The following is a 54,958-nucleotide window of genomic DNA, read 5'->3' on the forward strand; positions in this document are numbered from 1 at the left end:
CGCGACCAACAAGACGAGAGCCGCAAGTATCGATGAAATTGCTTTTTTCAAAATGCACACCCTCCCACGATTTGGTTTGCTTTACCATATATCGGATTATACGCGAAAAATCGTGAGAGGGTTGCGTCAAAGCCCGTACACGGTCCGCGCGGTCGACTCGATTTCCTGTGACATCCTGCGCTCGAGCTGCGCGATCATATCGTCGACGTCGACATCTTGGGTGATCGGGCCGGTCGTGACCTCGAGCGTCGGCGTCAGCGTGACAAAATTTTGAATCGCCTGCATCTCCGCCAAATCCCGCATGACCTTGAGGTCCTCGCTGGAAATGTCGACGGTGTCCTTGATCTTGCCGACCTCGCCCACTTTGCCGACCGAATCAATCGATCCCACGTTTTTGGCGAATTTGTCGAAATCGTATTTCGAATCCTCTTCCGCGGCTTCTCTTGCGGCCTTCTCCGCCTCTTCCCTTGCACGTTTAGCTGCGCGGTTGTCCAGCATGTCCTGTACCTTCAATTCCCGTTCGGCGGCTTTTTGGGCCGCGCTCGCGCGCATTTCGGCAACCTTCTCTTCGCCGGCCTGCTTAATGGCTTCAGCCTCAGCTGCTGCCTTCGCCGCGAATCCTAACGATTCGACGGCCTTTAATTCGACGCCCGGAATCGTGTTAAGCTTCTCAATCAGCCAGTTAATGCCGTCGATGACCCCGTTGACGAGATCCTCCATAATCTGCAACGACTCTGCTTTTGCCCATAGAAAAGCATTAATGATTCCGTTGCCGACGATTTGAAAAAAGATCGGAACCTGGTCAAAGAAATTGAGAATCGTATTCCAGACCCTCATGAGCCCGGCCGCGAATTGATCGTTGGTCTGCCACAACTTGATGAGCCAAACGATGAGCCCCGCGATGACCGTGATCAAAAACACCATCACGTTGGCACGCTGAGCTGCGTTAAGCCCCAGCCACGCAGTACGCAGGCCAAACACGGCGGCCGTCTGTGCAAAGGTAGCCGCGGTCGTGATGCCGGATTGCACGGCCAGCACGCCCTGCATGATCGCTTGACGCTGCGTCATAATCAACCAGGCCAACATCGCCGCGGTGATCCCCCACAAAATAGGCTCAATCGTCGGCCAGTTGGTCGACATAAAACCGTAAACGTTGGACGCCGCAGTCAGGAGCCAGTTCGCCGCGTCCGCTGCCGTGCCGAACGCCGATTTAATCCCGGCCACAAACTGCTGGCCAGTTGGGCTATTGAGCATGCTATTAATCCGCTCGATGACCGGGCCGAATTCCTGCAAGGCGGAATTACCGATTTCATTGGCGACATCCCCGAAGGTCTTCGGCATCGTTTCCAGCTTTGCGTTGATGTCGTCAGCCGCCGAAAACATGGCCCCTTTGATGATGTCAGCCGTGATCGTCCCTTCCGCCGACATCTCCTTGAGATCCCCCATCGACTTGCCCGTAAAATCAGCAATCGCCTGGGCGAGCATGGGGGCGTTTTCCATGATCGATCGAAACTCGTCGCCCTGCAACCGGCCCGCGGCCATCGCTTGCGAGAGCTGGTACATGCCGGCCTGCTGCTCCATCGTGGACGCCCCGCTGACCCGGAATGATTTTTGCATGAGCTCCGCAAACGCGACGAGCTCCTCGTTGCTTCGAAAAGCATCCCGGGCGAGTGTCCCCATCCGTCCGATTACGCCCGCCATGTCGCTGTAGCTTCCGCGGGCACGGTCGGCAGCCTCGAAGATGTCTTGCTGCAGCTCCTTGGTGGTCTGCAACCCGTCGTTGATGAGCTCGATCCGGGCGAGCGAGTTGATAAAATCGTCGCTGACCTGCGTCGCGGCTTGGAATCCGCGTACCGCCATGCCGATCAGTTCGAAGGCAAAATAGATCGATCCGAGCGTTTCGACCCAGCCGCTCAGCGCACTTCTTCCGGAGCGTACATTCTGGTTGATGCGGCTCTGCTGGTTGGCCGCCTGGCTAAGGTGATGATTGGTCTGGTTGAGGGTCTGATTGATCTGCACGTAATTGTTGTTGATGACCTGCGTGACGCGGACAACCTGCTGATTGAGCTGCAACATCCTCTGCTGGTTATGGACAGTGTTCGCAGGTACGGTTAACGCCGTGCTGCTTCCCCCTGTACCGGTCGCTCCGTGTGCCGTTGTGCTCGGTGTACGATTCCGCATCGTTTGATTGAGACGAGCGATGGATGATGTAAATTTATCCACGCGATTCGTTGTCAAATCAATCATCCTCGCCAAATCGCCCCACGAGGTCAGCACTCGGTTCTGCGGATTGACCTGATCGACGCTGCTTGTTGCTCCAATATCAATCACCTGATTGCTCGGGTCAGGTACCGGAGCCGCGGGAACGGATGGTCCTCTTGCGCCCGTGCCCCCCATCACGCGGTTAACGCGCTCCGCGGAGGCGATCAGCCTATCCATGCGTTCGTTGATGCGGTCTATCGTTCCCGACATGGAATCCATCATCCGCAACGTGGTGGATATGGTCGGCATCTATGCTCCTCCCTCCGCGGCTATTTTTTGCTTAACTTTTTCTCCGCTTCGACCCGTTCGTCGATGGCCGCCATGACAAACGCCCGTTCTTCGCGCGGGAGAGAAAAAAATTCGTTTGGCCATTTGTGAAACTTATGGAGGGCGTAGTAGGCGTAATTCGCCTCCGCGTCGCCCTCCCGGATCAGTTTTTTGCTTCTTCGACCAGGTCAGCCATGTCGATGTCGAAGCCGCTGAGCTTTTGAATTTCGTTGACAAGCGTCGTAACCTCGCCGGCGAGAAGAACGCGCTCGACGTATTCCTCCGGCGTATCGCACCCCAACTTTTGCAGGCTCGCCGCGTCTTTGAACGACGGCTCCAACGTGTGGCCAATCACGACGGAAAGGTTAAAGGCACCCGCGTCGAACTCCGATTTGCGCCCTTTGACTCGCGTATGGCGCTTGCGAAGATCGTCGAACACCTTATTCGTCATGGCCTTGATCCGGAATTTCAAAGGGTTACCGTCCTGGTCCTTGAAGCGCGGGGAGACGACGACTTCCTCCGTCAGGTTGTCGACCGGGTTGGCGTTAAGGAAATCCTGAAGAGAGCTGGACATGATCTTATTCCTCCTGAAAAAGGGCGCCTATTAAGCGCCCGTAATGGTATTGAACTGATCTTTAATGTCGTAATCGCTGAATGTAAACGGCATTTCTTCCTCTAGCATGTCGTCCGACGTTGCATCGAACCGCGCCGCGATGACGCTGTCGAGGTTGCAGTTTTTGAGGAAAACGGTCTGCTTGCCCGTCGAGCTGCCGGGCTGCTCGTTGGTGACCATCAGATCAAACCAAAAATCCTGCCCAGTCTGAATGTACTGGCGCATGAGCTGCCGGAATTTCGATGTGACGTAATAGACCGTCAGCGTGCCGCTGCCCGACCATCCGGCCGAGCGCTGCGGCGTGTTGGTTTTGCCGAGGATCGGTACGTCGACTTTGTTTTTCTCGATCGTTGCTTCGAGCGATCGAGCGTAAAACAGCTCCTCGACTTGGCCGTCGATCGTGGCATAGGCTTTGGCGTGCTTGCCGCTGATTGCGTCGCTTTCCCGGAAAAAAGCCATGAGAGAATCCCTCCTTTGTTTATACGGCGGTTAGCCCGGCGGTTAACTCTTTGAAGGAACGACAACCCCTTTTATATCGACTGTACAGAGTCTTATCCAGTATTCCCGTACGTCTCGACAACTCGGCTAAAGTGATCAACTCCCCATTCACTTCAACTCGAATGTTATTCCTTCTATTGCTTTGTTGATCAGCAATAGAAATCCACTTGCAATTATCCGGGGCGTAGTTTCCATTCACATTTTTTCTTTCCAGAGTCAGTTGCCCATCATATCCGGTCTGCAATGCCCATTCTTTAAAAGATTCGTAATCATCCCATTCTGCACAAACTCGAATACCTCTACCGCCGTAGTCCTTATATGCGGCTGTTTTAGGATTCTGGCAGCGGGATTTCATTGCCGCCCACACTCGGTACAATTTTGCGGACGCATCTCCGTGCTTGAACATGGCCCCTTTTCCAATTAAAGAGGCTGCCTCACGTTGGAGACAGCCGCATGATTGAGCATATATTTTCCCCATTCCCCTGATGACTTTTTTATTCCCGCATTCGCATCGGCAATCCCACATTGGCTGATTGTGCTTATTCTTACCATGGTATTGGAGTACCGTCAGTTTACCAAATTTCATACCGGTGAGGTCAGCAAAGTCACTCCGCATTATCATCCCTCCGAGCTGGTGATTACACGATCTCGACGGTCATGTAAATTTTCTCGATGCTGTCGACCGGCTGGATCGACAGCTCGATAACGACGGCATCGGCGTCGATCCCCTGGGCGACGGAGATGTCGCTCTGGCTGTCGAAGTTTTGGATCGCGCCGGCCCCCTGCAGAGCCAGCAAGTAGTTGACGATCTCCGCCTCGAGCAGCGCGCGTCCGTCATCGTCGTTGCCGACCTTGCCGACGTAAAACGTCTCGAAGATGCGCTTGACGTCGTTGGCAATGCTGTCAAGCACGCGAACGACGCGGTTTTTGCTGAACGGTCGGCCTCGGTCCGGTGTGAAGCTGGTCAGCGTATTGATGTCCTGCTCGATCACCGCAGTACCGTTGACGGCCGTAATCACCAGCTCGCCGTTTTGGAGCGCGGCGATCGTCTCGCTGTTGGTGAGGCGCGGGAACGCATCGACCGCGTTGGGAATGGCCGTATACGTCAGCGATTGGTTGACGTCTGCGGCCGCCTCCATCGCCGCGATCTCCCAGAGGATAAACTCGGGAGGAACGTTAAGTCCGTCCGTCGTGACGATCCCGTTACGCAGGCTGATGACGCCCTCATAATCGGCCGTCGGGTAATCGACCAGGACCGCTTGAACCTTCTTCCCTTCTTCTTCACGCTGCCGGCGCACGTACGCCGCGGCGAGCTGCTTGCTCGTGGCATCCGTAAGCGGGACGCCCAGCACGTTAAACTGGTACGCCTCAAACGCGCTGAGAGCGGCGGAAAAGTCGGCGCCGCTGGCCGTTCCCTCGGTTCCGCCCGTGAGCGGTACGCCGGCCGTGACCGCAGGGGCGCCGCTGCCGGACCAATCGATAAACGCCGAAGGCTGAAGCTCTTCAATCTCGGCGACCGTCTGCCGATCGACCTCCTCGCCTTCTAGGTATGTCACGACATCATACTTGCTGGAATCGTCAATATTGACCTGCACCGCAACCTGCAGATCGTTCCCACGCGTCCCGCCCCATTTGGCCGTCGCGGTCAGCGTATCCACCGACGCGGTCGCTTTGGCGGCCCCGGTCCCGCCAAGCCGGAACAACAGCACCGTGCGGGCATGGCTCACGGCCGCCGAAACGTGCCGGATCCTCGCATCGGTCGCCCGGAAGCCGATCAGCTCGAGCGACTTGTCCATGTATTCGGACGCCTCGATCACGATCACCTTGGCGGGGTCGCCCCACGGCAGCGGGGCCGGGAATGCGACGATGCCGCGCTCGCCCAGCGATCCGAGCGGCTGCGGTCGGCTCTTGAAATTGATGTAAACGCCCGTGCGCACTTTATTTTGCGCCGTCCATGTTCCTCCACTCACTTACAACACTCTCCTTTTCAGGTACGCCTGCAGAGCCTTGTCGGCCTCGGCGTCCGTGTAGGTCTTGCCATCCTCCAGCACCGCGACGAAGATATCCCGCTGCGCCGGCGTGTACTTGCGCGCCGCCAGAAACTGCGCCTTGGTATATGCCGGTTCCGGCGGCGTAACCGGTAAGGATTCCGCGGCCGCCGCGGGCATGGCCGGCTTTTCAGTCTTCCTCGAGCTCAAAGACGTACACCTCCTGTATCAATTCCTGCATCTTCGGAGCTTCCGGTTCCCTTATCCAAACGATGAATGAAAGAGAAAAGAAGAAATGAAGCACCTCATCCACGATTTCAAAGTGCATGCCCCGCGCCGGCCACGGGCGCCCGCCGATTGTGATCCACTCGAGGGCTGACGTGAGCCGCTCGGCCTTGTCGTACATGTCCTCGTTGGCGCGCTCCGGCGAGAAGTACCGGACCACGAACGGCATGTCGCGGCGGTACCGGCGCCCCAGCTCCTGTGTATGGGCAGGCTCCAACAAGCGCACAAAAAAACGAGGCGGATCAAGGTTTTGCTTGATCTCCTCGTTTGCAATCGGGATGTCCGGGAACGCGGTGTCAAGGGCGGCGTTGACGGCGTAAATCACATCGTTGATCGTCACCTGCATGGCGTCACCCCAGAAATTTCTTCAAAAACTTTTCGAGCCTTTTTTCCATCAGGGCCGGCAGTTCCCGCTCAAGCTCCTGATTGGAGATCGTCAGCATAAAACTGCCTTCGACCCATCCCATATGATTGGCCGTCCGGTGCCCGTATTCCCGGTAAAGCGAATACTCGACCGGATTGATGACCTCGACCTCATAGCCGTCGGGAGTCTTCCGGATTTGCCCGATCGTCCATCTCCGCCGCAGCTCCCCGGTATCGACCGGAGTCCGCGGCACGACTTTGGCGAGCAGACGGCCCGCGATCTCCCGCACGCACTCTTCGATAAAGCCCGGCAGCGCACGCTCCAACTCTTTCAGATTGGACCCGAGTTTTCGCAGCTCGTCGAATTCAAATCGCCCCCATCTGGGCATCACAGCCACCTCATCCGGAGTCGATCGAGCCAGCGCTCGTACCAACGGGACGGCCGGCCCTCCGGCTCGACGTATCCCTCAATGTCCACGGCGATGATGTGCCGATGATGCATCATGTGGATCTCGGCATCATGGACAACGTGCCATGCCCAAACCTGATCTTTCCCGGGGCGCCGGAACCAGTCCATGAAGTTTTGTATCACCTCTGCATCGTCCACCGACAGGTACTGGGTAAACGATTCGCCGCCGACAAAATGGACTCGCAGGGTGATCTCCTGATTAACCGGTTTGATTGTATCGAGCATCAGGCCCACTCCTTGCGCTGCAGGCTGACCTCCTGATGAGTCGAGTACGGAAAGGGTTCACCGGCTTCGTACCGGCGCGTCACGGCTTCCCGCGTCACTTCCAAGAGGTCACCCTGCCGGATCTCCACCTCCGGCGCCACGAATAACTTGGTTTCGTACTGGATGTCGTTCTGCGCCTCGGTCTGGCCGTTTTTGCCGAGACCGGTCTGCGAGATCCGGCAAGGCTGATCTGCTAAGATGATTTGGGGGATCTGCATCGTCGATTTGGTCACCGGGTCCTTGACGGGCTCGTACCGATAAAGCGTCATCCGATCCGTGTAAAACCGTTCGATTTCCCGGCGGTGCCGCCTGATGTTGATCATCGGCTCCACCTCATTCGGCGGTACCGATGCAGGTCGAACCGATAGTTGAACACGACATCATCGATCGCCTTTTTCGCCGTGTTGGACAGGCCGCCACCGGATCCGCCCCCGCCGGAGACGGAAGTGTCGCCGATCTTGACGTTCACGCCGCCCCCGCCGACCGAGCCGGCGATCTCCTCGTCATTCGGCTGATCCACTCGAACCGCATCGACCGTCATCGAGGCCCAGACATAAAGGAGTCCATCGGGGATGGTGGAGATGTTGCACCAGTGCTTGATCCGCTCCCCGATCTCCATGATGTACGTGCCGACAAGGTTTTTCTTCTCATCGGAGATTGCCCCAAGCCGGATCTTAACGATCGGCCATACGTCCGCAGCGTCGATCATTCGCCCTCGCCGCCTTCCGCTTGCGCTTCCTCCGCTGGTTCGACGTATTCGACGGGGAGCGGATTGCTTTGGGAAACGTAAACGAACTGTTTTTTGTCCTCGTCCCAATATTGCACGGCCATCCCTCCTTATGCCTTGAGCGCCGCGACCACAGCGTTGAGTAACGTGGCCACAGTGGAGAGCTCAGCAGCATTAGGGTCCGCGATCGGCGTCAATGCTGTGATCTCGGCCTTGTTTTTAGTGCGCTCGTTGATTGCCCCGGCCAGCACAGCGGCCGTGATGGCCCGGGCTGTCGTCGCCGTCCCGGCAGTCGCCTCGGTTGCGGTCAAGGCGGTCAGGTTCTGGCTACTCGTGCCGGCACCGATTGCGGTGCGAGCAGCGGCTGCGTCGGCTGCGGTCAATACGGATCGGCCGACCACGCTCGCATCGGAAATGTCAGCGGCCGCCGGCGTCCAGTTGCCCGCCTTGGCCGTCAACGACGTTGAACCGATTGTTGGCGGAAAAGTGCTGGGCTTCCCGGTAATTCCTGCCCACGGCGCGGCGTCCGCTGTTGCCGCAGACGGCGCCTTGGTACCAGAAGCGAGCTTCGCCGTCGTGACGGAGCCATCCGCGAGCTTCGCCGTTGTAATGCTGCCGTCCGGGATCGTTACGGCTCCGCCGTTGCCCGTCATCGGCAGCGGTTTGCTTTTACGCACGTACCTCCAACGCTTTTCATCATCGTCCCAAAAACGCGACATCAGCCCACCTCCGCCGCCCTGACGACTTTTGCACGCTTCAGCTCATCGAATACGGCCGGGGCCAGCTCCACGATCTGTCCGGCCTGGTATCGGGTACGGTTATGCTTGCAGTACACGACGAAAACCGCCTTTACGGTCTCCGGCTGCTTCGCCTCAGGCGGTTGCGCCGGCGGCTGCTGAGTCGTTTGTTCGCCTGCCTCGGGGGCTTGCCCCAGCTGTTCGGAGGTGGCAGTTGCCGCTTCCTTATTGCCTCTTGGTGCCATATTGATCGCTCCTTTCGGAAAAATAGAGGGGCGACACCCCTCTTATGCCACTTTGGCGATAAATACCGTGTCCATCGTTTCGAACGACGGAAGCACGATTTCGGAAACGATCGTTTCCACATTGACCGGATGAGGCTCCTTGATCGTCGTGATCGCAACGCCCGTATTGACGATCTGCACCTCGGCCGCCGTCGCGCCGGCCATCAGGTCAGCTTCTTCCGGCGTCGTGCCGTACCACGTATTGCCCAGGTTGCCGGCCGGAATGAGGGTGAAGAAGTCATCCGGGAAGAATTGATGCGTGCTACCGTCCTGCAGGGCGTACATTTTGTTGTACACCGCAACCGAAATTTGAAGCTTGTTCCGCAGGTACTCGTGCAGCAGCGCATCGGTCATGATGATGTTTTGGCCGCCGATCGGATTCATGTCGAGACGGATCGACGGATGCTGCATCAGATAGCCCCACGTCTTTTCCGTGCAGATCGCCCGGGCCAGCGTTGCCCCCGTGTCCCCGTTAATAATCCGTTTCCAGCGCTGGATATCCTCGATCGGCGTGCTGTCCGGATCCGTCCATACAGCGGTACCCGTCAGCGTCTCCATGTGCGACTGCGCGAAGTGGTAGTCATAGTCATAATCCTGCCGGTTGTCCGTGATTTCGATTTTCCCGGTCGAGAGCAGCTGCATGATCATCCGCTCCGGGATGACCTGCGCGCCGTTGACGAGGTTTGCCGCATCATCGAAGATTTGCGTGATCAGCGGCATGACATACTGGTCGTTGCTGCTCTCCATAAGACGCAGCAGGTCTTGTCGATCCTTTTCCCCAATACGCATCGCTTCGCGGAAGAACGGCATCTCCGTCTCAATCTTCGAGATCCCGATGCGGTCCCGCAGCGTCGCTTTGGCGTCGAATGCCGACGGCCGGAGCGCTACCGGCAGCCCGCGGGAGCCTTTGATCCAAGCCAGGTCAAGGCCCAGCTTCTTGCGCGCCGGGAACAGCGTCGCGCCCAGGTACGGGATTTGGTTGCTCGGGTTGGTGGTCACATACGAGGCGATTGCCCGGGCGTTGATCAGGTCAAAAATATTAGGCATGTTGTCAGTCTCCTTCCCGCCGATTAGGCGATAAACTTGATTTGATTGAGCGCGGCAACAGCATCAGCCGTCGGCGCTTCCGGCAGCTTGGCCCGATCGATAAACCCGTGAATCAGCAGCGCGCCCGGCGCCGGTCCGAACGTCACGTCAACGTCGTTGAAAAGCACGCCCTCCGCGTTCGCGTCGTTGGACTTGACGGCCAACACCGTCGGGTCATTGATAACACCGCCGCCCATGATCGTGCCCGCCGGGACGATCTTTTTGCCGTCCGGGCCCGCCGTCACGCCGGCGTCGCTAACCGTGATGGCCAGGTTGACGTAATGGTCCGGGAACTTGAGGATCTGTTTCCGGTTGCCGTAGTCCGTTTGCACAAACTTGCTCATGTGAGATCAGCCTCCAAAATAAGATTTTTGCGCATCAGCGGTGGCCGCGTTTTGTTTGGCAAAATCGGCGATCCGCTTGCCAAACTCAGCAGCATCGTCTTTCCCGCCACCGCCGCCGCTGGGGTTGCCGCCTTCCGGAGGCTTCGCCCCGCGGAATTGGAACGAGCTGCCTTTGTCGTTGCCTTCCGGGACAAACAAAAAAGCCTTGTCCTTCTGCAAGCCCTTCAGTTGATCGTCAAGCCCCGCCTTCACATTGCCGGCGTCGTCCAGCTCGATTTTCGTTTTGTCGATCAAGCCGGCAACGATATCCGGATCGTGCGCTTTGCCGGCGAGCGCCAGCTTGAGCGCGGTGTTCAGGCGCAGGTCCTTGACTTCGGCCTCGTATTTCTCCTTCGCCGTCTTGTTCTCACCCTGCAGCTTTTCGATCTGCTGCTTCAGCGACTCGGCGTCGCCGCTGGACTTCTTCAGATCCTCGAGCTGTTTGTCCCGGTCGGACACTTCTTTCTCAGCTTTCTTGCGGGCATCGACGACATCGTTGTACTGCGTCTTGGGCACAAAGTGCTTCGGCAGCTCCTTGGCCACTTCGGTGTCGATCTTGTCCACCTCAGATTCCGCGACGCCCAGCTTTTTCAAAAGCTCCTTCAGCCAATCCATCTATCATCAGCCTCCATAGATTTTTATAGCTGCTCTCCAGCTACGGGAGTCGGCCGCTATACTCCGGCCGGCGAGTACGCCTAGTTTAGAGCCATGCGACAGGGCAAAAGAAAAAGGCCCGGGAATCACTCCGCGCCCTCACCGCTTTCCACCAAAGGTTGATATTCCGCCGAGAATTCGGCTTCGATCATCTTGGTCAGCTTGCCTGTATCGTCTTTGACCAGATAATCTCCGACACCTGCAACGACGACATCGTACGTCCCGCGGATCACACGCAACGTAACCGCACCGCTCGACGAGTAATCGATCGATATCGATAAGCCCGTGAATGCAATGATCTCGGCGATATGGGCTGCGTCCGCTCCTTGAAATTGGATCGCATCAACATAAAGGAGCTTCTGATAGCGTTGAGCTGACAAATTCATCATCACCTCACTTTTTGGCCAACAAAAAAGCACCCTCGCTTGTGCGGGAGTGCTTACGGCTTCGGCAATTGTAACTTCTCACGGGTCTGTTTCTCAATTAGTTCGCGGAACTTTTCGTATGCCGGAAGGAACTCCTCCGGTGCGTCGGGCTTGATATGGACCGTTCCTTTTCCGAAGTAGACCCACGGCATCAGCTCCATTGGTACGACGGGCAACGTCACAGCCTCACCTCCTGAAATTTACGCTTCAGAATACGTAAGATTTCCCGAGCCAGCGCCCGGGGATTGTCGGTCCCGACTGCTTCTGCGACTGCCTCGGCCAACGTTTCCGCTGCCATTACCGTCGCGTAGCCGCTGAGATACTGCCGGATGATCTCTTCTGTGTTTGGAAGACCAAGGGCCTGCAGGGCCTCCGCGACAATTTCGAGCGAAAGAACGTTACGGTTAATCCGGGTAAATGCGATCCGTATCTCGTCTGCATCCATATCGGTGCCTGGCCACACCCCTAACAGCTGCAAGGCGTGCGCATATTCGGCTAAATGGCCGAACTCATGGATGATCACTGAAAGAGGATTAGATCCGGGCGGCCAATGCTGTGAATCAACGGATGCCTTGATTATATCACCGATATCAGCCGGATTGTAGTAATACACGGACACTTCCAACCTGGACTCCACGGTGTTTCCAACGGCATACAAACCTGCCTGCGCCACAAATTCTTCTGTATTTGACACAGATAATTTTTTCGTGAAACCTTTGAGTCCAGGAAACTCAGTAAGCGCGATACCGATGGCTCTGTTAATGTCATTCGCGCTATCCAAGTGCATCCCCGTATAGTTGACTTCTTCGAAACCCAACTCCCGTTTGGCGTACTCCTCAGCCTCATCGAGCGTTTTGGCTGGGGAGAACGGTTCGGCCTGGCGTACCTGCGGCGGAGTGACCGGCTTCGGCGTTTCCGGATCCGGCGCATCGCTTGCGTTCCGCGGCGCGTGCTTCCGCTCCCACTCCGCGTACGTCATATTGCCGGGCACCATGTATGTCTTGCCGCCGCCGTCCCGCGCCGCGCGCTCGCCGGGTGCCGCGTCCTCGTAATACGGGATTGTCGTCGAGCGGCAGTACACATGCAGCGGCGGGTAATTGACCCCCGCCTGCGCTTCGCTGACCGGAATGACCTCGCCGTCCATCCGGCGGCATTGATCCGAGGTGCGTTTGTCGAGCGTCGCGACGAATTTGTATCGTTCGACGCCCAACTCCTTGTACGCGTCGAGCCGAGATTGCCCGGAAAAATAAGCGGACTCCGTACGGATGAGACGCTCGGCATCGCGCCGGTGCACGCCCATGCGATCGGCAAAATCGGAAATCACCCGGTCCGACGGCTCGCCGCGGATCAGGTCCTGCGTCAGGATCTTCTGCAGCTCGGCGACCAGTTTCGTCCGGTCCGCCCAGATCCGGGCCGAGAAGTTGCTACCGTCCGGTGCCCACGGCTTGGCGAGCACCTTGTCGATCTGGCGGTCATCCAGCGCTGCAAACGAGGAGCCAACGCCAGCACCCTTCTGCAGCTCATATATGGACCGGTAATAGCTGTCCTTGTAGATGTCACCCAAGGTGGCCGTCGTGCCCTTCTGCCGCTTGGCCGCCAATTGCTCGATCTCGTTCCGGAGATGAGTCTGCAACTCCTCCAGCCGGGTGATGTGCACTTTGGCGCTGGCGTTCTCAAGCTCTTTCATCCACCGCTGGTCGACCGCGTTCTCGCGACCGGCCTTGATGTACTCCTCGACGGTCCATTTAAATTCACGGAGCTCGTTGGCCTTGAGGAGCTTGCGGGCCTCGGCCATGCTGACGTTGTTGTTCTTGGCGAGCCGTGCGTACCAGGTCTCGGTCTGCTTCTGGATCTTCGCGAGGGCCTTTTCGTACTCCTCGTTCTGCGTCCGGATGTACTCCTCGCCCTTGGCCAGCATCGCCTCGTTGAGATCGTCCATCCGCTTTGCCCAGTATGCTTCCGACCTCATCCGCTGTCAGCCCCGGGCGCCGGTGGGCCTCCCTCAGGCGGCGTATTGGGAGGGAGGCCGCCGTAATTCCTCTGCTCCTCCTCGCGCTGTTCCTTAATCCGATCCAGTTCGGCCAGCACATCCTTAACCCACGGATGCTGCGCGACGAGCGTCTCGTCCGAAAGGATGCCGACGCTATCTTTAATTGCCGTGATAATAGCGGATTCGTCGATCGGCATGTCACGGTTAAAGATAAACTCGACTTCTTCGCCGCTGTAATCGATGCCGGTCGTGTTGTACAAATGCGCGTCGATAAACCAGCGCACCTGCTCGAGTGACGCCTGAAACTCAGTCTCCATGAGCGATGCGTCCATGTCCAGGTCAGAATACAGAAAGCGGAGTGCCACCCCAGAAGGCGCGCTGCCAATATCCACGCCCTGCGTGTCCACTCCGCGGCCAAACTCGTAAATATCCTTCCGGTTTTGCTCCTGATGGTTTTTGTACGCCTCGGTGTCGATCTCAATGTTGATCGAGTCGACCCCGCCGTCATCAGAAACAAAAGCAACCCGGTACCGCGAAATATTTTTCCGGAATTCCGCCGCATCCGTGCCGTCGTAATTTTCAACGACGTAAATGCTGTTCGGCAGGTCCTCCAGGTTGTTCGAGTTGTCCGACTTATTCCGGTCGTAGTCGTCGACGAGGGTTTTAATCAATTCAACGAGTGGCTGCTCCTCCTCGTTGTACTTCCAGGCGATAAACGGGACGCGTTCCCAGTTCATACCTTGTTCCTTTCCGTCCTTGACGACGGTAAAGTGCGCTCCAACTGCGCCGGCCTCAACGTCAGGAATAAAGCCTGTCCCGTCCGCAACGTAACGGCGGACGCCGCTTGTGTCCCACCATTCGACTTTGCGGACCGTCTTGCGCTGCAACCCCTCGTAAACGGTAACCTCGTAATCGCGAATGACGGCGTCCAGGATTGTATGCGCCTCGTCCGCCCAAAGCGGGATGATTTCCAAGCTGTTCATCAGCTTAAACAACAGCCGCCCGGAATCGTCATAATAGGGATGCCACCACGCGATTCCGGAATTGATTGCCGCTTTCCCGGTAGACTGCAGACGCCGCATCATGGCGCTGTCGAATATTTCGTTCAGCTTTTCGAGATACCCCTCGTTGTCCGCCTGGATACTCATCGGCTTCCCGAGCAAATATCCAACCTTTTGGTCGACCAGCTTGCGCGTAAAACCGTTCGCCAGCCGGTTGTCCGCGAGATTCGTCGCGATCTCACGGGCGCCCGACTCGCCGATCGTCTTCCGGTGCCGGTCCAAAATGTCCGGCTTGTTGCGATAGTAGCGGACTCCGATCTCCATCCATTTTCGTTTGTCGGAATTTTGCCACTCGCCGATTTCGAGCTGCATGATCTGCTCGATCGTCGCAGCCGTTTTAGCGCCGCGGATGATGATTTCTTCAATCTCCTGCTGTTCCTGTCCGGGCCAAAACAACATGTTTCTCCCTCCTTCCTATTTGGCATCCGGGAAGTAGACGCCGCGCTTACGTTTGACAACGCTGCGAACGAAATAGCGATCGCCGTCCATCTGGTGGTCGTTATCCTTGACCGGCTTGTCCTCGCCGCGCTGTGCGGCCTTCTCGTCCCAAACGTAGGACGAATATTCGCGAAACGTCTCCTGGCAGCAGTCGTTGTATTTGATCAGACCCTCGACGAGCGAGGAAGCGACGTCCCGGATCCCGTTGATCACGTCGTTGTCGGCCTTGATTACCCGCAGCCCGCCGCGCTTTTTGACCGCCGTAATGAAAGAAGCCGCCGAGGGGTCAATGATCACACCCCGAACCGACAGCTTCCCAACAAACTCGATCAAATCGTCGCAGTATTCCTCGTCCGTCTTTTGGCGGCTTTTGGCTCGGCCGTCGTAATGATACTCCTTGACCTTGTACCAGACGCCCTTGTGCAGGCCCCAGAGTCCGAACGTCATCGGGTTTTGTGTACCGTAGTCGCAGCTCACATAGTATTGCTGGTAGGGCCGATCCTCTGTCCGTACGACATGCTTGCCGCCAACTTCTGGGTCGAACATGTCGTAAATTAGGCCCTCTGCCATCACCCACAACCCGAGGATGTATCGCTTGAAGAAGATCCCGCTGTACATCCGCCGGTAGCGTTCTTTCACGCGCTCCGATAGCGACGGATTGTCGTCCATCGTGAAATGGAGATGCAAGGCGTGCTTCTGGCGGAGCTGGTCGAGCCATTCGAGCTTGAACCAGTGGTAGGGCCCTGCAGGGTTACAGTTGAACCAAAGCTTCGCCCCGTCCACCGAACACCGCGCCGTCGCCTGATTGACGAAGCTTTTTGGCATCAGCGCGACCTCGTCGAAAAACATGCCAGCCAGCGTGATCCCTTGGATGAGATCCTGAGAACGTTCGTCCTTTCCGCCAAAAAGATAAAAGTCGTTGATCTTACCGCCCCGGATGACCGTCAGGAAGTTCTCCGAGCGGTGATCTTCGACCTGGTATCCTCTGCCGATGAGCATTTGCTTCAGCGGCCCAATGACGTTACGGCGAAGCGCGCCGATCGTCTTGCCGGCCATCCCAAGCTGCTGCCCGTTAAACGTCTCCATCGCCCATACGATAAAACTGAACGACATTGACGCGGTTTTCCCGGCGCGCACCGAGCCGTCGCAGATCAGTGCATCCTTGTCATGATGCGGGCTTTCCGGCATCCACCAAGTAAGCACTTGGAACTGTTTGGCGCTGAACGGCTGCCATCGGAAGGTCGGTTTAATTCTCCGGATCGTCCGATTCGCCATACCCAACGCCCTCCTTGCACGGACATTTGTACATAATCCGGTATTTTGTGAACATGTCTTGCAATCAAAACTTGAAAATCGGCCGAAAATGGCCGATATCGATCATTTCACTTCCGTGGAACATTACGAAAAACGGAGACAAACACAAAAAAGCCGAACTCGCAAATGCTCGTTCTAGCTCTCGTTTTCGCTATCATCCGTTTCCGTGTTTTCAGTGTTCCAAACCTCGGCCGCTTTGCCTCTCAACGCCTCGATAAAGCCGTCATCCTGCGTCTTATCGTCGTCATTTGTGAGCGCCTTGACCTCGGCCTGCAGCTTCTGGAGACGCAAACGCTGTTCTTCGGTGGCCAAATCGCTTCGGCATAGCTCATCGTATTGCCGAATCAGCCCTTGCAAGGTAGCCATCGCCCGGCTCTGCGCTTGCAGGAAAGTCGCCTGCTTATCCCAAGCCTGCTGCACTTCCCACTTCTCGCCGATAACATTGCCGTCCTTATATTCGACGCGTTCAATCGTCTTGTCGTCCCGGTCTTTAACATACATGATCTGCTGCGCCCGGACGATAGCCGTGTACTGGATTACAATGTTCTCCCAGAGGATGTCTATCGGGCTACGCATTGTCAAGCCCTCGGCGATTGCCAGGGCGTCCGCAGGCAAGTGCTTGCGGAAAAAGCCATGCGTCACGGCATTGCTGTTTCCCTTTGGCGCGGCCCCGCCTCGATTCCCTGCTGCGTTTCGGTTTCCGTCGGGTGCACCCGTACGTTTTGTGTGCACACTTTTATTCGAGTGTGCACCCCCAGTGCGGTTCCATCCTTGCCGCTGTTTCCACGACTTGACCGTGTTAATCGTAACGCCGTATTTCTTCGCGATGTCCTTATATTTCATCCCGGACAAATAGTCCTGTTCGGCCGACTTATGCACCGCCTCCATGTCGCATGATCACCACCTCCAGCGTTATGTTTGTTTTGCTGTCCGATTGGGCCGGCGAAGGATCAAGTGCCGATTCTCGACATGCTGATCAGCATGACAATCGTTACACAACGTCATCCCGTTTTCATCAACGATCCTTAACTCGGGGAACTCAGCCCAGGATGCCAAATGATGCGCCTCCAAGTTCTCTGTAGATCCGCATAAAACACATCGATGGCCATCCCGCCGAAGCACCCGTTTCCGCCAAGCTCGAACCTCGGAACTGTTCCGATCAACCACTTGACCCAGAATACGGTATCCGACAATCTCGCGCCATTCCGGTAAGAAGTAATCTAACAGCGATGCGCACGCCATCTTCTGGATGAAATGGGCGTTTTCGTCCCGAATGATTTCAACGCACCGAAGGCATAATGCCTTTGCTTCGTCTGTCAGTTGCGCTGGCCTTCGAAGGTTTCCATACATGCCGACATATCGACCAAGCTTTCTAAGCGCATTGAGCTTATGAATCAAAGCATGCTCAAATGAACGGCGCTGTCTCGTTGTCATTGGCACCCGCATCGCCTCCTTCCGGGCAAAATAAAAAGCACCCGAAGGTGCTTAGTACGATTCGTTCACGACCCATTCAGCCTTGGCGTCATCGGTTTTATAGAACGACAGTAGTTGACTCATTGCACTACGCAATGCTTCTTCGATGGTCGATCCGTCGTTTCGCGAAGAAATATAGGGACCGGCTTGTGTTGACCCATGGTAGAAATGACTTGTTGAGGATACATATCCGCCGCGCTTATCTTTTTTGACTTTTATCTTCACGCGTTGGTAACCGATCCAAACTTCCCACTCCCCGACGATTTCGTAAACGTCTATTACTTGCTTATACTCTTCAAGTAGTTCCATGTATTGGGTCATTATCATCCCTCCCGACTCTATCATACAGCATCTTCCATCTTTCGCCAATGTATGATAGAATAGGGGCAAATCCGAAAGCATCGGTCGAAAAGCCCCGTAGCGAAGCACGCTCGGGGTTTTTTGTTGTTTAACAAAGCCGCCACCCCGCGGCGCACGGGATAGCGGCAAGTCACGCGCGCGATCTAATGGGTTCCGAACTCCCACCTCCTCGCATGACAGCCAAAATACAAAGAGGCCGCCCGCATTGGCGACCTCTACACTTTGGCACAGTACCATTTTAGCATGGGTTGACACGGCTGAAAAGCACTCGTCCGTGCCAACTTTGTGCCATCATCGTGCCAGTAGTTTATACTCCCTTTCGGCCTCGCTCATCCGCCTCCAAAATGTGCGGACGGAGACATTCATTTCGTTCCGGAGTTCACCGGCACTCTTACCGTCAACATAGACTGACCGCAAAAGGGTAGCGTACTCCGGCTTGTATGCTTCGAGGGCTTCTAAAACAGAATCTATGTGCGCGATTTCCGCTTTGAGGTCCTGAAACTCGGCCACCCGTTCAAGCACATCGTCGATATCATCCCGCAGATCCCAACCGCGGGCCGCGATCACCTTGCGGATCGCCTCGCGAATCTGCCGCAGCTCCTCGTCGTCATCCGGATCAGCTCCGCGGTTCGGCACGGCCGCCAGCTGCGCCCGGGTCCCCGCCGGGTACTTGGTCAGATATGCGTGTGCCGTCGTCTCCAACCGCTGCTCGCGGCTCGACAGGTACAGATAGCTTGGCAAGCGCCGCAGCTTCCGATGCAGCTCCTGCAGGTGATCGTCCTCATTAAGCCGGCTGACGGTAATGCCGGCGCCGACGCTGTATTTCGACAGCACCCGAAGACGGGCTTGCTTTTGCCGATATTGGGTCAAACGATCAATCGCCTGCTGTTCGTTCATCGTTGTCCACCTCGCTGATTGATCTTGTAGCCTTGCACGTTCGCGCGTTATACGCCGCCTTCCGCGGGCTTATCCGCTCGGAAAAAATTGCCGAACCGGTCCTGTTCCGGCACCCCGTCAGAACCAACAATACCGGCGGCTGGCCGCACCTGTAGAACATTTCCGCACTCGTGGCACTCCGTCGTTGTGTCCGTCAGCTTGATATACTGGTTGCCTTGATGCTTGCACCCGGGATTCTGGCACCAGTATCGGGTTCGGTAATATGCAACACCGTTCTTGTACTTGATTCCGGTCTCGTACCATTCCGGACGTTCAGGCTCCATCCGCTGTCCTGCCTGCAGCGGTCCTGGCCCGTTCATCTCCCGGCAATAGCCAAAAAATGCGGCGACCGTGTACTTCTGGACATCCTCCGTCGGGTCAAAAAGCCGAAGACGGTCCTTGCCGTCCGAATGCGCAATTTCAATTCGAATTTCCACGAGAACTCCTCCTCTGGTTGTATACTTCCTCGAGCCATTCGGTCATCATGATCATTTGCTTGATCGCCAGCCGATGGTCCTGATATTTCCGGCATATGTGCCCGGCGGAATCCGCCACCCACGCCCAAAACTCCGCGCTTTCCATCCCGTGCCGTGTGGCCGCCACATTGGCCTCACCGATCCACGCCAGCACGTCCGCAAAGAACGCCTTGTAGTCCATCGCCTACAGCTCCTCGATCCTGACGTAGATGCCCGGCAGCTTGGCCCAGAACTTCTCGATGATCTCGCTGGCGACGATGGCGTCATCCTTCCAGAATCCCAAATCGGTCATGATATCGAACGGCAGCTTGTTCAGATTGTGCGTGTCGGGCTTCGTTGTCTTCCACTCGCCGTCGTAATGATTGCTACCCTCCGGGATGGGGAACAGCCATTTGACGATCACCCGCAGCGCTCCCGTGTATTTTTTCGCCGGCACATGCTTCCCGAGGTGAGTTGTCAGCTTCGCCCGGGCCGCCTTCAGGTCGTCGGGCTCGTAGAAGATCGGTTTGCCGTTCTGGCATGAAACCTGCTTTTCTTGATGCGTCGCGGTCGGCGGCTTCATGGGCATGAAGAATTCAGTCGTCATCGCGTTCACCTTCGAGCATCTCTTCCCAGTCATAGACCAACTGTCGGAGATAGCTGGGGGCTTCATCGCTGCTGAATAATTCCTTGCGATCGAGGACGAACTTGACTTGAAACACTTCGTTACCCGTGTTCTTGCTCTTGTACCACACACCGAATTGCAATTTTCCGGCCTTATCAAAGCATCGCATGAAGTACGTTCCAAACTTGATAGTTTCGGCTGGTTCATTTTCCCAATATTTGTTATCGTATTTCTTCGCCATTTTTTTCTTCCTCTCTCTTTCTCGCGCGGGAGACTGTTGTGCTGAGAAGGGGTTGCCGCTCTCCTGCGGCGGCAACCTTCTCTCAGTCTTACAGACTTACATAGTCATAAACATAATTACTACGGGCGCGCGTTATATTTTTATATAATATAAGGCGATGAACCACCGATGTTTTTGCGGCAATGACCATGATTTTATGGTGCTCGCCGTTCGGCAATAACCATAAAAAGTATGATTGTTGCCGCTCGGCATCATGTACGTTGATCATGTTCGTTGCCGTTCGGCAATACATCGGCAATCGGCATCAATCATGATCGTTGCCGTTGTCATCGTCCGACTTGACAATGACATTTCCGTTGTTTCGGTCGATTTTGAAACCGTATTTTGAGACCCAGCTTCGAATTGTCCGTTCAGGAACTTCCTTGCCTGTCGACGAGAACCAGTCTTGCAGGTCCTTTACGGTCGGCGGCTCGCCCATATTGCAGTTCGCCACCGCGTCTTCGAACTCCTCGGCCTTACTTCGGCGCTGCTCCTTCGCCTTCTCCTTCCGCTTGCCGGCTGCCCGTTGCCACGCCGGCGCCTCTCCCTCCGGCTCGATGTCTTTCAGGCTGCCGACGTCGTCCACGCGGTGGACTGGATAGGCGAACCACATATTGACTGGCCTGAATTTGGCATACTCCCGCAGTGTGCCCTCTACACGCCATGCAGAACGATTGCGCACCGCCTCCAGGACGCGCTGAATCTCCTCCTGGGCGGCCGCCTGCTCCGTGTTGTAGATCGCCCGCCGTGCATGCTCCTCCATCGCCTTTGCGCTGAGCTCGTCGTCCTGCGACACCGATTGTTCCAAATATTGCGGGTTGTGCTGCTGGAAGTAGCGCTTGTACACGGCGCAAATCGCCTTGTTTTCTTCCTGCTTGAGCAGCGCCTCTGTCACCTCGAGCTCGACGAGGTCGATCAGCGCGTCCGGATCCCGGGCGAAGACGCCGCTGCCGCTGGCCCGGTCCATCGACTTCTTACCGCCCTGGGCGCCCTTGCTGTGATGGTGGCAGTAAATGACCGACGCGCCCAACTCGGTCGCGATCTTGTCAAACTGGTTCGTAAAGTGGGCCATCTGGTCGGCACTGTTCTCGTCGCCAGTCAGCACCTTGTAAATCGGGTCGATGATGACGGCAATGTACCCCTTCTTGGCCGCACGCCGGATCAGCTTCGGCGCCAGTTTGTCCATCGGGACAGACTTGCCGCGTAGGTTCCAGATATCGATATTGGCGATGTTCCGCGGCGGCAGCCCAAGCGCCCGGTATACGTCCTTGAAGCGATGCAGCGCGCTGGCCCGGTCCAGCTCGAGATTGACGTAGAGGACCTTGCCCTGTGTGCATTGCCACGCCAGCCATTTGACACCCTCTGCGATGGCGATGGAAAGCTCAATCAGCGCGAACGACTTGCCAGCCTTCGATGGCCCGGCCATGAGCATTTTATGACCCTGCCGCAGCACGCCCTCGATGAGCGGCGGCGCCAGCTCCGGCATGTTGTCCCAGGTGTCGGTCAGGCTTTCCGGATCCGGGAGATCGTCGTTGACTCCCTCGATCCACTCGTGCCATTCCGCCCAGCTCGCCTTTCCGATATTACGGTCAACGATGAACTGCTTCTTGCCGTTCCGCACGACACCAGGCATGCGCGACAGTCGCGATGGATTGCGGTTCTGCTTGTCAATGGTGATCCCGTTGCGGTTACAGACGTTGTACAGATAGTCGACACGCTTGCGGTATTCGTCATAGTTGGGCGCCTCGATACGCACGATGGCGTGGAGACTCTTCCCGCCGCTATAGACAAGGACGGCGATCGGCAGCTCCAGCTCCCGCATGATGGCGTGCTGCTTCTCGATGTCCATCGTGTCGGACTCGACGAGCGCATAACGGAATTCGGTCACGTTTTCGTTCTTGACGCCCTTGCCGTCGAGCGGATTGAAGCGGATCCAGGCGCCCGCCTCCGGGTTGTAGTCGCCCAGGACCGCCCCAATGTCGCCGTTGCATTCGTTCAGGCGTTGAATCAGCTCGCCGGCTGTCCGGTCCCATGCGCCTTTCGTCGGCTTGTATTTCCCATCCTCGTCTTGCCACGAATCGACGACATAACCGACGTTCTCGGCCGCCTCGAACAGCGTCTCGAGGTACGTGGCCAACTGCTGCACTGGGTTCCAGACGGCTGGCTCGTGGATCTCCTTGCCTTCGATCCAATTGCGGTCAACGACGACATAATCGCCGGCGATCTCGTCGTCCCAGCCGAGTTCGTGGTGATCCCGTTCATCGCGGCCGCCCCGCGGCGTCCAGCCGGCGTCTTTGGCCATCTGCGTGATCGTCGCGCCGGTTACCGGGTTTGTCGATCCCTCGAACGTGGTCCACTTTTTGAAGCACTCGCCAGGGTGATAACGTCCCGGGTCACGCTTGCTCCAGTTGTCCCAGTCTGCTGCGGTATAGCCCTCGTATTTGAGGGCCATGCCGACGTTGATCCATTCTTGGTAGCTCAGATGGGTTGGGTCGATGTAATCTAGCAAAGTGATGAGGTCAAGTTTGTGCTCCATGTTCAAACCCCGCACATCCCCTCACATTCATTCAAAAAACCGTCATCGAACCAGTCCATTTGATCTTCCTGTAAATCCACTTGGTCAAGTGGCACACATGAACGATGCAGAAATACTTGACCTCGAAACCGTTTCAGTTTGCGGATCTCGTAGTCGATAAACACAGCTTCTTCCCATGCTTCCAGATCGTTTCGCTTGATCTCCAACCAGAGACGGTCGTCGTGATAAGGACATCCGATGCAGCTTGACTTCGGAGGTATCGGATATCCATGACGTGTCAGCCAAGACACACAACCGACCCTACTCATCCCGATTTCAATCAATGGCCATCTGTGCGTAATCCACGGTGTTCTGGACGGTTTGATGCGCTGAATCTCATCCGTCGATATCCCGATCCATTCGGTGATCTGTTCTTTCACTCGTTGGCGCGGTTTATAACCGAGTTGAGCGCGTATCTCTTTGACGATCTGCTCAATCTTGTATTCTTTCGTGCACTGCCGCTTCATCATCGACACCGTCCCATCCGCGTTCTTCACGAAAAACGGGATGTTTGCGAATCGAACGGTGTCTTTGAACTTGATGTCGCCTTCAACAGCAGCGAGCAGATCATCGCGGATGTTTCCTTTGCTCGTCTCGATGATCGGAATACCGAATTCATCAGCCTTTCCTTTCAGCCATTTCAGATGCTGGTATACCTTCCTTGGCTCCCAACCGGTGTCTGCAAAAACCGCGAAGTCCGGTTTCGGTCCGATCTCCCCATGTCCGGCCATGAGAAACAAGGTTGTACTCTGCACGCCTGCCCCGAGGCTGATAACATGCGTTGTCATGTTCTCACTCCCCACGATACGTCTTCGGATCGATGCCATCCGGCACGCGCCAGCCGTTAGCTGCAATTCGGTCAATCAAACGCTTAGCAGCCTCAAATGACCAAGTTCCCACATGCTGAAAGCCACGCCCCTCAAGGAAGCGGATTTGCTTTGGCGTTGTCAAACCTTCTTGCCGTCTCTTGTCCAAGCGTTCCAGCAGTTTCGCCGCCTTACCGGCATTGTCGATCTCGTCCGGGAAAATTCCTAGCTTCTCGAGCGTGCGAATTTGCTTTTCGCTCGGCGGAGCCATTTCCCATCCAAATGCCGGCACATAGCTGGACAGGTCTTCCGCCTGGATGCTCATTTCAAATTGCAGCGGATCGACGAGTTTCCGCTTCCGGCGCTTCATCTCTTCGAGCTGCTTCGCCAACGCTTCCTCGCGAGCGGCAACAACATCTTCTTGCGCCTGCTTCTCGACAGCCTCCAGGTCCAGCGGAATGCCGGCTTGTTCGATCTGCTTGGTCATGGCCTGGGCGATCTCTTCGTTCTCCGCGATGAGATGCGCCGGGTGACAAAGCTCGTGTCGCTCCGTATGCCACAGGAAGTCAAGCAGCAGCAACTCCGTCTTGCCGGGATACAGCCGGGTACCGCGCCCGACCATTTGGCTGTATAAGCTGCGGACCTTCGTCGGCCGCAAGACGACAACACAATCGACGCTCGGGCAGTCCCACCCTTCCGTCAGCAGCATCGAATTGCAGAGGACATTGTATCGGCCAGCGTCGAAATCGGCCAGGATTTCCGCCCGGTCCGGTGATTCGCCATTGACCTCAGCCGCCCGGAACCCAACTGAATTCAGAATTTTTGTAAATTTCTGACTTGTCTTGACGAGCGGGAGAAACACAACGATCTTGCGATCCCGAGCGGCTTTCCACATTTCGGCCGCGATGGACTCCAGATACGGATCCAAGGCTGTGCCCAGGTCACTGGCTGCGAAGTCACCGGATTGCTGCCTGACTGCTGACAAGTCCAATTGCAAAGGGATGGTTAGCGCCTTGATCGGGCTGAGATACCCCTCTTTGATCGCCCTCGGAAGCGTGTATTCGTAGGCCAAGCTTTCGAAGTAGCTGCCCAGGTTCCGCATGTCGCCGCGATCCGGCGTGGCCGTGACACCGAGCACCTTTGCGCCGGAAAAATACTGCAGCACGCGCTGATAGCTGTCAGAAATGCAATGGTGTGCCTCGTCGATAATGATCGCGTCGAAGTGGTCCGGAGCGAACTGTTCGAGACGTTTCGGGCGCATCAACGTTTGGATGCTGCCCACGACGACCCGGAACCAGCTGCCGATCGATGTCTGCTCCGCCTTCTCTGTCGCGCACTTGAGGCCCGTTGACTTCTCAAGCTTGTCAGCCGCCTGTTCCAGCAGCTCGCCGCGGTGAGCGAGGACAAGCAACCGCTCGCCCAATCGGACCCGATCCTCGATGACTTTGGAAAAGACGATCGTCTTGCCGCAACCGGTCGGGAGGACAAGCAGCGTCCGACGGACGCCGCTCTCCCATTGCGCTTGGATGGATTCCCGCGCTTGCTGCTGGTAGGGTCTGAGATTCATAGGCCCTCCTTAAAACTGTCCGGCGTTCCACCCGCCACCTTGCTGTGCCGGCGGAAACGGCGGTTGCTGCTGATTCGCTGGGCGTACTTCGTCGGCCGGGTAAAACGTCTTCACTTGGTTGTTCGTGCGCTCCTCTCCGTCGCGGCCCTTAAACTTGTTAATCTCCAGTTTCAGGCGTCCGCGCGCGCCGACTACCACGTTCCAATTCATGCGCAACGGCTCACCCTTGCGTTTTTGCCCGATGCCGGCGAAGAAGTTGGACAGCAGTCCTTCCGTTTTCGTATGCAGGAACAGGTTATGGAAGACGACAACGTCGCCATGCTCGGGAGAATGGACGGTTAGCTCCAGCTTGGCTTGGTTGCACGGCGGCATCTTCTCGCTTCCCGGGAAGCGGCCGCGCTCGAATTTCGTAACCGTAAAATCATAGTCCCCCGCGGGAAGGACGACGAACTCGCCGCCATCCTTTTCAATTGTGTCGTCCCAGCTCAGTTCGCGTTCTTGTTGGTTATTCACGTATGATTCCTCCTGATGTTAAAATGGCAAATCTTTTCTTGCTTCTTGAATCATTCCAAACACTTGCGGCCAAGCGCCGACAAGAACACCTTCGATAAAACCGGGATCATAGTTGGCGATCGGCGTATCCGCAGTATAGTAACCCCTTTTTCCGACTACCGTTTGAATCTCCAACTCGCTGACCTGGTTTGCCTCCATCAGATCGCGCAAGGAACGCGGAATATTCGGGCTCAACTGCGGTCCGGTGGTGTCGATCCGCGGTTGTGCTTCTTGCGGCGGCGTCGACGCTTCGGCGGCCGCCGGAGGCGTCGCTGTGGACGGAACGGCGCCGGACGACGACGGGGTCGCGGATGGCGTCGCTGGCGTGGATCCGCTAAAGATATGCGCAATATGCGCATAGTCCAGCGGAAACTCGTCGGGCAGCCCCTGCCGGTTCTTTGCATCCCACGCTGGATGGTGCGTGGCGAACACCGTCCGCTGTCCACCCTGTGCCTTATGCTTGTTCCCATTCTTATCCGCGGCCACCGAGAACGTCTTATAGTTGATGAACAGCACCATGTCCGCCCACTCCTTGACGAGCGCCGCCGTCCGGCTACCGGTCTTAGCGCCCAACTTGAGCTGATACCGGTCATAGGCTCCCATCTCGTCCGGCTGCTCGAATTTGACGATCTGAGAATGGGCGACGAGCACGACATGGAAGCCTGCCTCGATGACGTCGCTTAGGAGATTCAGAAAGCGTCCGAACTCTTCGGCCACGAAGATGTAGCCTTTGCCGTAGCCGAAGTCCTCGACTCCGGTCTTCTGGTGAGCTGCGCAGATACTTTCCACGCAGAGCATTTCAGCCCAGTCGATCGTGTCGATGACAAGAGTCCCGAAACGTTGTGTACCTTGCTGCTTGACCCATCCGATTTGCTGTTTGAGCATTTCCCAGCTCGTCGGCTTGGGCAGTCTCCCGACATCCATTTCGGTGGTCGACCCCTCTGTATCAATAAAGATCGGCCGCGGGAATTTTGCGGCGAGCGACGACTTTCCGATGCCTTCGGGGCCGTACAGGACAACCTTTTTCGCCTTTTGAACTTTGCCACTGATGACCTCGAACATGATTAGAATTCACCTGCTTTCCATGTTGGCCCCGGGTCAATCTCGCCCGGTGGTTGTTGTAATGTGACGCCTTCCTGGCCGGCGACATAACCGTCCTCAATGATGATCGAGCACTCCTCGCCGGTGCTGACGCGCGTCGCGATCGCCTGCAGCCCCTCCTGCTCGAGCCACTGGCCGAATTCGCGCAGCGTCTCCAGATCCATCTGCTCGAGTTTGTCCAGTAGAATAAACCCGCAATTCGGCTTCAACCGGCGAACGATAGCCGTCGCAACTCGGAGCTGTTCGGATCCGCTCATGTTGTCCCAGCGCTGGCCGTTGTAAATCAGCTCGCCATCCTCTACGGACAGGCCCGGGAGAGGCAGATTCGCGTTCGTCAGAAGGTCCGTCTTTTGCTGGCGAACGGCATTTATCTCGGCCGTCAGCACGTCGTATTGCTGGCGGTATTCGTTTGCGTCCGTCTCGGCCTTGTCCTTGTCCAGGTTCGCGCGGACCTTCCGATTGATCTCGTCGATCTGCCGGATATTGGCCTCGAGCTCCACGGTCGATTCGTCGTGCAGATCAAGTGCGTCCTTTTGGGCGATCGCCAAATCATTTTGAAGTTGGCTGTACTTTTCCTGAGCGGCGTTGAGCATCGCCGTCAGTCGGACTACCTCACGGCCCTGCTGTTCGAATTCAGCCTGAATCTGAGAAACGCGCTGCCGCTTACGCTGGTTCTCACCGTTTCGGGCCAGGATCTCCTGCTGCTGCCGGATAAGCTCCGATGCGGAGATCGGCTCCTTCGGCGCGTCCGGGAAGTATGGCTGCTCCTTCGCAAACTTTGCTTTTTGGTCAGCGATCTGGCCGATCGCGTGACGCCGGTTGTAGACCTCCTGCTCCTTGACCTCCAGCTCGTGCAGCCGATCACCGACACCGATGATGCGCAGCAGGATGCCAGCCTTCTCCTTGGCGGAAGCGTTCATGAACTTCGGGAGGTCGATTGCGAGCTCTTCGACGAAGCTATCGAGGAGCTGCTGGCCACCCTTCTGGCCGTTCGGATCGATGACCTTCAGGTCGCTGTTCTTGCCCTTCCGCTCGACGATCAGGCCGTTGCTCAACACGAGGTGCAGGTACGGCGGAACGACCGATCCTTCCCGTTGGGCCTGGGAAGGGCGGTATTTGTTCCCGCCGAGTGCCCAGGCGATGGCGTCCAGAACGCTGGTTTTACCCTGATTGTTCTTCCCGCCGACAACCGTCAGGCCCGCGCTGGACGGCTCGATTTTCACCGCCTTGACGCGCTTGACGTTCTCGATTTCAAGCCTATTGATCTTAATCATGTTTCTCCCCATCCCTTTCCTTTCTTGTTGAAATGCCGTTTTACGATGGATTCAATGTGTTCTGTCATTACGTACACGACTCGGCCGTCGTCTGTCTGCAGCTTGTACCACGAGCGAGCGACGCCCCATGAATCCAAGACCTCCGCAGTTTCGCCGGATTTCAGTTTGACCGTATCGCCTTTAAGGCAAATCATGATGGTCCATCCTTCATCCGAACAAATCGCCCGTAACCCTTTTTCTGCAGGCCACCATCTCCGCCGCAGATCGGGCAAGTCGCGACAGAAAGGTCGACTTCTTCGTAATCCTCAATTGCAAACGAGACGAAGCAGTCGTCGCACTCATAAAAATGCATCATGAGTGGCGGATCTGTCGAAATGGATGGGTTAATACGATGCGGCCACTTATACGGATCTCGCTGCCGTTCCTGGTAGATCATCGTCCGGATGCTCCCGAGTGTGCTGCCGAATTCCTTCGCAATTTCCGCCAGTGGGGTCCCGGACATAAAAAGCTCATGCAGACGCTTTTTGTCGACGACAATCGGTTTCGTGCTCAATCCAATCCCCCCCTCATATTGAGAGTTGCAACTGGCCGACCGTCTCACGGTACCGTTCGAACGTCAACGCACGGCCCGCACCCGTGCAGAGTTCCGGCAGGTTCGCGCGAACGAGCGCTTCCGCGAATGGCGGCGGCACGGAGTTTCCGCACCGGGCGACTTGCGCCGACTTCGGGTATCTCTTGCCGTTGGCGTCCCGGTCGATGATGTAGCATCGCGGGAAGCCCTGCGCGGCGAACAGTTCGTGCGGCTCCAGCATCCGCATGCCAATGTCGACGATCTGGTATTCGGTCCCCTCGATCGTGACGAGGCCGAAGCGGTCCTTTGTCGTAACCGTATGCAGCGGCTCGTCCAGCTGCTGACCATTGTCTGCGCTGCCGTAATATTTCAGGAGGAACGACCGGACCTCGCCGACATGCAGACCACCGGCCGTGATGGTCGGCATCGGCTCTGTTACAGGCTGGCCGTCCGCACACGTCCCGCGTAGTTTGACCAAGTGGCTCGTCACGAGGCCGTATCGGTTCGATGTGTCAAGCGTTAGGATCGGGCGATCCAGAGTCTGTCCTCTAACGTCATGTCCGGCCGTCTCGCTGTGATATTGGGCAAGGAAGGCTGTTACCATGCCTAACGTATGAGCGGCTCCCGCTGGCCGTTTCGCACCATCCCCAGAAGTGATGGTGTGGAGGGGTTCGGTCATCGGATGACCTGTCGCTCCGGTCCGGAACTTCGTTACATGCGGAACGACAACGCCCCATCCGTTCTTGGCTGTTATGGTCTGCAGGGGCTCTCTGACCTCTTGGCCGCGGAACACATCGTCTTTGCTGTGATTAACCTTAATTACGAACGGCCGTGGGTTGTCGATCACGAACCGCTGAATCCCCGGGCGATCCGGCGCATGGTGTTCTCCGCGAGCGGCCGGGCTCGCTGGAAGATACTCGGACACGGGATTGACCAGTCGATGATCTCCGCCGCCGTCCTCCAAGGCTGCAGCCGGCCGGATTTAACCAACTCGCTCTCCGGGTCACCGTGCGTCGGATCCGGCCAGACAATCGGACGGCCGTCGCGGCGGGCGACCAAGAAAAACCGCTTCCGAATCGTCGGCGCGCCATAATCGCATGCACGCAGTTCGCGCCACTCGACCTCGTACCCGTGGCGGCGAAGGGCATTGACGAAACTGTTAAATGTCCGCCCTTTCCGTTTCGGGTCTGGCCAATGTTTACCGTCCGGCCCGACGACGAGCGGTCCCCACGTCTTGAACTCCTCCACATTTTCCAGCATGATAACCCGTGGCCGGACCGTCGCCGCCCAGCGAAGCGCCACCCACGCGAGCCCGCGGATCTTCTTCTCTACGGGCTTGCCGCCTTTCGCCTTCGAAAAATGCTTGCAGTCCGGGGAGAGCCAGCACAGACCGACCGGACGGCCCGCTGCGACCTTGCGGGGATCAACATCCCAAACCGATTCGCAATAGTGTTCCGTCTCCGGATGGTTAGCTTCGTGCATGGCGATCGCCGCGGGGTCGTGGTTGATCGCAATATCAACACTCCGGCCAGTCGCCATTTCGATCCCGGTCGAGGCTCCACCACCGCCGGCAAAGTTATCGACGATGATTTCGTTCATAGTACCTTTCCACCATGCCGACGCGGCCGCGTTGCGTTGTACGCCATCTTCTCGCGGATCGCCGTCTCTAGGTCGATCCCGGCCCGGCCGCAATAATCGAACACGCGAATCACGACGTCGGCCAGCTCGGACGGGATACCGCAGGGCTTATAATCCGGTGTAAGCTGCATAACCGAGTAGCCTTCATCCTTATGCTGATACCAAATGCCGTCAGGCTTATGACCGGCGCGGTAATCCTCCACAGCCTCTGCGATCTCCGTTACGATCAGCATCGCGATCTCCGGGAAGCTTCGCTCCTCGTCCCACCAGCCTTTGTCGATGGCGTTTTGATGGGCTGCCGAGACCAAGGACGTAATGCTTTTCTCCTGCTCACCTTCAAGCGCTAGGGCAAGTTCGTAGATATCCAGCTCTTCGTCCATCAGATAACCGCGCCGGGCTTGGCGCTCCGCCAGCCGCATTTTGATCAATTCCAGATTCATCGTTTAACCTCCGCATTCAAACAATCTGGCTGTTCCGCCAAAATCCATTGTCGTTCTGATGTTTTTCGCGGTTATGTTCCATCAAGGCCTGATAGCCTTTCGTTCCATATATTTGAAGCTTTTTGTATCGGTCGGCTTGAATTTGATCGATCAGCGCATCGACCTCGCTTATCGGAAAGAAATGCCGCTTCCAACCTTCCGGCGTAATCGTGGAATGTGCCTTCTGGCAGCCTCGGATCAGGTTGTATCGATAATTCAGGTGCCTTTTTCCTTCGTGATCGCTGATCCGGACGCTGTTACAAACGCCGAAATCGAGTTTGAGGTAAACGCTGGACGTGGAAAAGGCGTCATATCGCTGAACCGCGAATCCCTCCGATTTCAGCCTCCTAACCAGCTTGTCGGCCACTTCTTTTAAGTGCATCGATTAACCCTTCCTTAGTCCCAGGGACCAGTATGATATTTTTCAAGCTCCGCACGGAGCCGATCGACTTCGGCCTCGGCGGCCAGCGCGCGCCGGATGGCGTACGGCCAGCCTTGGCGGGCGGTGGCGATGAACCGACAGTTATTAATGTGGTTCTCCATCGTTTCCTCGTCCTTGTACCACAACTGGCAAATCCAGTTCGGAAAGGCAACACCGGCATGGGCCACTTGAGATGCCATGGCATGTTCTTGCGATTCCCACGGCCCCGGCGTCGCCGCCTCGCAGATCGCGAGGTCGGCTTCGAGGTCGCGAGTCTCTTCGATCTCGTTATGTTCAGCCTTGGCCGCCGGGGGACGGCGCCTCGCAGCTTTGATCGCCATTCTGGCAGCGGCGCCATTGTCCCGGGAATCAATCCAGCCATTCGCATACATTTCTAGCGCTTCGAGCAAAACGAGCTTTTGCCGCGCGCTTTCGGCCAACTCCGCTTCAAGATTGCGCGGCTCCGACTCGGCCACCCTCTCGATACTGGACATCGAAATCCTCCTCTCTCGTCAGGTCGTCGATACAGACCGGGCATACCCGGCGACCACTCCAACGACGGAGGAACTTCGCCTCCATACGCTGCCCGCAAATTTGACAATCTGGTTTGAGCGTGATGATCTCTGCCTTTAAAACTTTCACCGATTGCCCTCCTCACAGATAAAATTTCAACGTTTCTTTCAGCAATCGATTTTCCTGCTCCAAGCGGATGACCTTCTGTTCGAGATCAAACTCGGAGCTTTTTTTGGCCCAGAGTTCTAGATATTTGGCTTTCCAATCCTCCTGATCTTCAGGTTGAACTGCAGCGGGCATAGTCTTTGCTGGTGTCGGTTTCGTCTTTTTCTTTTCCGGCCGGAATCGTTGCGCCGATACGCCCCATTTCTTTTTCATGCGTCCAAGCGTTGAACTCCCAAGGTCGTACTCCTTGCAAATGACCTCGTCAGACATTCCGCGTTTCTTCAACTCAATGTATTTTTCCTGAGTGAGCTCGAGGCTCATAGAATGTACCTCGCTTTCGTTCAACCCAAGATAAGTTGCCAGTTTATCCTGAATCAACTTTAAAAGGATCGGCCGTTCTTTTCGTTCCCCTGCTATTCGAGCCTGTACAAAAGTCCGTTCGACCGCCGGAAGTTGTGAAAGAAATTCTTTTACGGTCAAGTCGGACATGTCTTGAGTCTGCCCGATCAACTCGCCGATCGTAACATCTTCAATGCCAACCGGCTGCTCAAAGGAAACGGCACAATTTTCGCGCCAACACTTTAATGCACGGGCCGCTTCAACCTCGCTACAGGACAACCGGCTGGCAATTAACGACGGCTTGCATTCTTCCAAATGATTGCGCAGTATTTTGCCAATTAATCGGTAAACGGAACGCGGCACGCGAACGGATGTCCGTCGGCGTTGGATGAAGTCTAGGATCTGTCCACGTATCCACGGGGCCGCGTAAGCTTCGAACTTGGCGCGGCCGTCATACCGATCGAAAGCCATTAGTAATCCAATGCTTCCCTCGCTGATCAGGTCATCCATGTCGATGTGAGCCGCTTGTGCCCAGCGGAATTTTTGAGCGATCGCGTGAACGAGCCTCATATGTTGCTTAACGACGTCATCCTTATGGCCGAGATGGGGATTGAAGTCCCTTTCGCTCATGGCTAGGTTTTTGGGCTTATCGGCTCTCCGCGATCTCGCCTACGCAGGCCTGACAGATCAGCTTGTCGCGGAACGTGCGGAGATTGGTCACACTGCCGCAATGGATGCAGCCGGGTTGGTATTTGCGGATTACGATTTTTTCGCCGTCGACGAAAATTTCCAGCGAATCCTTTTCTTCGATGCCCAGCGTGCGACGCAGCTCCATCGGAATGACAATCCGGCCAAGCTCGTCGATTTTACGAACAATACCAGTAGCTTTCAAAATGAAGCCCTCCCATTTTTCCGCCGATCGTGTTATACTGGCGGTGTCGAATACGATTTTTTTTGAAGCGCGGCCCCGTCTCGGCTCCTACCCCGAGTAAGGGTCGTTTTTCATGCCAAGTACGGATTCCAGGTTCCGGCATCGACCTTTTCAACGAACTCCCGGAACGTAATTTTGTAGCGGATAAAAACGTTAAAATGCGTGTAATACTTGCGGAGTTTGTCCAACCGGACGATTTCCGGGTCGGGCTCGATTACCGATTCCGCCCGCAGCTGGGGCACGATCAGGACGTGCTGCACCGTGTTTCACCTCCTCTCGCAGGTATTCCGTCAGTAATTTGCCGACGCGGGTCAGGATCCGGCTTACCTGTACTTGCGTCACACCAAGACGCCCGGCGATGATGGTTTGCGATTCGCCCCGCATCCGGTACTTAACAGCCCGGCGTTGCTGATACGTCAGCCTATTAAGAAATTCCTCGACCCACGCTCCGGAAAAATCCGCATCATCGGGGATTTGCTCATGAAAGTTGTCGGGACCGTCGTACGAAATGGGGCAATCCAGTGACAAAACCGTTACCTCTCCGGCTTGCAGCGCCTTTTCGATTCGATCCCGGCTGTACCCAAGCTTCCGTACAACTTCTTCGATCGGAGCTTCTTCGAGGATGGAACGCTTAATCTTGAACCAAATATCTCGAGTTGGCCTCGGAATCTGAATACGCTGACCGGTATCTCGAAGATGGCGAAGGATCTGGCCATTAATCGTGGGGACGGCGTATGTTGTGAATGCCAGCCCACGACCCGGATCGAATTTATGAATGGCCAGCATGAGTCCGATATAGCCAGCCGAAACGATATCGTCGTAATCCTCGCCTCTCGCTTTGGCTGCGCCCGCATAACGCTTTGCGACATGATGGACCAAAGAAAGATAATCTTCAGGTTGAATTTGTGCGTTCATTGTTCCTGTTCACCTCCTCTCAAAATCGTCTTTGCACCTCACGCACGCTCATAAACACATTGCTTCCAGCGCGTCGATTTGCCGGCAAATGTCCTGCAACCAGCCGTCGTCTTTGGCCAGATGCGCCTGAAAGGCCAGATTTTGCAGCTCATCCATGCGCCGGACGAGCTCGAGGTTTTGCCGGAGCAGCGGGATCAGCAGCTTGAGCTCAGCCGGGCCGATGATCGTGTTACCCGTGCGATCCGTCGACATGTAAACGATCTCAGCCAGGCGACGGTGGACGGCGTGGATAGCGATCATGAGGTTTGAGCCCCCCTGGGAAGGTAGTTGGCTTCTTCCTGATCCCGAATCCATTGATCCAGTCGCCGACTGCTGAACAGATACCGCGGATTCTTCGAACCTTCCGATCCGTAAACCCGGTGAGGAATCCTTTTTTCGCGGCATAACCGTCGAAGCGTGTAGTCCGACATGTTCAGGTGATCGCAGGCCTCGGCAAACGATAAGGTTCGATCTGGAACGGTGTGAAGCTCTGCGCGAAGCTCATTCATTAGCTCGGCCTTTAATTGTTCGCGCAATTGTTCGACGAAGGCCGCAAAGGTTTGTTCAACCGTCATTTCTTGCGCTCCCTTCAATTCGGTATTTTAAGTACCGTTAAGAGCAAAAAAAATAAATCACAAACGATGGGTATTGACAGTACCATTATTGGAGGCTATACTAATTTTTGGGTAGCATGAATACACCTAAGTACCTACAATGTCCTCAAATAACTGTTCGGGAGTTGAATTTAATTCCTTACACAGTTTGAACATTAACGGGGTACTCGGATTAACCCTACCGTATTCCAGGCTTTTGATGTGCTCAAAGCTTACCCCAACTAAGGTTGCTAACTCTGGTCTGGACAACCCTTTAGCGACCCTGGCAGCGATCAACTCAGTTCTTTTATGAGCACTCATTATAATGGGAATCACCTCTATTCGTTGTGTGCTGTTTCCCATTATAAATGGTACTCAAAGTACCGTCAAGTATTTTAAGTACCCTTTTTTTTCGAAGTGGGAGGTATTTTTGTGGAATCGCTCGGTTCGAGGATCAAAAAACTGCGTAAAGAACGGGGGTTAACGCAAGACGACATAGGCAGGCATTTGGGGATGGGACGTTCGAATGTCGGCCATATCGAGAACGGCAGAACAATCCCTACATCCGAAACTTTGGACAAGATTGCCAATATACTTGGTACCACAACAGACTATCTCCTGGGGCGTTCGAACGATCCTCATGGTAAACCGTATTACTCGCTTACAGACAAAGACGATAAAGATATCGCCAGAAAACTCGAAGCCATGATGAACGAGCTTGAATCCGATTCTGCTTTAGCGTTCATGGGCGAGCCTATGGACGAAGAGGATCGGGAACTGCTCCGCATCTCTCTGGAGAACACATTACGTATGTCGAGGGAGATGGCCAAAAAGAAGTTTACTCCGAAGAAATATAGAAATTAACTCCGGGGGCGTCTACAACATGGTGAGAATAAAAGCACGAGAGCTGATGGAGACCCACGGAACCAACTCACCTATTGAAATTGCAGCGCAGAGAAATATAGTGGTTCTGGTCGAAGATCTTGGCAAACATACATGGGGCTACTACACGCTAACGAATCGCATTCCGTGCATTCATATCAACAGTCGTTTGGATCCTGATGACGCCCTTTTCGCAGCTGCGCATGAGCTGGGTCATCATGTTTTGCATCCCGGCATCAATACACCGTTTTTGCGCAGCAACACACTTTTATCGGTGGACAAGATCGAACGCCAGGCAAATCGATTTGCCGTCCATCTGTTGGCCGGCGAAAATGAACCGGAACCTGGAGAAACAAAGTCGCAATTTTTGATTCGTTGCGGCATTCACGAGATGTTCCATATTTTTTACTAACCTTCGCGTTTTCCAGCCGTAAGGCTGTTTAAATATATCTTTATATCGAACATATGTTCCATAGAGGAGGTTTTTGCACCAATGAAAGGAAGCATCGAGAAACGCGGAGAAGCAAGTTGGCGGCTGACCGTCGATGTCGGCACGTTACCGGATGGCTCTCGCGATCGTCGACGCAAAACCATTACCGTTGAGGACAAGGCTCTTCTCAAAACGACGAAGAAGCTCAAAGATTACCTGGACGAGCAACTCGCTGATTTTAAGCGGGAAATTGAGTCGGGAGAGTATCTCAAACCGCAGAAGATGACATTTTCAGAATTCGTTGAGAACGAATGGAAACCGAAATACGCCCAGGACGAGGATAATTTGTCACCGAGCTCGTACGAAATATATTGCGGTCATCTGAAAAATCATATCCTGCCTCGAATCGGACACTTTGAAATTCAAACCATCAACACAATGAAGCTCGTTAACATGATGAGCGATATCAAAAAAGCCGGAAGCCGTAAAGACGGCAAGGAAAAACCACTATCTCCCGGGACAGTCCGTTACATCCATAGGGTAGCCAAGAACGTATTTAGCCGCGCGGCTGAATGGGGGCTCATAAAAGAAAACCCGATGAACGGCGTACAGAAACCGAGTGAAAATCAAGGGGCTGAGAGATTTTACGACGAGGATGAGACCCAAAATGTGATCAACAAAATTTATAGTCACCTGCCGCTAAAGTGGCGTTTATATTTTGTGGGCGCCATTGTCGGAGGATTTAGGCGCGGAGAGCTGACCGCTTTACAATGGCCCGATGTGCTCTTAGATCAGAATGCTATTCGGGTTGCAGTAAGCATTTCAATCATGCGTAAAGGCATCGCTCACGTTAGCGGCCCGAAGACGGAAGGCTCGAAAGCCATTGTCGATATGCCTGAGTGGTACATGAACGAACTTAGAGCGTATCGAGCGATTTGGGAAAAAGAGCGTGAAGAAGTCGGCGACAAGTGGAAAGGCGAAGACAATGAATTTGTTTTCCACGCTGGATTCGGGAAACCATTTTATTTTACGCACCCCACGAAGAAATGGCGGGATTTTTGTGAGAAGCACGGGCTGAAATACGTAAATCTGCACGGCTTACGCCACACGACGGCAACAGTCTTGCTGGAAAATGAAACGGACATGAAGGTCATTCAACAACGTCTTCGCCATACTCAGCATTCCACGACTACGGGATTGTATGCGCACGTAACCAAAAAAGTGAGCCGCGTCGCCGCCAGTAAGTTCGACAAATTCAATCCGCTGGCCACCCAAGAGGATACGAACTTTGTCCCCAATTCGTCCCCAACGGCCTCTGAGGAGCACTCTTCCCTTCCGCTCCAGTAAAATGACAAAAATAAAAATCCCTTATGTATCAAGGGATTTCATCGATTTAAGTATGGTGCGGTCGGCGGGATTCGAACCCGCACGCTTTGTGGGCGCTACCCCTCAAGATAGTGTGTCTGCCAGTTCCACCACGACCGCACGTTATAAAGTTGTTGTCGTCCGAAGCGCATGCCTTCCGCGATTCGAATCATATCGAACTGGTGAGCCATGAAGGACTCGAACCTTCGACACCCTGATTAAAAGTCAGGTGCTCTACCAACTGAGCTAATGGCTCGCATGGTGACCCGTAGGGGATTCGAACCCCTGTTACCTCCGTGAAAGGGAGGTGTCTTAACCCCTTGACCAACGGGCCGGATATCACTCGAAGCGTCCGCTTACCAGCAGCCCTTTCAGACGACAAAAATGATTATATCCGAATCCCGCGTGGATAGCAAGCCTTTTAGCCAAACTTTTTTTTGGTTATTAATATGCTACCTGATGTCAAAAGGAGGGGTCGAAATGGCGAAGATGATCTTATACGATACCCGGTCCCAATCCGCCCGGGAGACGCAGATACGCATGCCGGAAGAAGGCGAGGTGGCATGGATCCCGCTGATCGGAAAAGCGCACGGGGAAACGGAACGGATATTGACCGACGTTTTCCGCTGCCACCCGCTGCTCGTCGAGGATTGCGTCGCCAAAAACCAGCGTCCGAAGCTCGATCGGTACGAAAATCACCTGCTGCTTACCTTTTTTCATATCCGTCGCGATTTGTCCCTTGTCGAGATGGAACACGTCATCGGTCCTAACTACGTCATTACCGTCTGCGCCGACGAGGTGGACTCGATCGCGGAAGCCGCGGCCGATTTTAAACGGAACGAACTGAGGCACATGGAATTCAGCGGCGCCATCCTGTACCGGCTGCTCGACAAGTGCGTGGACGATTACATCATCGTATCGGACAAGATCGACGATAAGATCGAAAAATACGAGCAGGCCATCATCGTCAATCCCCATGTCAAAATCTCGGGCGAGGTATTCCGGTTAAAGCGCCGGCTGCACACGTTAAGACGCATCCTTTTCGACGAAAGAAACGCGATCGGCGAGCTCAGCCATCAGCGTTTCCCCTACAGCCGCAAGGAGGCGGACGTTTATTTTACCGACATCCACGATCATATTTCGCAGGTGCTCGACTCCATCGATTCGTTCCGGGATTCGCTGACCGGGCTGCTCGATTTGCAGGTGAATATGAAATCCGACCGGATGAACGAAATCATCAAAACGCTCACGATCGTCAGCTCGATTTTTTTGCCGCTTACGTTCGTCGTCGGGCTGTACGGGATGAACTTCCGGTATATGCCGGAGTTGGACTGGCCTTACGCGTATCCGCTGCTGCTCGTCATCATGATCATTATTGCAGGTTCGCTGTGGTTTTATTACAAAAAGAAAAAGTGGCTTTAAGCCGCCGGCAAGTAAAACGGTTTAGACGGGGGTTGAACTGCGAGGCGAGCGCAGGCTGCGGTAAGGTGCAGGCGGCGAGGGCTTGGGACATCTGGCGAGGGCATTCGAGGCTCGGCGGGGCTTCGTTGGATTTTGTCCAATCAAAAAACGGCTTTAACGCAAAGTTCGCTGGCTCCGTTGGATTTTGTCCAATCGAGCGAGACCGCTTTCGCCCTTTTCAGCCGAAATGGCCGTTTCTCGTTGGATAAAATCCACTCTAGCTCCGCTTCCCCCCGTTTTTAGCTCCGTCCGTTGGATAAAATCCAACACAGGCTTCATGGCGCTCTCCTTCGCAAAACGAAAAAAAAGCCCGACCGGACATCCGGCCAGACCTTTATGTACGTGTCGCCAATCAAAATTACGATGGCGGAGAGAGAGGGATTCGAACCCTCGCGGCTGTTACACCCTAACGCTTTAGCAAAGCGCCCCCTTCGGCCTCTTGGGTACCTCTCCGTATGGCTCCCCGAACAGGACTCGAACCTGTGACAACTCGATTAACAGTCGAGTGCTCTACCGACTGAGCTATCAGGGAATATGATTTGATTTAGAGCGAAGCTCTCGAAGCGACATGAATTAATTTATCATGGTTCGAGGAGGAAGTCAAGCGGTTTTTCGAATGAATTTTTTTGCTCGGCTTCCACCAGCTTCAGCATCCCCCGGCACCGCCCGCACGCGTATTTGCGCGGGTCGGTTTTGCGCTTGCGCGGATAGGTCATGCCGCACGAACGGCAAACAAGCAAATATTTGATCGGCAGGGTTCTTCGCGCCCCCGGCAGCGTTTTGCAATATAGCGTCGCGCCGACTTTGGCGAGCAGCGCTTTAAATTCCGGATCCCGATGCCGGTATCCCCGCCCCGCCAAATGCAAATGGTAATGGCAAAGCTCATGCTTGATGATGCGTTCGGTTTCCTCGCTTCCGTGCACCGCGAGCTGGCGGGGGCTGATCTCGATGTTATGGCTTTTCAAAAAGTAACGTCCGCCGGTTGTCCGCAGCCTCCCGTTAAATGTCGCTTTATGCTTGAAGGGAAGCCCGAACGCGCTTAGCGACACGCTCTCCACCCAAGCCTGCAGTTCCGCGTCGGTCATGCGTTCTCCTCGTTTCCGTAACGTCTCGGGCCCGCGCGATCGAGGCGCGTCGCGACCCGCCCGTGCTGCCCAAACTACTTGAATTGTAGCCTCTTCTTGGGCTACACTGTCAAGTAGAAATTGCCCGAGGGGAGAACCGCAAACGCCATGTCCAAGATGTCCTACGTCCTGCTGCAGCGGAAAGACGGGAGCCTGCTTTTTGTCGAGATGCCGGCTTCTCACGCCTATCAATTGAGCGCATTGAATTTGCGGTTGCACAAGGAGCTGTCCAAGCTGACCGCCGACAACGTTCCCGAGCTGCCCGCAGCCGTGGCCGAATGCTCCGGTCTCGAGCTGCTGGACGAACAAACGGCCCCCGTAAGCGGCTTGCGCTATATCGACGAATTGGAGCGAACGTTCGCCGCGATTCGCGAATCGGCGTACCCGCTCGTTTCGCTGCTGACCGAAATTCGCGCCCTTCAGGCTCAACTCGAGCAATGGTACGAGGAGGAAGAGCTGCTTTGATGAAAGCGGCTTAAGCGCCCCCGAAGCCGGCAGCCCGTTGCCGGCAGCCCCGAGCCTCTGCCTTGCGACCCGTTTCGCCCGGCTCGCCGCATCGGACCTGCACGACATTTGCCCCGCTCCCATATGCTATTAACACAGCATGACGGGAGGAGGTCGGCAGCGATGCCGCAATGGCTGTGCAATCAGCTCATGCGAGCGTACCTGAAAAAGGACCGCAGGCAAATTAAAATGCTGAACGACTGCTGGTTTTTCTACCAGCGGCAAACGCCGTCGCAACAGACGACGGCCACGCGTTCCCAGCACTGAGCGTAGCGTCTTCTGCGAACGGAACCCGCTCGGAAGCCTAGCAGCTGCAAGGTCCGCCGCCCGGCGCGGGCCCCGACGATAAAGGCCGCCCGCATCCCTTGAGCGATAACTCGCGGGATGCGGGCGGCCTTTTGACCGTTGTCGGGAGAACCCGAGTGAGCGAAGTTCCCGCTCTCCTAACCGTCCAGCGGTCCTTTCATCGTCAAGCTGACCCTCCCCTTTTTCAGGTCGACGCCGAGCACCCAGACGGTGACCGTATCGCCTACGGCGACAACCTCGGTCGGGTGCTTGACGAAGCGGTTGCTGATCTGGGAAATATGGACGAGCCCGTCGTTTTTGATGCCGATATCGACGAACGCCCCGAAATCGACGACGTTCCGCACCGTTCCCTGCAGCTGCATGCCCGGCCGCAAATCCTCGATGTCGAGAACGTCGGTGTGGAAGATCGGCGGCGGCAGCTCGTCCCGCGGGTCCCGCCCCGGCCGCAGCAGGCTGTCCACGATGTCTTTCAGCGTCGGCGCCCCGACTTCGAGGCGCCGCGCCATATCCGCCAGATCGAGCCGCTGCAGCTTGGCGCGCAGTTCCTCCGAGCCGATCGCGGACGGCGGGGATTCCATCATCGCAAGCAGCCGGTCCACGACGGGATACGACTCGGGGTGGATCGGCGTCCGGTCGAGCGGGTTGGCGCCGTCCATGATTCGCAGAAAGCCGACGCACTGCTCATACGTTTTGGCGCCCAGGCGCGGCACTTTCTGAAGCTCGGCGCGGTTTGCGAACTTGCCCTTCTCTTCCCGAACCTTGACGATGTTTTTGGCGAGAGTCGCGTTGATGCCGGACACGTAGGCGAGCAGCGACGGCGAAGCCGTGTTGACGTCCACGCCCACGTGGTTGACCGCGGATTCGACGACGCTGCCGAGACTTTGCTCCAGCCGCTTCTGCGTCACGTCGTGCTGGTACTGGCCGACGCCGATCGCCTTCGGCTCGATCTTGACCAGCTCGGCGAGCGGATCCTGCAGCCTGCGGGCGATCGAGACGGCGCTTCTCTCCGCCACGTCGAGATCCGGGAATTCGTCCTGCGCGAGCTTGGACGCCGAGTACACGCTCGCCCCCGCCTCGCTGACGATCAAGTATTGCAGCCCCTGCTCCGGCATCCCCTTCATGACCGAAACGACGAATTGCTCCGTCTCCCGCGAGGCGGTCCCGTTTCCGATGACGATCAAGTTCACCCCGTATTGCTTGATCAGCCTGCGGAACAGCGCCTCGGCCTCCGCCTTCTTGTTGTGGGGAGGCGTCGGGTACGCCACCGCGACTTCCAGCAGCTTGCCCGTATCGTCGACGACCGCGAGCTTGCAGCCCGTCCGGTATGCGGGGTCGACGCCCAGGACGACCCGCCCTTTGACCGGCGCCTGGAGCAGCAGATTGCGCAGATTTTCGGAAAAGATGCCGATCGCGTGCTCTTCCGCCTTTTCCGTCAGCTCGCCGCGCAGCTCCCGCTCGATGGAAGGCGCGACGAGCCGCTTGTAGGCGTCTTCCGCGGCCGCGGCCAGATAGTCCCGGGAGACGGACGGCCCCCGCACGACGCGGCGCTCCAGCTCCGCCACGACGCGCTCGGCGGGCACCTCGACGGAAATGGCCAGCACCGACTCGCGCTCTCCGCGATTCATCGCGAGCACGCGGTGCGGCGGCAGCCGCTTGACCGGCTCCGAATATCGATAGTACATCTCGTATACCGATTCCGCCTCCGCGTCCTTGGCCTTGCTGTGCAGCACCCCGTGGTCCCAGGTGAACCGGCGCACCCATTTGCGGATGTCCGCGTCGTCGGCGATGCCTTCGGCGATAATGTCCATCGCGCCCTGAAGCGCTTCCTCCGGGGTCGCGACGCCCTTCTCTTCATCGACGTAGCGGGCCGCTTCCGCCTTCGCGTCGCCCTGCCGGTGCTGCGCAAGCAGCCATTGGGCCAGCGGCTCCAGCCCGCGCTCCTTGGCGACGCTGGCCCGCGTCTTGCGCTTTTGCCGGTACGGCCGGTACAAATCCTCGATCTCCTGCAGCTTGACCGCTTTTGCGATCGCGGCTTGCAGCTCCGGCGTAAGCTTTCCCTGCTCGTCGATCAGCCGAAGCACCTCGCCCTTGCGTTCCTCGAGCTGCTTCAAATACGCCCTGCGCTCCTCGACCGCCCGCAGCTGGTTTTCATCCAGCTCGCCGGTCATTTCCTTGCGGTAACGGGCGATAAACGGAATCGTGTTGCCTTCGTCCAGCAATCCCGCCACCGTCCGCACCTGAGCCGGCTTCAACCCGAGCTCTCCGGCGATCAGGGCGATCATTCGCTCCTCCGCGCCTTTTTCCGGACTTTTCGTCAGTTCGCTCATCTCCAAACAGGCCTCCTTGAAAAATACGAAAAACAAGCGCTTCCGGCCGGAAGCGCCTGCGTCATCGTCATCGTTGCGTATCCCCGTCTCCGTTAAAATGAAGTCCGCCCAACACGTAGTCGGTCAAATGATCGACAAGCTCCTGGGCCGACTGCGGGGCTTCGGTCATCAGCGGCTGGAAATAGTCGCTCTTTTTGTGAAACAGAATCGTGCCGAGAACGGACAGAAACGCATGGTCAAGCGAACGGAACCGAAAAACCCCGCACCGCCGCCCTTCCTCCAGCAAATCACGCAGCTTGCCCCAAATCGGGAACATATGCTTCCGAACGAGTTCCCTTCGCGGCGTGCCGAGCGAAATCTCCTGCTGGACGATGAGCATAAGCTCCGGTTCTCGGTAGCGGAAATGGGTCACCTGCTCGATGATGAAGCATATTCCTTCCACCGGATGAAACGACCGGTTCAGGCTCTCCAAAATCAATTCCTTCGGCAAAAAAAACTCGAAGATCGCTTCGAAAATTTTCTCTTTGCCGCCAAAGTAATACGAAATCAAGGCAACGTTCGCTCCGGCCTCCTCGGCGACTTGCCGGGTTGTCGTCCGGTCGAAGCCCTGCTGCGCGAACAGCTTCTTGGCAGCAAGCAGCAAACGCAGCTTTACGTCCTGTTCCGCCGAATCCATGAGTCCCTCCCGCTTCGATCAGGATTAAACTCTATTATGAACCAGAGCATGTGCGGGAATCAAGCGCTCCCGAAATTACGAGCGCGGCGCGACCGGAGCTTGGGCGGGGATCCGCCCCTTCTTGAGCGCGACGGCCCCGGCGCCGACGCCGGCCCCGATCGCGGCGATCAGCAGCAGAATGCCGATCGCCCGACCGGCTCCCGCGCCTCCGAACAGCACGTCCATGCCGCTTTCCACCGCATAGGTCGCCGGCAAAAATTTGCCCAGCTCCACATAGAAGTCGCCCAGCAGCTCTCTCGGCACCATCGCTCCGGACGAGACGAGCTGAATCGACAGAAGCAGGATGTTGAACAGCATGCCCGCCGGTCCGAACAAAAGCAGGAACATTTGGGTAACGAACAAAAACGACAGCAAAATGACGAACAGCAGCCCCCATAACGCGAAGAATCCTTGCTCCGCCTGGCCGCCGAGCGACAGGATAAGCGCCGCCCCGACCAGCGACACGACGATCGCGGCCGCGAGGTTCAACAGGGAGCGGGCGCCGAAACGCCGCCAGCGTCCGGCGGAAGCGGCCAACGCCATCGACGACTGCTCCAGGTTCATGCTCATGATCATCGAGCCGACAAAGGACGCCAGCACCATCATCATCGGCACCATCTGGTTGTTCATGCCCGCAACCGGATTGACCGACCGGACGTTTCCGACGACCCGCTCGGCCAAAGCGCCGGATGCCGCCGAAGCTTGCTCGGCCGGCTGCCGCGCCTGCAAAAGCATTTGCTCCACGCCTTTCCCGACGGCCGCCTTGTTCGCTTGGGCCGTCACCTGCGCGGAAATCGAAGTCATCATGCTTTTGATCAGGGCGGGATTGGATTCGTTGACCACGTATTCGATTTCCGCCTGCCGGTCCGCTGCCGCCGCGTCGGCGGAAAACGTCGCCGGGATACGGACGATCATTTGCAGCTCGCGCTTGTCCAGGCGATCCATCGCCGCGTCCATGCTTTCGAGCAGTTCGGTCTGAACCGGCAACCCGGCCCGCAATTGCGAAACGGCGTCTCCCATTAACGCGTCTTCGTTGACGATGCCGACATGCAGCCGGTCCATCCGGTCGGTTACGCCTTCGTATCCCGTCATCCAGACGATCGAAAAAATCAACTGAAACATAAGGGCGGTCGCGATGCCAACCCACGTTGTCGGCCGTTTCATAAATAGCTTTATCGTTTTCATTTCTCCTCCACCTGTCTCTCTAGTTCTAATCACTTGTTTTAATCGCTTGTTTAACATACGGCACAAACAGCCCGCCTGTCAACCTTTGCCGTGAAAAAACAAGGCGATAACCGCTTTCTCCGGTTGCCGCCTGGTTTAAAAATCGATCAGTCCGACGCTGATTTGCAGGGCGTCGTCCACTTTGCGCATCATTTCTTCGTCCAAGTGCGTAATTTTATCGGTGAGCCGCTGCTTGTCGATCGTGCGGATCTGCTCAAGCAGAACGACGGAATCCCGTTCCATACCGTGCAATTTCGAATCGATCTCGACATGCGTCGGGAGCTTCGCCTTCTGGATTTGGGCCGTGATGGCCGCTACGATTACGGTCGGACTGAAACGGTTGCCGATATCGTTCTGAATGACGAGCACGGGGCGCACGCCGCCCTGCTCCGAACCGACAACCGGAGACAAATCCGCATAGAATACATCCCCGCGCTTGACGATCAATGGGCTACACCCCGCTTACGAGACGTTCGAGCGTGCTTTCGGCGTCTTCTTCCGCTTGGAAAGCTTCCGATGCTATGTTCAGGTTGATTTTGGCCATTTCCAGGTAACCGCGCTGCATGGAGTCGCGAATCAAACGTTTCTTCCGCTCCACCAGATATTGCTTCATCGCCTGCCGAATCACTTCGCTGCGGTTGGAATTTTCCTTTGCCACCACAAAGTCCACTTCTCTTAGAAGATGATCCGGCAAACTGATCATGATTCTCTTCGTATTATGCGCATTGGCCACCGAACAAGCACCTCCAAAGATTTTCCAGCCCTCAATAATTTCCAGTATGTCGGTCCCAGGTAAGAAATATACGGGTCGAAGCCAACATTGTATCATTCGCTTTCCGGCGCGCTTTTCCTGCCGGCGAGGAGCATAAAACGAATATTTTGCTCCCGGGCTACGCCAGCGGGTTGACGACTTCCGCGATCCTTCCGCCGCGCACGTAGACGCGGGGAACGCGGGCGGCGATCATGCAAGTGATTTCATAGTTGATCGTGCCGAGCAGAGAGGCGACTTCTTCGGCCGTGATCGTCTCGCCGCCCTGCCGCCCGATGAGCACGACCTCTTCTCCCGGCTCGAACCCGGCCGATCCGTCCCGCGCGGCGTCGTCCAGCCGGATCATGCACTGATCCATGCAGATCGTGCCGAGCACCGGCACCCTTCTTCCGCGAAGCAGCGCCTCGGCTTTGCCCGACAGCATCCGGCTGTAGCCGTCCGCATACCCGATCGGCAGCGTTCCGATCGTTTCCGTGCCGGTCGTCACGTAGCGGGCCCCGTAGCTGATGCCTTCGCCGGCGGAAACGGTCTTCACGTGCACGAGCTGCGTTTTGAGCGTCATGACCGGTTCCAGCCGAACCCGCTCCTGCCGGACCTCCGCGCTCGGATACAAGCCGTACATGCCGATTCCGAGCCGCAGCATGCCTCCGATATGATCCGGCAAATCGATGCCGGCGGCGGTGTTGCCCGCGTGAATGATGCTCAGCGGCAGCCCGCTGCGCCGGACGTAATCGACGACGGTCGCGAACCGTTCGGCTTGCATGAGCGAATGGGATTTGTCGCTCTCGTCCGCCTTCGCGAAGTGGGTGAACATGCCCTCGACTTCCAGCTGCGGAAGCGCGCACGCCCGCTCCAGGAAACGCTCGGCCGCCCGTCCCGGAAGCACGCCGAGACGCCCCATGCCGGAGTCGATCTTCACGTGCGCCTTCAGCTTGGGGCCTTGCGCCGGCAGCTTCTCGATCGCGGATAAGCTGTCGTCCCGATACAATGTAACCGTAATTCCTTGTTCCCTCGCAAGCGCGAGTCCTTCCGGCGGCGTATACCCGAGCACCAGCACCGGGGCCGTTATTCCCGCCCTTCGGAGCTGCAGCGCTTCGTCCAGAAAGGCGACGCCGAGATAATCCGCGCCCGCCGCCAGGGCTCCCCTGGCCGTCTCGACCGCTCCGTGTCCGTAGGCATTCGCCTTCACCGAGGCGAGCAGCCTTGTGCGGGACGGCAGCCGGCTTCGGAACGCCTTCACGTTATGCTCCAACGCATCCAAAGAAATTTCCGCCGCCGTCGGCCGAAAAAAAGTATCCACGAAAGCCCGTCACCTACTTTATTCTGTCAAAGCCAGCTTTAAACCTAATAAAGTAATGTTACCGGGAGACCGCAGTACTGTCAACGAATGAACGGCTTCCAACGTTTACCTGGTGCCGATCCCGGAGGGCCGGCGGATACGCGAAGAGCCGGACGCGTTATGCCGGCTCTTCGTTTTCCTTATTTTCCCGACGAATCGACCATCGATTGCGCGATTTGGACCATGTTTTCTTCCGGAAGATCCGCCGTCGTCAGCCGGTAATCCATTCCGTCGTATGTCCATGTCAGCGTCTTCGTGTCGCCCGTCGTCAGATGCCCCATCGTAAAGCCCATATCGAGCGCGATGCCTTCGCTCGTCGTCGCGGCCGTCTCTTTCGCTACCGTCTCCATGATGGTAAAATCGTAAGTTCCGGTATAGCGGAGCACGACGCCGATGCTTCCGTCCGCGAGATCGACCTCGAAGACGTCCTTCTGCTCCACGCCCTCGGGCAAATAGTCCGGATCCGGCTCGACCGTCACCGGAGCCTCCTCGGGAAGGCCCGCTCCCGGCTCCCCGGCCGTCTCTTCGCCGCCCTCGATCGCCCCGCCGGTCGGCTCGTCGGGCGCCGTGCCCGGCTCCGCCGACGGTTCGCCTTCCGCGCCTTGGCCGTCGTCAGCCCCGTTTACGGCGTCGCCGTCTTCTTGCGCTCCCGTTTCGCCGCCAGGCTGACCGGCGTTCGGCGCCGCCATATTTTGCTGCATATCGAATGCGGAGCTTTCGAATTTTTTGCCGAACGTGAAGCTGTCGAACTTCACTTCGACCATCAAATTGGCGTTCGTATCCGTCACTTCCACATGGCGCGGGGCGTAATCGGATTTGGACAGCCAAATTTTTTGCCGCGCGAACGAGCCGTTGTTATAGTTGCTCGCCATGACGTCGAACACGTAGGCGTCTTTGTCGGACGCGAACTGCCGCGAATTGTCGAGAACGATGCTCTGAACGAGCGTCTGGTACAAGTAGACCTGGCCTTGATTTTCCGGCCAGTCGCTCTGGAACCGGTAGCTTTTGTTCAGGCTCGGCGTCAGCACGAATACGCCATCGTCGTTGCGGAGCACGATTTGGGTAATGTCCTTTTTGGCGTTGGTCAGCGCGATGCGATAGTAGGACGGCTTCTGGTACCAAACTTCGACCTTGTACTCCTGCGGCTGCTGGCCGGTATGCAAAATCATGGTGCCGCTTCCTTCGTAGCTTTCCATTTTTCCGATGACCTTGTCCAAATCCTTTACGACCGTGTCCGCGTTTTTGCTCCCGCAAGCGGCCAGCAATCCGGCCAACAGAGCAACGACGACGATCAACGGGATCCGACGACGCATGCAATCCACCCCTCTGCACAGTTGGTTAATCCATGGTTCATTCTTATGAGGGGACTTGACCTAATATGCAGACGAGTTCCGGCTTGTTCGAAAGACGAGCTTGCAGCCGGGAACCGCGGATCCCGCCGAATCGTTACGAAGGCCGGACCGTCTCGCCCTGGACGGGACGGAGGCCGTCCTCCCAGCGAACCCGCAGCGCTTTGCCGGCAAACAGGTCCGGGCCGTCCGATAGTTGAAAATGCAAATGCGGCTCGGTCGAATTGCCGGAATTGCCGCCGAGGCCGATCGTTTCTCCTTTGGTCACGGCATCGCCGACCTTCACCGTCGCGGATCCTTTTTTCAAATGCGCCAAATAGCTGTATTCCCCGTTTCCGTGATCGATGACGACCATATTGCCGGCGGGCTGGTCTTCGTTCACGGTCCCGACCGGCTCGTTGTCCGCGATATCGTTCACGACTTGAACGACCGTGCCGTCCCGGGGCGCGACGATTTCCCGTCCGAACGCGTAATAGCTTTCGTTGCGCGCCGGATCGCCTTCGTACGAAAACCCGTCCTTGACCCGGATGAGATCGTACGCGTAGCGCTGGCTTTCGAACTCGTAGTGGTAATTCAGCAGGACGTTGTCGCCGCCCCAAAACACGAACCAGTCCTCTTTGACCGGCAACCCGTATTCGAGCTTCGTTTCCGCCTTGTCGGTTTCCGGGAAGGTTTTGGCGTCGAGGAGCCTTAAACCCGAAATGCGGCCTTCCCCGTCCATAATGACGGTAAGCCCCCTGTCGCCGTCCCTCTCTTTCCAGGCCGCGTATTGGCTGCCGTTAAGCTTCAGGACGGACTGCGGCTCCCATTCGCCAAGTCCCTCGCTGAACCCCTGCACCGTCTCGCTGAAGTCGGAAAGCGAAATCTCCTTTTGAAAGTCCTCGGTAAATTGCCCGTAAACGTTCGCGTAGTCCCCGTCCAGCAGCGCTTGTCCGATTTGTTCGGCTTCGTAGCGCGTCGCGGGGGGCGCCTCCGTCCCGGACGAGGGGGAGGCCTGTTCCGGGGAAGCGCTTGCCTCCTGCGTTCCTTCGGCCTTGGTTCCCGCCGGTTCCTCTCCTCCTCCGCCGCCGCACCCCGTCAAGACGACCATCGCCAGCACCAATGCCAAACCTTGCACTCTCATCTCTCTCCACGCCTTTCCTTCGTTTGGTCTCTTTCATCTTAACGAACGAATATTGCGGAAAAACAAACCGAGCCTTATATTTGGCTTAATTCGCTTCCCGAAAATTAAGGTTCCGTTAAGATTCGCTTCGCTTATCCGGAAAGGCGGCAATGGTACAATAGAGGGAACATCGGATGAAAAAGGAGCTTTCCAAACGTGAACGAGGCTTTAATTCTCCTTGTCGACGACGAACAGTCGATCGTGACGCTGCTGGAGACCGTGCTGCGCAAGGAAGGATTCGCGAACATCGATAAAGCCGCGTCGGCCGAGCAGGCGATCGAATGCTGCACGCGGAGGGAGTATCGCGCGATCGTGCTCGACGTCATGCTTCCGGGAATGAGCGGCGTCGAAGCCGCCCCCCTGATCCGCCGGATCACGAACGCTCCGATTTTGTTCTTGAGCGCGCGGACGACGGACCTGGACAAGCTGACCGGATTTGCCGTCGGCGGCGACGATTACGTCACCAAGCCGTTCAATCCGCTGGAAGTGGTCGCCCGCATCAAGTCGCTGCTTCGCCGCTCCGGAATGCCGGCCGCGCCAGCCGCGAATTCCGCGTCCCTCCCCTCGCCGAGCGGTCCCGTATACGATTTCGGCAGGTTCCAGGTCGACGAGGCCGCCGCCGAGCTTCGCGTGAAAGGCGGGATCGTGTCGTGCCCGACGCTCGTGTTCCAGCTGCTGCTGTTTTTGTGCAAGCACCCGAACCGGGTATTTACGAAAAGCGAGCTGTACGAGCGGGTATGGGGCGAAAACAGCGTCAACGACGACAACACGGTCATGGTGCATATTCACCGGATCCGGGAGCGGATCGAGCCCGACCCGTCCCGTCCGAAATATTTGATCAACGTCCGCGGCCTCGGCTACAAGCTGATCAAACAGGAGGCGGGAGATGAACGTTAAATGGCGGCTAGCGTTCCGCCTGATCGTCTGGCTGACGCTGGCCGGCATCGCGCTGCTCGCGCTCGCGGGAGGCGCCGTATACTGGAGCTACCAGCAGCTGATGCGGATCGAAACGGCGAGAGATTTCGAGAATGCCGGACTTTACCGGCTCGTGCAGACGCTGCGGAACGAGGGAGGCGATCTGACCTTCGATCCCGAGCTGCTGTCCATTATCCGCGACAGCGGCGGCTGGCTGCAGCGCATCGACGAAAACGGCCGGGTGACGGACGCCTATTTCACCCCGCCCGACGTGCCGGACGCCTACGGTCCGGGAGAGCTCGTCGCGTACTGGATGGGCAAGACGGAGTTTCCGTATCCATTGTATTTATGGATTCAGGAAAAGGACGGCGTCACCCACACGCTCGTTTACGGGCTCTCGAACGAGGACGATCGGCTGCTGGAGCAGTTCGCGGAACGGGGCGAAATCGGCGAAGGATCGATCGCGCTGCCGGAGGAACTGGCGAACCGGCTGCGGCGGTCGGGCGCCTGGCTGCAGGTGCTCGATTCGTCGGGCGCGGAGCTGGCCTCGAGCAACAAGCCGCCCGGCGCGCTCGGCCGCTACTCGTTGCAGGAGCTGGCGCTCCGCTCGGTATATGCCGACCGTTACGGGGCGAAGCTGACTTCGTTTTACGAGGAGGCGACCGGACGTACCTGGGTGCTGAGCGAGCCGCTGTCCGGCTTTGCGCCCGGCGAGGGGCCCCTTTTCCCGCCGGAGGCCGGCGTGATCGTCGCCGCGGTCGGCGGCGTGTTCGCCGCGGCGATGGCCATCTTCGCGCTCGTCGCCTATGGGTTCGGCCACCGGTTCGGCGCTCCGATCGTCCATATGCTGAACTGGATCCGCGCGCTGGACGAGGGCAAGTACGCCGAGCCCGCGGGCCGCTCCGGCCCGTCGCGCAGCCGCAACCGCAGAGGCCGGACGAAAGGCGGCTACCGCGTGTTCGGAGACGTCGTCCGTTCGCTGGACTCCCTGTCCGAGACGCTCCGCCGCAACGAGCGGCTGCGGGCGGAGAACGAACGGCTGAAGGACGAATGGATCGCCGGCGTTTCCCACGATTTGAAAACGCCGCTCTCTTCGATCAAAGGCTATGCGCATATGCTGAACGCCGACGCTTACGAGTGGACGGCCGAGGAGGTGCGGTCGTTCGCCAAGGTGATTCTGGACAAATCGTCCCACCTGGACGAGCTGATCAACGATCTGACGCTCACGTATCATTTGCGGCACGGCGGCCGGCCTCCGTCCCTGGAGACCGTCGATATGAACGACTACCTGGCCGAAGCCGTGCGGGATGCGTCCAGCCATCCGCAATATCCGGAGAACGGCGTTCGCTTCGCGCCGGACAGCCGGGCCGCATGGCTCGACATTTACAGGCCGTGGTTCCAGCGAATCGTGGACAATCTCGTCGCGAACGCCCTGCTGCATAACCGGGAAGGAACGATGCTGACCGTCTCGGTCCGGGCGGAGCCGGACGGCGGGCTGTCGATCCGGTTCGCGGACGACGGGGACGGCATGGACGAGCGGACGGCCGAGCGGCTGTTCGAGCGATATTACCGCGGGACCGATACCGAAAGCCGCGCGGAAGGCACCGGCCTCGGCATGGCGGTGACCAAGGCGCTGGTCGAAGGCCTCGGCGGGACGATCGAAGTCGACACGGCACCCGGCCGGGGGACGGCCATCGTCTTGCGCTGGGATCGTTCGCTCCCGGAGAACCGCGCCGGATAAAAACGGTCATCCGATTTAAAACCGAGACGAATCGAAAGCTGTCGTCCGGCGCTATCGGTCGCCCTCGCCGCCCGAGTATGGTAGATTGGTTTTAAAGGCTTTCGAATGGGATGGTTGCATGCTCCTTTATTTTTTCGCGCTGACGGGCGCGGCGATCGTGCTGCTGGCGGGCAACCCGCGCGGCGAAGTCAACCGGTGGGCGGCGGCGTTTCTCGCGCTCGCGGCGATCGGAGGGTTGACCGATGTTTTGCGGGACGCCGGCTGGACGCAGGCCGCGCGGGCGGTGCAATACGCCAACCTCGTTCTGACGCCGTACGCGGTCGCCGTCTTCGCTCTCGTCTATTCGCTGCCGGCGGCAAGCCCCGCCCGGATTCGGCTATGGAAATGGCTGCTGCTCATTCCGCCCGCGTCGATGCTGGGGACGACGCTCGCTTTCGGCCAGGGCATCGATTACGGCTGGCTGCTCGCTTGGGCCGCGCCCTGTTACGCCGGCGCCTGCTTCCTGCTCGTCGCCGCGCTTTTGAAAGAAAATAACCGCGTCAAGCGGCGCAACCGCCTCATGACGACGCTTATCATGGTGCCCAGCCTGCTGGCCGTTCTATTTTTGATTTACGCGGCCAAGCTGATCGCGCCGGATTTCGATTTTTTTCGGTACGTCTCGCTGTTTTTCGTCTACTCCTTCGCGGTGGCCGCATTAAGCCTGTTCGTGTACGGCGTGCTGGGCATCAAGCTGCGCGTGGAACGGGACCCGATGGAAAGCGCGATGCAGGCGGCCAGCTCCGGCACGCATCTGCTCGCCCATTCGATCAAAAACGAAATCGGCAAAATCGCCATCGGCGCGGAAAACGCAAAGCGCTCCCTGTCCGGCGCGGACGAAGCGGCAAGAGAGCATTTGGCGCTGATCGAGAGCGCATCGGCTCACCTGCTCGCGATGGCGGAGCGCGTTCACGGCCGGACGAAGCGGATCGAGCTGCGTCCGGAGCCGTGCCGGCTCGATCTTTTGGCGGAAGCGGCGGCGGCGCGCAACCGGGAGCGGGCGGACCGGAATCGAATCGATCTCGTTTGCGACTTCTCGGTTCGGCCGACGCTGCTGTGCGATCCCCTCCATGTCGCGGAAGCGCTGGAGAACGTGCTTTCCAACGCGATCGAGGCGCTCCCCGGCGGAGGAACGATCGTCATCGGGCTCGCGCAAAACCGCAACGGCGTATCGCTGTCCGTCGAGGACAACGGAATCGGCATTCCCAAAGACCTTCTTGGCAGGGTGTTCGAACCGTTTTACAGCTCCAAAAGCAGGGATGGCAATTTCGGTCTCGGGCTGTCTTACGCGTACAACGTGATGCGCGATAGCAAAGGGTCGGTCGAATTGTCCAGCCGGGTCAACGAAGGGACCCGCGTCACGATGCATTTTCCCGCTTCGGCCGTGCTGAATTCCTTAAACGGAGGAGATCTTTGACATGGAACATATCAAAGTGCTTCTGGTCGAGGACGATCCCGAATGGATCAAGGCGCTGACGAGCTATCTCAACCATGAAGAAGACATTCTCGTCGTCGGGGCGGCCATGCGGAAAGAAGAGGCCGTGCGGATGGCCCGGACGCTGGAGTTCGACGTCGTGCTTATGGACATTCAGCTCGGGGAAGGCGGGCTCGACGGCATTTACGCCGCCATGGAAATCCACGACATCCGGCCGGCCAAAATCATCATGCTCACCTCGCTGTCGGACGAGCGCGTCATCACGCAGGCTTTTACGGCGGGAGCGGTCGATTACGTGGAAAAAAGCCGGTTCAAGGATATCCCGCACGCCATCCGCACCGCCTGCCGCCATCCGGCCGCGATGGACGCGCTGCTGAAGGAATTCGCCCGGCTCAAGCGGGAGGAGCAGCTCAAGGCGTTGACGCCCGCCGAGCGGGAAGTGTTCGAGCTGATCGAAGAAGGCTACACGCAGCCCCAAATCGAGCAAAAACTGTACAAGGCCGAAAGCACGCTGAAAAACCAGGTCAACAAAATATTGAAAAAGCTCGGCGCGAAAACGAGCAAGCAGGCGGTCGAGAAAGTGCGGCGCAAAGGGCTTTGCGAAGAAGACAGGAAATAAGCGTCACCCTAGCCGGTTCAGATGAGTAATATTTACCCAACTGACTCGGCCCACGTGCGTCTAGCCGGTTCAGATGGGTAATATTTATCCAATTGACTCGGCCCACGTGCGTCTAGCCGGTTCAGATGGGTAATATTTACCCAACTGACTCGGCCCACGTGCGTCTAGCCGGTTCGGATGGGTAATATTTATCCAATTGACTCGGCCCACGTGCGTCTAGCCGGTTCAGATGGGTAATATTTACCCAACTGACTCGGCCCACGTGCGTCTAGCCGGTTCGGATGGGTAATATTTATCCAATTGACTCGGCCCACGTGCGTCTAGCCGGTTCAGATGGGTAATATTTACCCAACTGACTCGGCCCACGTGCGTCTTGCGGTTCCGGTTAAGAGAGAATCCGCTACTCAACCGGATCCGCGAGGGTCGACCCGGCCTTCCCGGTGGCTGAATTTGAACATTCCTTTGAACGGGGTAGGAACGGGTTTCGACATCCTTGGACGGCGGACACGTTTGGCTGTTGGATACGGCTATGAAGGCGT

At 57.0% G+C, this 54,958-nt stretch carries 65 protein-coding genes, 5 tRNA genes and 1 pseudogene (1 of these 71 only partly in view); 10 read left to right on the top strand and 61 right to left on the bottom strand.

Going from position 1 to position 54,958, the window contains the following annotated elements:
* The 47 genes and pseudogenes from JW799_RS01895 to JW799_RS02125 form a co-directional block, all read right to left on the bottom strand.
* Positions 1-51, bottom strand: partial view of a copper amine oxidase N-terminal domain-containing protein gene (locus tag JW799_RS01895; RefSeq protein WP_205428459.1) — the 5' end (the start) only. 936 nt of this gene lie to the left of the window's left edge; the window shows 51 of its 987 coding nt (coding positions 1-51); the start codon lies at positions 49-51; its stop codon lies off the left edge, out of view.
* Positions 52-126: 75 nt separating this feature from the next.
* Positions 127-2,511 (bottom strand): tape measure protein, encoded by a 2,385-nt coding sequence (locus JW799_RS01900; RefSeq protein ID WP_240353124.1) that lies wholly within the window; start codon positions 2,509-2,511, stop codon positions 127-129.
* A 181-nt stretch (positions 2,512-2,692) separates the two neighbouring features.
* The gene (locus tag JW799_RS01905; protein WP_205428460.1) at positions 2,693-3,103 is read right to left on the bottom strand and encodes a phage tail assembly chaperone; all 411 of its coding nucleotides are present in this window, start codon (positions 3,101-3,103) and stop codon (positions 2,693-2,695) included.
* 30 nt (positions 3,104-3,133) lie between these two features.
* A complete protein-coding gene (locus JW799_RS01910) occupies positions 3,134-3,601 on the bottom strand; it encodes a phage tail tube protein (protein ID WP_205428462.1) in 468 nt (155 codons plus the stop codon).
* 19 nt (positions 3,602-3,620) lie between these two features.
* Positions 3,621-4,256 (bottom strand): hypothetical protein, encoded by a 636-nt coding sequence (locus JW799_RS01915; protein ID WP_205428464.1) that lies wholly within the window; start codon positions 4,254-4,256, stop codon positions 3,621-3,623.
* A gap of 22 nt (positions 4,257-4,278) precedes the next feature.
* Positions 4,279-5,610: a phage tail sheath subtilisin-like domain-containing protein gene (locus JW799_RS01920; RefSeq protein WP_205428466.1), complete on the bottom strand. Its 1,332-nt coding sequence runs from the start codon at positions 5,608-5,610 to the stop codon at positions 4,279-4,281.
* On the bottom strand, positions 5,611-5,838 hold the full coding sequence (locus JW799_RS01925; protein ID WP_240353125.1) for a hypothetical protein: 228 nt from the start codon (positions 5,836-5,838) through the stop codon (positions 5,611-5,613). It abuts the gene before it with no gap.
* Complete coding sequence (locus tag JW799_RS01930) at positions 5,819-6,259, bottom strand: phage tail terminator family protein (RefSeq protein ID WP_205428468.1); 441 nt, start codon at positions 6,257-6,259, stop codon at positions 5,819-5,821. The genes JW799_RS01925 and JW799_RS01930 overlap by 20 nt, the downstream gene beginning before the upstream one ends.
* A 4-nt stretch (positions 6,260-6,263) precedes the next feature.
* Positions 6,264-6,665: an HK97 gp10 family phage protein gene (locus tag JW799_RS01935; RefSeq protein WP_205428470.1), complete on the bottom strand. Its 402-nt coding sequence runs from the start codon at positions 6,663-6,665 to the stop codon at positions 6,264-6,266.
* Positions 6,665-6,970, bottom strand: coding sequence for a hypothetical protein (locus tag JW799_RS01940; RefSeq protein WP_205428472.1), 306 nt, complete (start codon positions 6,968-6,970; stop codon positions 6,665-6,667). Before JW799_RS01940 ends, JW799_RS01935 begins: the two co-directional genes overlap by 1 nt.
* Positions 6,970-7,332, bottom strand: a complete 363-nt coding sequence (locus JW799_RS01945) for an ABC transporter ATP-binding protein (protein WP_205428475.1) — start codon at positions 7,330-7,332, stop codon at positions 6,970-6,972. Before JW799_RS01945 ends, JW799_RS01940 begins: the two co-directional genes overlap by 1 nt.
* Positions 7,329-7,718 (bottom strand): DNA-packaging protein, encoded by a 390-nt coding sequence (locus JW799_RS01950; protein ID WP_240353126.1) that lies wholly within the window; start codon positions 7,716-7,718, stop codon positions 7,329-7,331. The genes JW799_RS01945 and JW799_RS01950 overlap by 4 nt, the downstream gene beginning before the upstream one ends.
* Before the next feature lie 128 nt (positions 7,719-7,846).
* Positions 7,847-8,455 carry a hypothetical protein gene (locus JW799_RS01955; protein ID WP_205428477.1) on the bottom strand — a complete coding sequence of 203 codons (609 nt, stop codon included), beginning with the start codon at positions 8,453-8,455 and terminating at the stop codon, positions 7,847-7,849.
* Positions 8,455-8,718, bottom strand: a complete 264-nt coding sequence (locus JW799_RS01960; RefSeq protein ID WP_205428479.1) for a DUF7210 family protein — start codon at positions 8,716-8,718, stop codon at positions 8,455-8,457. The genes JW799_RS01955 and JW799_RS01960 overlap by 1 nt, the downstream gene beginning before the upstream one ends.
* 42 nt (positions 8,719-8,760) lie before the next feature.
* Complete coding sequence (locus JW799_RS01965; RefSeq protein WP_205428482.1) at positions 8,761-9,804, bottom strand: major capsid protein; 1,044 nt, start codon at positions 9,802-9,804, stop codon at positions 8,761-8,763.
* Between the two features lie 23 nt (positions 9,805-9,827).
* Entirely contained in the window at positions 9,828-10,187 is a 360-nt protein-coding gene (locus JW799_RS01970) for a hypothetical protein (protein ID WP_205428484.1), read from the bottom strand.
* Positions 10,188-10,193: 6 nt separating this feature from the next.
* The gene (locus JW799_RS01975; protein WP_205428487.1) at positions 10,194-10,841 is read right to left on the bottom strand and encodes a phage scaffolding protein; all 648 of its coding nucleotides are present in this window, start codon (positions 10,839-10,841) and stop codon (positions 10,194-10,196) included.
* Between the two features lie 125 nt (positions 10,842-10,966).
* Positions 10,967-11,260: a hypothetical protein gene (locus JW799_RS01980; RefSeq protein ID WP_205428489.1), complete on the bottom strand. Its 294-nt coding sequence runs from the start codon at positions 11,258-11,260 to the stop codon at positions 10,967-10,969.
* A 59-nt stretch (positions 11,261-11,319) separates the two neighbouring features.
* Complete coding sequence (locus JW799_RS01985) at positions 11,320-11,487, bottom strand: hypothetical protein (RefSeq protein ID WP_205428491.1); 168 nt, start codon at positions 11,485-11,487, stop codon at positions 11,320-11,322.
* Positions 11,484-13,274: a minor capsid protein gene (locus JW799_RS01990; protein ID WP_205428494.1), complete on the bottom strand. Its 1,791-nt coding sequence runs from the start codon at positions 13,272-13,274 to the stop codon at positions 11,484-11,486. Before JW799_RS01990 ends, JW799_RS01985 begins: the two co-directional genes overlap by 4 nt.
* Positions 13,271-14,755 carry a phage portal protein gene (locus JW799_RS01995; RefSeq protein ID WP_205428496.1) on the bottom strand — a complete coding sequence of 495 codons (1,485 nt, stop codon included), beginning with the start codon at positions 14,753-14,755 and terminating at the stop codon, positions 13,271-13,273. Before JW799_RS01995 ends, JW799_RS01990 begins: the two co-directional genes overlap by 4 nt.
* Positions 14,756-14,770: 15 nt before the next feature.
* Positions 14,771-16,069 carry a PBSX family phage terminase large subunit gene (locus tag JW799_RS02000; RefSeq protein WP_205428499.1) on the bottom strand — a complete coding sequence of 433 codons (1,299 nt, stop codon included), beginning with the start codon at positions 16,067-16,069 and terminating at the stop codon, positions 14,771-14,773.
* A 174-nt stretch (positions 16,070-16,243) separates the two neighbouring features.
* Positions 16,244-16,996, bottom strand: coding sequence for a phage terminase small subunit (gene terS / locus JW799_RS02005; RefSeq protein WP_205428501.1), 753 nt, complete (start codon positions 16,994-16,996; stop codon positions 16,244-16,246).
* Positions 16,997-17,020: 24 nt separating this feature from the next.
* Positions 17,021-17,554: an HNH endonuclease gene (locus JW799_RS29910; RefSeq protein WP_420830596.1), complete on the bottom strand. Its 534-nt coding sequence runs from the start codon at positions 17,552-17,554 to the stop codon at positions 17,021-17,023.
* Between the two features lie 39 nt (positions 17,555-17,593).
* Positions 17,594-17,902 (bottom strand): hypothetical protein, encoded by a 309-nt coding sequence (locus tag JW799_RS02015; RefSeq protein ID WP_205428506.1) that lies wholly within the window; start codon positions 17,900-17,902, stop codon positions 17,594-17,596.
* Positions 17,903-18,232: 330 nt separating this feature from the next.
* Positions 18,233-18,838, bottom strand: coding sequence for an ECF-type sigma factor (locus tag JW799_RS02020; protein WP_205428508.1), 606 nt, complete (start codon positions 18,836-18,838; stop codon positions 18,233-18,235).
* Positions 18,839-18,885: 47 nt separating this feature from the next.
* Positions 18,886-19,314, bottom strand: coding sequence for a hypothetical protein (locus JW799_RS02025; protein ID WP_205428510.1), 429 nt, complete (start codon positions 19,312-19,314; stop codon positions 18,886-18,888).
* A complete protein-coding gene (locus tag JW799_RS02030) occupies positions 19,298-19,534 on the bottom strand; it encodes a hypothetical protein (RefSeq protein WP_205428512.1) in 237 nt (78 codons plus the stop codon). Before JW799_RS02030 ends, JW799_RS02025 begins: the two co-directional genes overlap by 17 nt.
* Before the next feature lie 3 nt (positions 19,535-19,537).
* The gene (locus JW799_RS02035) at positions 19,538-19,939 is read right to left on the bottom strand and encodes a RusA family crossover junction endodeoxyribonuclease (RefSeq protein ID WP_080833234.1); all 402 of its coding nucleotides are present in this window, start codon (positions 19,937-19,939) and stop codon (positions 19,538-19,540) included.
* Complete coding sequence (locus tag JW799_RS02040) at positions 19,929-20,198, bottom strand: hypothetical protein (RefSeq protein WP_080833236.1); 270 nt, start codon at positions 20,196-20,198, stop codon at positions 19,929-19,931. The genes JW799_RS02035 and JW799_RS02040 overlap by 11 nt, the downstream gene beginning before the upstream one ends.
* 304 nt (positions 20,199-20,502) lie before the next feature.
* The gene (locus JW799_RS02045; protein ID WP_205432783.1) at positions 20,503-22,773 is read right to left on the bottom strand and encodes an AAA family ATPase; all 2,271 of its coding nucleotides are present in this window, start codon (positions 22,771-22,773) and stop codon (positions 20,503-20,505) included.
* A gap of 2 nt (positions 22,774-22,775) precedes the next feature.
* Positions 22,776-23,600 (bottom strand): hypothetical protein, encoded by an 825-nt coding sequence (locus tag JW799_RS02050; RefSeq protein ID WP_205428514.1) that lies wholly within the window; start codon positions 23,598-23,600, stop codon positions 22,776-22,778.
* A 4-nt stretch (positions 23,601-23,604) separates the two neighbouring features.
* The gene (locus JW799_RS02055; RefSeq protein WP_205428517.1) at positions 23,605-25,185 is read right to left on the bottom strand and encodes a DEAD/DEAH box helicase; all 1,581 of its coding nucleotides are present in this window, start codon (positions 25,183-25,185) and stop codon (positions 23,605-23,607) included.
* 9 nt (positions 25,186-25,194) lie between these two features.
* Complete coding sequence (locus JW799_RS02060; RefSeq protein WP_080833244.1) at positions 25,195-25,698, bottom strand: hypothetical protein; 504 nt, start codon at positions 25,696-25,698, stop codon at positions 25,195-25,197.
* A gap of 18 nt (positions 25,699-25,716) precedes the next feature.
* Entirely contained in the window at positions 25,717-26,799 is a 1,083-nt protein-coding gene (locus tag JW799_RS02065) for an ATP-binding protein (RefSeq protein ID WP_080833246.1), read from the bottom strand.
* Between the two features lie 2 nt (positions 26,800-26,801).
* Positions 26,802-28,112, bottom strand: a complete 1,311-nt coding sequence (locus tag JW799_RS02070) for an AAA family ATPase (protein WP_205428519.1) — start codon at positions 28,110-28,112, stop codon at positions 26,802-26,804.
* A gap of 190 nt (positions 28,113-28,302) precedes the next feature.
* Positions 28,303-28,665 carry a hypothetical protein gene (locus JW799_RS02075; RefSeq protein ID WP_139787117.1) on the bottom strand — a complete coding sequence of 121 codons (363 nt, stop codon included), beginning with the start codon at positions 28,663-28,665 and terminating at the stop codon, positions 28,303-28,305.
* Between the two features lie 13 nt (positions 28,666-28,678).
* Positions 28,679-30,282: pseudogene (locus JW799_RS02080) on the bottom strand (DNA cytosine methyltransferase).
* On the bottom strand, positions 30,279-30,761 hold the full coding sequence (locus tag JW799_RS02085; protein ID WP_240353127.1) for a nucleoside triphosphate pyrophosphohydrolase family protein: 483 nt from the start codon (positions 30,759-30,761) through the stop codon (positions 30,279-30,281). Before JW799_RS02085 ends, JW799_RS02080 begins: the two are co-directional and overlap by 4 nt.
* 16 nt (positions 30,762-30,777) lie before the next feature.
* The gene (locus JW799_RS02090) at positions 30,778-31,182 is read right to left on the bottom strand and encodes a hypothetical protein (protein ID WP_205428521.1); all 405 of its coding nucleotides are present in this window, start codon (positions 31,180-31,182) and stop codon (positions 30,778-30,780) included.
* A 14-nt stretch (positions 31,183-31,196) separates the two neighbouring features.
* Complete coding sequence (locus JW799_RS02095; protein WP_205428524.1) at positions 31,197-31,715, bottom strand: hypothetical protein; 519 nt, start codon at positions 31,713-31,715, stop codon at positions 31,197-31,199.
* A 160-nt stretch (positions 31,716-31,875) separates the two neighbouring features.
* Positions 31,876-32,868, bottom strand: a complete 993-nt coding sequence (locus JW799_RS02100) for a sigma-70 family RNA polymerase sigma factor (protein ID WP_205428526.1) — start codon at positions 32,866-32,868, stop codon at positions 31,876-31,878.
* A 16-nt stretch (positions 32,869-32,884) separates the two neighbouring features.
* Positions 32,885-33,133, bottom strand: a complete 249-nt coding sequence (locus tag JW799_RS02105) for an AbrB/MazE/SpoVT family DNA-binding domain-containing protein (protein WP_205432787.1) — start codon at positions 33,131-33,133, stop codon at positions 32,885-32,887.
* A gap of 189 nt (positions 33,134-33,322) precedes the next feature.
* The gene (locus tag JW799_RS02110; RefSeq protein WP_205428529.1) at positions 33,323-34,084 is read right to left on the bottom strand and encodes a sigma-70 family RNA polymerase sigma factor; all 762 of its coding nucleotides are present in this window, start codon (positions 34,082-34,084) and stop codon (positions 33,323-33,325) included.
* Positions 34,085-34,132: 48 nt separating this feature from the next.
* Positions 34,133-34,384 carry a DUF7667 family protein gene (locus JW799_RS02115; RefSeq protein WP_205428531.1) on the bottom strand — a complete coding sequence of 84 codons (252 nt, stop codon included), beginning with the start codon at positions 34,382-34,384 and terminating at the stop codon, positions 34,133-34,135.
* The gene (locus JW799_RS02120; protein ID WP_205428532.1) at positions 34,381-34,698 is read right to left on the bottom strand and encodes a helix-turn-helix domain-containing protein; all 318 of its coding nucleotides are present in this window, start codon (positions 34,696-34,698) and stop codon (positions 34,381-34,383) included. Before JW799_RS02120 ends, JW799_RS02115 begins: the two co-directional genes overlap by 4 nt.
* Before the next feature lie 126 nt (positions 34,699-34,824).
* On the bottom strand, positions 34,825-35,079 hold the full coding sequence (locus tag JW799_RS02125) for a helix-turn-helix transcriptional regulator (RefSeq protein ID WP_338026206.1): 255 nt from the start codon (positions 35,077-35,079) through the stop codon (positions 34,825-34,827).
* Between the two features lie 69 nt (positions 35,080-35,148).
* Here JW799_RS02125 and JW799_RS02130 point away from each other — a divergent pair, with 69 nt between their 5' ends.
* From JW799_RS02130 to JW799_RS02140, 3 genes are all read left to right on the top strand, one after another.
* Complete coding sequence (locus JW799_RS02130) at positions 35,149-35,580, top strand: helix-turn-helix domain-containing protein (protein WP_205428534.1); 432 nt, start codon at positions 35,149-35,151, stop codon at positions 35,578-35,580.
* 19 nt (positions 35,581-35,599) lie between these two features.
* Positions 35,600-36,010: an ImmA/IrrE family metallo-endopeptidase gene (locus JW799_RS02135; RefSeq protein WP_205428535.1), complete on the top strand. Its 411-nt coding sequence runs from the start codon at positions 35,600-35,602 to the stop codon at positions 36,008-36,010.
* Between the two features lie 81 nt (positions 36,011-36,091).
* Positions 36,092-37,375, top strand: coding sequence for a tyrosine-type recombinase/integrase (locus JW799_RS02140; RefSeq protein ID WP_205428536.1), 1,284 nt, complete (start codon positions 36,092-36,094; stop codon positions 37,373-37,375).
* Between the two features lie 53 nt (positions 37,376-37,428).
* On the opposite strand, the gene JW799_RS02145 is transcribed toward JW799_RS02140, so the two are convergent.
* The 3 genes from JW799_RS02145 to JW799_RS02155 form a co-directional block, all read right to left on the bottom strand.
* A tRNA-OTHER gene (locus JW799_RS02145) sits at positions 37,429-37,513 on the bottom strand.
* Positions 37,514-37,573: 60 nt separating this feature from the next.
* Positions 37,574-37,649: transfer RNA gene (locus JW799_RS02150), tRNA-Lys, on the bottom strand.
* Between the two features lie 3 nt (positions 37,650-37,652).
* Positions 37,653-37,727 (bottom strand) — tRNA-Glu (locus JW799_RS02155).
* 146 nt (positions 37,728-37,873) lie between these two features.
* Here JW799_RS02155 and corA point away from each other — a divergent pair.
* On the top strand, positions 37,874-38,815 hold the full coding sequence (gene corA / locus JW799_RS02160) for a magnesium/cobalt transporter CorA (RefSeq protein ID WP_080836280.1): 942 nt from the start codon (positions 37,874-37,876) through the stop codon (positions 38,813-38,815).
* A gap of 403 nt (positions 38,816-39,218) precedes the next feature.
* On the opposite strand, the gene JW799_RS02165 is transcribed toward corA, so the two are convergent.
* The 3 genes from JW799_RS02165 to JW799_RS02175 form a co-directional block, all read right to left on the bottom strand.
* Positions 39,219-39,307 (bottom strand) — tRNA-Ser (locus JW799_RS02165).
* A 3-nt stretch (positions 39,308-39,310) separates the two neighbouring features.
* Positions 39,311-39,386 (bottom strand) — tRNA-Asn (locus tag JW799_RS02170).
* Between the two features lie 49 nt (positions 39,387-39,435).
* Complete coding sequence (locus JW799_RS02175) at positions 39,436-39,939, bottom strand: SprT family protein (RefSeq protein ID WP_205428537.1); 504 nt, start codon at positions 39,937-39,939, stop codon at positions 39,436-39,438.
* A 147-nt stretch (positions 39,940-40,086) separates the two neighbouring features.
* Between JW799_RS02175 and JW799_RS02180 the strand changes: the two genes are divergently transcribed.
* Complete coding sequence (locus tag JW799_RS02180) at positions 40,087-40,443, top strand: hydrolase/acyltransferase (RefSeq protein ID WP_080836276.1); 357 nt, start codon at positions 40,087-40,089, stop codon at positions 40,441-40,443.
* 162 nt (positions 40,444-40,605) lie between these two features.
* Positions 40,606-40,749, top strand: coding sequence for a cortex morphogenetic protein CmpA (gene cmpA / locus JW799_RS02185; protein WP_139787221.1), 144 nt, complete (start codon positions 40,606-40,608; stop codon positions 40,747-40,749).
* Positions 40,750-40,925: 176 nt separating this feature from the next.
* Here cmpA and JW799_RS02190 read toward each other — a convergent pair whose 3' ends face one another.
* The 8 genes from JW799_RS02190 to JW799_RS02225 form a co-directional block, all read right to left on the bottom strand.
* Positions 40,926-43,115: a Tex family protein gene (locus JW799_RS02190; protein WP_080836275.1), complete on the bottom strand. Its 2,190-nt coding sequence runs from the start codon at positions 43,113-43,115 to the stop codon at positions 40,926-40,928.
* Between the two features lie 67 nt (positions 43,116-43,182).
* Complete coding sequence (locus JW799_RS02195; protein ID WP_080836273.1) at positions 43,183-43,791, bottom strand: TetR/AcrR family transcriptional regulator; 609 nt, start codon at positions 43,789-43,791, stop codon at positions 43,183-43,185.
* A gap of 75 nt (positions 43,792-43,866) precedes the next feature.
* On the bottom strand, positions 43,867-45,015 hold the full coding sequence (locus JW799_RS02200) for a YhgE/Pip domain-containing protein (RefSeq protein WP_080836271.1): 1,149 nt from the start codon (positions 45,013-45,015) through the stop codon (positions 43,867-43,869).
* Between the two features lie 135 nt (positions 45,016-45,150).
* Positions 45,151-45,501, bottom strand: coding sequence for a type II toxin-antitoxin system PemK/MazF family toxin (locus JW799_RS02205; protein WP_080836270.1), 351 nt, complete (start codon positions 45,499-45,501; stop codon positions 45,151-45,153).
* A gap of 4 nt (positions 45,502-45,505) precedes the next feature.
* Positions 45,506-45,787, bottom strand: coding sequence for a CopG family ribbon-helix-helix protein (locus tag JW799_RS02210; RefSeq protein ID WP_080836268.1), 282 nt, complete (start codon positions 45,785-45,787; stop codon positions 45,506-45,508).
* 157 nt (positions 45,788-45,944) lie between these two features.
* Positions 45,945-47,123, bottom strand: a complete 1,179-nt coding sequence (gene alr, locus JW799_RS02215) for an alanine racemase (protein WP_080836266.1) — start codon at positions 47,121-47,123, stop codon at positions 45,945-45,947.
* Positions 47,124-47,302: 179 nt separating this feature from the next.
* Entirely contained in the window at positions 47,303-48,475 is a 1,173-nt protein-coding gene (locus JW799_RS02220; protein ID WP_080836264.1) for an outer membrane lipoprotein-sorting protein, read from the bottom strand.
* A 133-nt stretch (positions 48,476-48,608) separates the two neighbouring features.
* Entirely contained in the window at positions 48,609-49,634 is a 1,026-nt protein-coding gene (locus tag JW799_RS02225) for a peptidoglycan DD-metalloendopeptidase family protein (protein ID WP_080836262.1), read from the bottom strand.
* 195 nt (positions 49,635-49,829) lie between these two features.
* Between JW799_RS02225 and JW799_RS02230 the strand changes: the two genes are divergently transcribed.
* From JW799_RS02230 to JW799_RS02245, 4 genes are all read left to right on the top strand, one after another.
* Positions 49,830-50,570, top strand: a complete 741-nt coding sequence (locus JW799_RS02230; RefSeq protein ID WP_080836260.1) for a response regulator transcription factor — start codon at positions 49,830-49,832, stop codon at positions 50,568-50,570.
* Positions 50,560-52,329 carry a sensor histidine kinase gene (locus JW799_RS02235; RefSeq protein WP_205428539.1) on the top strand — a complete coding sequence of 590 codons (1,770 nt, stop codon included), beginning with the start codon at positions 50,560-50,562 and terminating at the stop codon, positions 52,327-52,329. The genes JW799_RS02230 and JW799_RS02235 overlap by 11 nt, the downstream gene beginning before the upstream one ends.
* A 118-nt stretch (positions 52,330-52,447) precedes the next feature.
* The gene (locus JW799_RS02240) at positions 52,448-53,782 is read left to right on the top strand and encodes a sensor histidine kinase (RefSeq protein ID WP_205428541.1); all 1,335 of its coding nucleotides are present in this window, start codon (positions 52,448-52,450) and stop codon (positions 53,780-53,782) included.
* 1 nt (position 53,783) lies between these two features.
* On the top strand, positions 53,784-54,419 hold the full coding sequence (locus JW799_RS02245) for a response regulator transcription factor (RefSeq protein WP_080836255.1): 636 nt from the start codon (positions 53,784-53,786) through the stop codon (positions 54,417-54,419).
* Positions 54,420-54,958 lie beyond the last annotated feature (539 nt).

The organism is Cohnella algarum (assembly GCF_016937515.1).
Classification (GTDB): domain Bacteria; phylum Bacillota; class Bacilli; order Paenibacillales; family Paenibacillaceae; genus Cohnella; species Cohnella algarum.

Excerpts from the sequence above, each read along its gene's own strand:
- JW799_RS01900 (WP_240353124.1), bottom strand. The coding sequence starts at position 2,511 with ATGCCGACCATATCCACCACGTTGCGGATGATGGATTCCATGTCGGGA.
- JW799_RS01905 (WP_205428460.1), bottom strand. The coding sequence starts at position 3,103 with ATGTCCAGCTCTCTTCAGGATTTCCTTAACGCCAACCCGGTCGACAAC.
- JW799_RS01910 (WP_205428462.1), bottom strand. The coding sequence starts at position 3,601 with ATGGCTTTTTTCCGGGAAAGCGACGCAATCAGCGGCAAGCACGCCAAA.
- JW799_RS01915 (WP_205428464.1), bottom strand. The coding sequence starts at position 4,256 with ATGCGGAGTGACTTTGCTGACCTCACCGGTATGAAATTTGGTAAACTG.
- JW799_RS01930 (WP_205428468.1), bottom strand. The coding sequence starts at position 6,259 with ATGCAGGTGACGATCAACGATGTGATTTACGCCGTCAACGCCGCCCTT.
- JW799_RS01935 (WP_205428470.1), bottom strand. The coding sequence starts at position 6,665 with ATGCCCAGATGGGGGCGATTTGAATTCGACGAGCTGCGAAAACTCGGG.
- JW799_RS01940 (WP_205428472.1), bottom strand. The coding sequence starts at position 6,970 with ATGCTCGATACAATCAAACCGGTTAATCAGGAGATCACCCTGCGAGTC.
- JW799_RS01945 (WP_205428475.1), bottom strand. The coding sequence starts at position 7,332 with ATGATCAACATCAGGCGGCACCGCCGGGAAATCGAACGGTTTTACACG.
- JW799_RS01950 (WP_240353126.1), bottom strand. The coding sequence starts at position 7,718 with ATGATCGACGCTGCGGACGTATGGCCGATCGTTAAGATCCGGCTTGGG.
- JW799_RS01955 (WP_205428477.1), bottom strand. The coding sequence starts at position 8,455 with ATGTCGCGTTTTTGGGACGATGATGAAAAGCGTTGGAGGTACGTGCGT.
- JW799_RS01960 (WP_205428479.1), bottom strand. The coding sequence starts at position 8,718 with ATGGCACCAAGAGGCAATAAGGAAGCGGCAACTGCCACCTCCGAACAG.
- JW799_RS01965 (WP_205428482.1), bottom strand. The coding sequence starts at position 9,804 with ATGCCTAATATTTTTGACCTGATCAACGCCCGGGCAATCGCCTCGTAT.
- JW799_RS01970 (WP_205428484.1), bottom strand. The coding sequence starts at position 10,187 with ATGAGCAAGTTTGTGCAAACGGACTACGGCAACCGGAAACAGATCCTC.
- JW799_RS01975 (WP_205428487.1), bottom strand. The coding sequence starts at position 10,841 with ATGGATTGGCTGAAGGAGCTTTTGAAAAAGCTGGGCGTCGCGGAATCT.
- JW799_RS01990 (WP_205428494.1), bottom strand. The coding sequence starts at position 13,274 with ATGAGGTCGGAAGCATACTGGGCAAAGCGGATGGACGATCTCAACGAG.
- JW799_RS01995 (WP_205428496.1), bottom strand. The coding sequence starts at position 14,755 with ATGTTGTTTTGGCCCGGACAGGAACAGCAGGAGATTGAAGAAATCATC.
- JW799_RS02000 (WP_205428499.1), bottom strand. The coding sequence starts at position 16,069 with ATGGCGAATCGGACGATCCGGAGAATTAAACCGACCTTCCGATGGCAG.
- terS (WP_205428501.1), bottom strand. The coding sequence starts at position 16,996 with ATGGAGGCGGTGCATAAGTCGGCCGAACAGGACTATTTGTCCGGGATG.
- JW799_RS29910 (WP_420830596.1), bottom strand. The coding sequence starts at position 17,554 with ATGCGGGTGCCAATGACAACGAGACAGCGCCGTTCATTTGAGCATGCT.
- JW799_RS02015 (WP_205428506.1), bottom strand. The coding sequence starts at position 17,902 with ATGACCCAATACATGGAACTACTTGAAGAGTATAAGCAAGTAATAGAC.
- JW799_RS02020 (WP_205428508.1), bottom strand. The coding sequence starts at position 18,838 with ATGAACGAACAGCAGGCGATTGATCGTTTGACCCAATATCGGCAAAAG.
- JW799_RS02030 (WP_205428512.1), bottom strand. The coding sequence starts at position 19,534 with ATGGACTACAAGGCGTTCTTTGCGGACGTGCTGGCGTGGATCGGTGAG.
- JW799_RS02035 (WP_080833234.1), bottom strand. The coding sequence starts at position 19,939 with ATGACGACTGAATTCTTCATGCCCATGAAGCCGCCGACCGCGACGCAT.
- JW799_RS02040 (WP_080833236.1), bottom strand. The coding sequence starts at position 20,198 with ATGGCGAAGAAATACGATAACAAATATTGGGAAAATGAACCAGCCGAA.
- JW799_RS02045 (WP_205432783.1), bottom strand. The coding sequence starts at position 22,773 with ATGGAGCACAAACTTGACCTCATCACTTTGCTAGATTACATCGACCCA.
- JW799_RS02050 (WP_205428514.1), bottom strand. The coding sequence starts at position 23,600 with ATGACAACGCATGTTATCAGCCTCGGGGCAGGCGTGCAGAGTACAACC.
- JW799_RS02055 (WP_205428517.1), bottom strand. The coding sequence starts at position 25,185 with ATGAATCTCAGACCCTACCAGCAGCAAGCGCGGGAATCCATCCAAGCG.
- JW799_RS02065 (WP_080833246.1), bottom strand. The coding sequence starts at position 26,799 with ATGTTCGAGGTCATCAGTGGCAAAGTTCAAAAGGCGAAAAAGGTTGTC.
- JW799_RS02070 (WP_205428519.1), bottom strand. The coding sequence starts at position 28,112 with ATGATTAAGATCAATAGGCTTGAAATCGAGAACGTCAAGCGCGTCAAG.
- JW799_RS02085 (WP_240353127.1), bottom strand. The coding sequence starts at position 30,761 with ATGAATCTGGAATTGATCAAAATGCGGCTGGCGGAGCGCCAAGCCCGG.
- JW799_RS02090 (WP_205428521.1), bottom strand. The coding sequence starts at position 31,182 with ATGCACTTAAAAGAAGTGGCCGACAAGCTGGTTAGGAGGCTGAAATCG.
- JW799_RS02095 (WP_205428524.1), bottom strand. The coding sequence starts at position 31,715 with ATGTCCAGTATCGAGAGGGTGGCCGAGTCGGAGCCGCGCAATCTTGAA.
- JW799_RS02100 (WP_205428526.1), bottom strand. The coding sequence starts at position 32,868 with ATGAGCGAAAGGGACTTCAATCCCCATCTCGGCCATAAGGATGACGTC.
- JW799_RS02110 (WP_205428529.1), bottom strand. The coding sequence starts at position 34,084 with ATGAACGCACAAATTCAACCTGAAGATTATCTTTCTTTGGTCCATCAT.
- JW799_RS02115 (WP_205428531.1), bottom strand. The coding sequence starts at position 34,384 with ATGATCGCTATCCACGCCGTCCACCGTCGCCTGGCTGAGATCGTTTAC.
- JW799_RS02120 (WP_205428532.1), bottom strand. The coding sequence starts at position 34,698 with ATGACGGTTGAACAAACCTTTGCGGCCTTCGTCGAACAATTGCGCGAA.
- JW799_RS02125 (WP_338026206.1), bottom strand. The coding sequence starts at position 35,079 with ATGGGAAACAGCACACAACGAATAGAGGTGATTCCCATTATAATGAGT.
- JW799_RS02135 (WP_205428535.1), top strand. The coding sequence starts at position 35,600 with ATGGTGAGAATAAAAGCACGAGAGCTGATGGAGACCCACGGAACCAAC.
- JW799_RS02140 (WP_205428536.1), top strand. The coding sequence starts at position 36,092 with ATGAAAGGAAGCATCGAGAAACGCGGAGAAGCAAGTTGGCGGCTGACC.
- corA (WP_080836280.1), top strand. The coding sequence starts at position 37,874 with ATGGCGAAGATGATCTTATACGATACCCGGTCCCAATCCGCCCGGGAG.
- JW799_RS02175 (WP_205428537.1), bottom strand. The coding sequence starts at position 39,939 with ATGACCGACGCGGAACTGCAGGCTTGGGTGGAGAGCGTGTCGCTAAGC.
- JW799_RS02180 (WP_080836276.1), top strand. The coding sequence starts at position 40,087 with ATGTCCAAGATGTCCTACGTCCTGCTGCAGCGGAAAGACGGGAGCCTG.
- cmpA (WP_139787221.1), top strand. The coding sequence starts at position 40,606 with ATGCCGCAATGGCTGTGCAATCAGCTCATGCGAGCGTACCTGAAAAAG.
- JW799_RS02190 (WP_080836275.1), bottom strand. The coding sequence starts at position 43,115 with ATGAGCGAACTGACGAAAAGTCCGGAAAAAGGCGCGGAGGAGCGAATG.
- JW799_RS02195 (WP_080836273.1), bottom strand. The coding sequence starts at position 43,791 with ATGGATTCGGCGGAACAGGACGTAAAGCTGCGTTTGCTGCTTGCTGCC.
- JW799_RS02200 (WP_080836271.1), bottom strand. The coding sequence starts at position 45,015 with ATGAAAACGATAAAGCTATTTATGAAACGGCCGACAACGTGGGTTGGC.
- JW799_RS02220 (WP_080836264.1), bottom strand. The coding sequence starts at position 48,475 with ATGCGTCGTCGGATCCCGTTGATCGTCGTCGTTGCTCTGTTGGCCGGA.
- JW799_RS02225 (WP_080836262.1), bottom strand. The coding sequence starts at position 49,634 with ATGAGAGTGCAAGGTTTGGCATTGGTGCTGGCGATGGTCGTCTTGACG.
- JW799_RS02235 (WP_205428539.1), top strand. The coding sequence starts at position 50,560 with ATGAACGTTAAATGGCGGCTAGCGTTCCGCCTGATCGTCTGGCTGACG.
- JW799_RS02240 (WP_205428541.1), top strand. The coding sequence starts at position 52,448 with ATGCTCCTTTATTTTTTCGCGCTGACGGGCGCGGCGATCGTGCTGCTG.
- JW799_RS02245 (WP_080836255.1), top strand. The coding sequence starts at position 53,784 with ATGGAACATATCAAAGTGCTTCTGGTCGAGGACGATCCCGAATGGATC.